Source organism: Acidithiobacillus sp. AMEEHan (assembly GCF_030996345.1).
Taxonomy (GTDB): Bacteria; Pseudomonadota; Gammaproteobacteria; order Acidithiobacillales; family Acidithiobacillaceae; genus Igneacidithiobacillus.
Genome location: NZ_CP118747.1, coordinates 285,174 through 341,753, shown reverse-complemented (window position 1 = coordinate 341,753; position 56,580 = coordinate 285,174). Strand labels below are relative to the sequence as shown.

The following is a 56,580-nucleotide window of genomic DNA, read 5'->3' as shown; positions in this document are numbered from 1 at the left end:
ACGGAAAATGAGGCGGTCGACACCCTGATCAATCGGGTGCTCGATCGTTTCGCCGGAGCTACACAGGAAGCGAGTGGGGAGGGATGGCTATGAGGCAGATCGTATTGGACACGGAAACCACGGGCCTGGATCCTAGCAAGGGGCATCGGGTCATCGAGATCGGTGCTGTGGAGATCATCGACCGGCGACTGACGGGCAACAACTTTCACGTCTATCTCAATCCCGGGCGTTCCTGTGATCCCGATGCGGTGCGCATCCATGGATTGACCGACGAATTTTTACAGGACAAACCGCTCTTTGCCGATCTGGTGGAGGAGTTTCTAGCCTATCTCGGGAGCGATGAGCTGATCATCCACAATGCGCCTTTTGATATCGGCTTTTTGTCCGCCGAGTTGAGACTGCTGCAACGGGGGAAATTGCAGAATCCCGTCATCGATACGCTGGTGGAGGCGCGACGTCGATTCCCAGGTCAGAAAAATGATCTCGATACCCTTTGCCGACGCTACTCCGTCGACAACAGTCAGCGCAGCCTGCACGGTGCCCTGCTGGACTGTGAATTGTTGGCGGAGGTCTATCTGGCCATGAGCGGTGGTCAGGTGGATATGGGCCTGATGGATGCTGCGCCAGCCGACGCGACGGGCAAAACCGGGACCGCCGCTCGCCCCACGGTCCGCCCCCAAGGGCGGCTGCGAATCATCGCCGCCTCGCCCGAGGAAAGAGCAGCGCATGACGCCTATCTGGCTGCGATGGGTAACTCCCTGTGGGAGAAGATCTAGAGTTCTCTCACTGGCGTTCGATGAGCTCGATGCGGTAGCCGTCGGGATCTTCGACAAAGGCGATGACCGTCGTGCCGTGTTTCATCGGGCCGGCTTCGCGAACTACCCGACCGCCGCGGGCGCGGATTTGCGCGCAGGCAGCGGCGGCATCCTCTACCGCGATGGCGATGTGCCCAAAGGCATTGCCAAGCTCGTAGCTATCGACGCCCCAGTTGTAGGTGAGTTCGATGACGGCGCCGCGGTCTTCTTCTTCGTAACCGACAAAGGCGAGAGTGAATTTGCCCTCGGGATAATCTTTGCGACGCAGAACGCGCATCCCCAGCACCTCGGTGTAGAAGGCCAGAGAGCGGTCGAGATCGCCGACCCGTAACATGGTATGCAAAATGCGCATGGCGTCCTCCTAGCCTTGCAGGCGTTTTTCGATGCGCAGGCGCAGGGCGTTGAGCTTGATGAAGCCCTCGGCATCCTGCTGGTGATAGGCACCGGCATCGTCCTCGAAGGTGGCGATACGCGGATCGAAGAGGCTTTGTTCGGATTTGCGGCCGACAACGGTGCAGGTACCTTTATAGAGCTTGAGGCGCACCACGCCGGTAACCAGGCGCTGGGTCTGGTCGATGAGGGATTGCAGGGCGCGGCGCTCCGGACTCCACCAGTAGCCATTATAGATGATGCTGGCATAGCGCGGCATGAGATCGTCCTTGAGATGCGCGGCTTCGCGATCCAGGGTGATGGATTCGATGGCGCGGTGCGCACGGAGCAAGATGGTACCGCCGGGGGTTTCGTAGCAACCGCGAGACTTCATACCCACGTAGCGGTTCTCGACGATGTCGAGACGACCGATACCGTGTTCGCCGCCAATGGTGTTGAGGTGGGCGAGGAGGGCGGCAGGAGGCAGGGCCTCGCCATCGATGGCGATCGGGTCGCCGTGGGCAAACTGGATTTCGATGTAGCGCGGCTGATCCGGGGCCTTCTCTGGCGCCGTGGTCCAGCGCCACATGGATTCCTCGGCCTCGGCCCAGGGATCTTCCAGAATCCCGCCCTCGTAGGAGATGTGCAGCAGATTGGCGTCCATGGAATAGGGTGACTTCTTGCCATGCCGTTCGATGGGAATGCCATGTTGCTCTGCATAGGCCAGAAGCTTTTCCCGCGAGTTCAGATCCCACTCCCGCCATGGGGCGATCACGCGGATTTTGGGGTCGAGAGCGTACGCGCCGAGCTCGAAGCGCACCTGATCGTTGCCCTTGCCGGTGGCGCCGTGGGCGACGGCATCGGCGCCCACTTCTGCGGCGATCTCCACCATCCGCTTGGCGATCAGCGGGCGGGCGATGGAGGTACCTAGCAGATATTCTCCTTCGTAGATCGTGTTGGCGCGAAACATGGGAAAGACATAGTCACGTACGAATTCCTGCCGCAGATCATCAATGAAAATCTCTTTTGCACCGAGCCGGGTTGCTTTGGCACGCGCAGGCTCCAGCTCCTCGCCTTGGCCGATGTCGGCGGTGAATGTGACGACATCGCACTGGTATTGATCCTGCAGCCACTTGAGGATGACCGAAGTATCCAGTCCACCGGAATAAGCGAGTACGACTTTCTTTACCATATCAGACTCCTTGATCGGCCAGGGGCCCAAAGCCTGCCAAAAATTCCATCAGTGCTTTCTGCGCATGCAGGCGATTCTCCGCCTCCTCCCAGACCAGAGAGTACGGCGCATCGATGACCTCCGCCGTGACTTCCTCGCCACGATGCGCGGGCAGGCAGTGCATGAACACGGCTCCGCTCCGCGCCTGAGCGAAAAGCTCGGCATTGACCTGGAAGGGAGCGAAGAGGGCACGCCGCTCGGCATTTTCGGCCTCCTGCCCCATACTGGTCCAGACGTCGGTAACGACCAGATCCACCCCGGCGACGGCAGCGTGCGGGTCGCAGAAAATTTGTGTATGACTGCCATTTTCCCGCTCCGCATCGGCACTGGGCTGGAAACCCGCGGGTGCCGCAATCCGCAATTCGAAGTCGAGAAGTTGCGCCGCTTCCATCCACGAGCGTGCCATGTTGTTGGCACCATCGCCGATGAAGGCGACCTTCCGTCCCGACAATCCGCCCCAGAGCTCCTGTGCCGTCATCAGGTCGGCGAGGAGCTGGCAGGGATGATGGTCGTCCGACAAGCCGTTGATGACCGGCACCCGGCTGGCGCTGGCGAAGGTTTCGAGGCCGGCGTGAGAGAAGGTGCGGATCATGATCAGATCGACCATGCGCGACAGTACCCGAGCGGTGTCTTCGATGCTCTCGCCGCGCCCCAGTTGCGTGTCGCGCGGCGAGAGGAACAGGGCATGTCCGCCCAACTGTGCCATGCCGGCTTCAAAGGAAACCCGGGTACGGGTGGAGGATTTCTCAAAGATCATGGCCAGGGTGCGCTGGGCGAAGGGGGTGTAGTGCTCGCCGGCGCGCAGCATGCGCTTGAGCTTGATGGCGCGCGTGAGCAGGCCCTGGAGTTCCGTACGTGAGAGGTCCTGCAAGCGCAGAAAATGACGCACTGGTTTCATGCTTCCTCCTGCAGGAGCTTGGCCAGGGTATCGACCAGCAGATCGATCTCGGCAGGCCCGAAGATGAGGGGCGGCAGCAGGCGGATCACCCGTCCGGCCGTTACATTGAGCAGGACGCCGGCGTCCAGGGCGCGGCGCACGAAATCCTTTGGCTCCTGGCGCAGGACGACGCCCACCATCAGACCAAGGCCACGCACTTCCTCTACCGCCGGGTGTCCGCGGAAACGCTCGCGCAGCCGGCCTTGCAGGAGCTCCCCCACGGCGGCGGCATGGGCCGGAATATCCTCGGCTTCCATGGTCCGTAACACGGCGCGGGCGGCGGCGCAGACCAGGGGGCCGCCGCCGAAGGTACTGCCGTGTTTACCTGGACCGAAGAGATCGGCGGCGGCTTGGCGGGCGACGATGGCGCCAATGGGGACGCCATTACCCAAGCCTTTGGCTAGACAAAGCACGTCCGGCAGTAGGCCTTCCTCATGCTGAAACGCAAAATAGCGCCCGGTGCGGCCAATGCCGGTCTGTACCTCATCGCAGAGCAGGAGCGCCTGGTGTTCATCGCAGAGCTCACGCAGTCCGCGCAAAAATCCAGCCGGGGCAGGGCGTACTCCGCCCTCGCCCTGTACCGGTTCGGCAAGTACGGCGGCAATATCCGGATCGGCGCTGAGCATGCCCCGTACCGTCGCTAGATCGCCGTAGGGGGCGCGTACGAAACCTGCCACCAACGGGGCAAAGCCCTCCTGAATCTTGCGATTGCCGGTGGCGGTGAGCGCTGCCAAAGTGCGGCCGTGGAAGGACTGGGTAAAGACCAGGATCTTGGGTTCGGCAATGCCGCGCGCATGGCCATGCAGGCGGGCGAGCTTGATGGCCGCCTCGTTGGCCTCGGCGCCACTGTTGCAAAACAGCACCGCATCAAGGCCACTCAAACGGCACAGGTCGTCGCTCAGAGCCGCCTGTTCGGGGATCTGGTACAGATTGGAGGTGTGCAGGAGTTTGCCGGCTTGCTCCTGCAAGGCAGCGGTTACCGCCGGATGGCTATGACCCAGGCCGCAGACGGCGATCCCCGCTAGGGCATCGAGGTATTTACGTCCGCTTTCGTCGTAGAGCCACACCCCCTCGCCGCGCACGAAGGCGACGGGCAGGCGCGTGTAGTTGTTCATCAATGCCATCAGGGTGCCGCCTTTTCCAGACCGAATGCGCTGTGCAAGGCGCGCACGGCGAGCTCCAGATATTTTTCGGCGATGACCACCGAGATCTTGATTTCCGAGGTGGAAATCATCTGGATATTGATGTTTTCCTGGGCTAGGGCGGCGAACATGCTGGCGGCGATGCCGGCGTGGGAGCGCATGCCCACCCCCACCGCCGATACCTTGACGATGCCGGTATCGCCGCGCACGTCTTCCGCCCCCAGTTCGTTGGCGACGCCACGCAGAATACCCATAGCGCGTTCGAAGTCGTTGCGCTCGACGGTAAAGGTGAAGTCGGTCTTGCCGTCCTCGGAGATGTTTTGCAGGATGACATCGACGTTGATGTTGGCCGCCGAGATCGGGCCGAGGATGGCGGAGGCGATGCCTGGACGATCGGGAACGGCGACGACGGTGATCTTGGCCTCATTGCGGGAGAAGGCGATACCCGATACGCGGGGGGCTTCCATACAGTTTTCCTCACTGGTAACAAGGGTGCCGGGACCATCTGCAAACGAAGAAAGGACGCGCACTGGCACCTGGTAATTCATGGCAAACTCCACCGAACGGGTCTGCAGGACCTTGGCACCCAGACTCGCCATTTCCAGCATTTCCTCGTAGGTGATCCGGTCCAGGCGACGGGCCTTGCCTTCCACCCGTGGATCGGTGGTGTAGATGCCATCGACGTCGGTGTAGATGGCGCATTCATCGGCCTGCAATGCCGCTGCCAAGGCCACGGCGGTGGTATCCGAACCGCCCCGCCCGAGGGTGGTGATGTCACCCTGCGGATTGACGCCTTGAAACCCGGCGACGATCACCACTTGCCCGGCGGCCAAAGCTGCCCGCAGACGTGCACCGTCGATGCGTTCAATGCGTGCCTTGTTGTGTGCGCTATCGGTCTCGATGGGTACCTGCGCGCCAGTGAGAGACAGGGCCGCTTGTCCCTTGCTGTGCAGGGCCATCGCCAGCAGCGCGATGGTAACCTGCTCGCCCGTACTGAGCAGGGTATCGAGCTCGCGAGGGTGCGGCTGAGAATCGATCTCGTGCGCGAGCCTGAGCAGGCGGTCGGTCTCGCCAGACATGGCCGACACGACCACCACCACCTCGTGCCCCGCGGCCCGAGTCGCCAATACCCGATCTGCTACTGCCTGAATCCGTTCGATGTTGCCGACGGAAGTGCCGCCGAATTTCTGTACGATGAGCGCCATAATCTAAGGAATGCCGTCAAAGGCCGAATGATAAAGGCAGATGCCCGAGCTGTATAGGGTGACGCGTCTGGTGGAATCCCAGGCAGTCGGGCGATATTGGGTAGGCCAGAGGAGAGAATTGCCTGCACAACAGAACGCAGGGGCTTCGTGTCCCCGAAATCGCTGCCGTTGCAGAATCCGTCCAGTGTGCGGTCTCGTAGGCTAGAAGTTGCGCACGGGTTCTGGAGTCTAGCGCGGTGGATAGTGCCAAAGCGCACACTCGCCCGTTGCCGAGCAGCGCAGCAAGGTGGCACCCGTCGTCTGCCAGTCGCTGAGCACAAAGCGATGCGCGTTAAGAGCTGGAAGATCTTCATCGATGGCTTGGTGGGTGTGACCGTGAACGAGGATACGATAGGGCGCAGAAGAGCTGGCAAAGACGCCCTCTCCCCGGATCGCCATGGCGATGCCATTGTCTGTCGCCTGCATCATGGTGAACGTCTTTTTCTGCAACTCCTTTTGGCTGCTGCGTCGTAAACGACGGCCGATTCCCAGCAGGACGGAATAGGGCAGGGTACGCAAGAGGCGGAGCAGTAGAGGGTTGCGGATGATCCGGCGAAAGCGCAGATAGCGGTGGTCCTGGGTGCAGAGTAGGTCTCCGTGGGTCAGGACGATCCCGCCCGGAAGCAGGGTCGGATCGGGTAACGCTGCAATCCCGAACTCCGCTAGGACCGAGGGAGCCAGGGCAAAGTCGCGATTGCCAGGCATCAACCAGACGCGAATACCCTCCGCCCGCACCGCTTGCAGGGCCCGCAGCACGCAGTTCTGCGGTTCTTCCTGCGCCTGCGCGCGGTGCACCCAGAAGTCGAAGAGGTCGCCCAGAATGCAGAGATCACTGACGCCCGCCGGAATCTCCTGACAAAAGCGCAAGAAGCGTTCGGTCAGCTCCGGTCGCTGTGGGCCGAGGTGCAGGTCGGAGAGGCAGAAGAGGTCCCCCTGCCGCTGCGCGAGGGCGGCTGGCGCCAGGTGCACGGATCAGGCGATACGTTCGGCCTTTTCGATCACCACGGCTTCCTTCGGGACATCCTGGTGCATGCCATGGTTGCCAGTGGCCACCTTGGCAATCGCGTCGACCACCTCCATCCCGGAAGTGACCTTGCCGAAGACCGCGTAGCCCCAGCCGCTGCCCGAGGCAGAGCGGAAATTGAGGAAATCGTTGTCCACCAGGTTGATGAAGAACTGCGCTGTAGCGGAGTGCGGATCGTTGGTGCGCGCCATGGCCAGGGTGCCACGCTCATTCTTCAGGCCGTTGTCCGCCTCATTCTTGATCGAGTCGTGGGTGTTTTTCTGCTGCATTTTCTCGTTGAAACCACCGCCCTGTATCATGAAACCCGGTATCACCCGATGGAAGATGGTTCCGTCAAAGAAACCTTCGTCGACATATTGCAGGAAGTTGGCGACGGTTTTGGGGGCCTTGGCGTCATCCAGTTCGATCTGAATGTCGCCGTGATTGGTGCGCAGTACCACTTGTTCCATGACGGACTCCTGTCTGTGAGAAAATTTTGCCCAGAGTAGGGGCCCCGCTGCCGCTTGTCGAGCCTCTTGCCCGTATGTGGACTCTTGATTAATATTTGCAACAAAGTTGCAAATATGGCGGGAGCAAGATGAATGCAGGTCGTCTACCTGTGCAGGCAGGTTTTGCTGCGCTGTGCTCGTTGTCATTGCTGGTCAGTGAGTATGCGCAAGCTGAGGATCTCGGTACGGTGCAGAGCGGTGGAACGGCGTCGACGCTGGCACCGGCTCTGGGAGAAAATCCCCCAGGCCACAGTGCCAGCGCCTTTCGTTTGCAGCAGCAACAAGTCGAGACGTTGGCTGGCCCCGGCGGGGCTAATGCCGACGCAGCATTGGGCTTTCTGCCCGGGGTTTCGTACAACGCGCCGGATGCCCTCAATCTTGCCAATGTGCAAAGTGCCAACAAGGGCTTGCGCGTGCGCGGTGAGACCGCCCAGCATGGCGCCGGCGATCTGCTCGCCGGCGTGCCCCTCATTGCTGGCTTTTCCGGTCCGGGCCAATGGCTGGTAGACCAGGAAGATCTGCGCAGCGTGACCCTTTATGCCGGTGCGGTGCCACCCTTTCTCACGGCAGCAGGGACGATCGCCGGGGTGGTGGACAGTGATCTGCTCTGGCCGCAGGCGAAGAGCTCGTGGCTGCTGCGGCAAAGCATTGGCAGTAACTGGTTTTCCCGAAGTTTTTTGCGTTGGGATAGCGGTCTCCTGCCCGGGGGATCCAGTCTCTTTATCTCTGGCTCTTTTACCCGTGCCGATGCTTGGCGCGGCAACGGTTACACGCCCGCGGGTCGCGGCAATGTCGCGTTGGCTTGGCAGCTGCCGTGCACCAGCGGGCGCCTGCGCCTCTTCTATGTGCATGACGACTATCGTAGCGACAATTACCGCCCCCTGACCTTCGCCCAGTCCCAAGATTTGGCCCGTTTCGGCGAGTTAGGATACAACGCCACCCCAACCTCTGATCCTCGCTCCGCCGAGGCCGCCTGGTACCAAGGCTATAACCGTCAATATTTTCGGGACGATGCCCTGCTGCTGCTCTGGCTGCAGCGTCTGGGCCGTCTGGGCACAGTGCAACTGGAGCCCTACGGCATGAAAGAAACGGGCTGGTACCAGCGAGGCCTGGTACAGGGGACGCAGCCTCTCGTCCAGCGTACTGATATCGATACCTGGCGCTGGGGTCTGCGACTGCAGTGGGAGAAAAGTCTGGGGCCCTGGCGCTGGCAAGCGGGCTATTGGCATGACGAAAAGATCGCACCGCACCCGGCCACCAACAGTGTTCTGTATGCGCCGACCACCGGCGGTGGCCTGCGGTTCTTGCGCTGGTCACTGCTCAGTGCTCCCACCCGTGCGGAGCGCTACGACAGTCTTTTTGCCGAACAATCCTGGCAGTCCGGCGCGCTGGCGCTGACCATTGGCGGGCGTTATCTCTGGGATCGGCTGCCGAGTTTGCAGGCCTACGCAACCAGCGGGGTTACCGCCGATTCTCTCGACCCTGCATTGGCGCAGGCGCAGCCCGTTGCGCCGCTCTCGGTTACCGGCCGCACCCTGGGCGCCTTCTTACCCTATCTGGGCTTCCGCTGGTTGCTCAGCGAGGATTGGCTCTTGCGTGCCAACGCTGGGAGCAACGTGGCTTCCCCCGGCTACGACCTCTGGCCGGCTTATCAGGCCAATGTTGCCGCGTTTCGCGCGGCGGGTCTTTCGATTCAGTCCTTGTGGGATGCCCAGCGACTGCAACGCTCGGACCAAGGCGATTTGGCGCTCCGCTGGGCCAACGATTCAGGCTTTGTCGAAGTTCTGGGGTATTACGGTATCTTCCATAACAAATCGGTGGCCGTTTTCGATCCCCTGTCACAATTGCTCTACCCGCAAAACGTCGGTGACGGTGCCAGCTTCGGCGCCAGTATCAGCGGCGGGTGGCGCTTTGCCGCGCACTGGCAGATCGCCGGCAACGGCAACTATACCCGCAGCATATTCCGCCGCGACTTCCGGTCGCTGGGCGGCCGGACCCTGGCGGTTGCCGGTCTGCAGACTCCGGACACGCCTTTGTGGACCGGGAATTTCCTGCTCCGCTACGAAAAGGAAGATTGGCGTGCTTCTTTGGCCGGACGTTATCTAGGGAGACGTTGGGCCGACAGCCTGCACCAAGAGCCAGTGCCCGCCTATTTTCTCGCAGATCTCAATGCCGGCCATCGCTGGCGCTGGGAGCGTCAGGAACTGGACCTGGATGTCTGGCTCTACAACCTCTTCGACCGCCGTGCCATCGGCTTCGTCAACACCGGTGGTTTGACGGTAGACACCGGGGCAAATTTTTACCCCCTCTCAGCGCGCACTCTCGCCCTGACCGTCACCTGGCGCTATCGCTGAGCTCCTGTCTCGCCTCTTGCGCCGCCGCAGGAGACTGTAGATCGGACAATATCCGGTCGCTGCGGTGGCAATCAGGAGCAGGCCGGAGAAGGTCCATTCCTTGTAGGGGAAGGGGTTCATGAAGTAGATAGCGAGAAGGATGACGCCAAAATACAGGCGCAGCCAGCGCTCGATGGGCAGCATGTTCGGTCGGATCCCCATGGCGATTCCTCCAAATCGGATGCCAAGGTCCTTACTTTAGGCCTTTCTTCCGGGGCATGCAATGGCAGGCTGCGCTGCTGCCTAGATCGGTAGTGCAGATTTTGGCGGGCGGTACCAGATTGTTGAGGCTCCATATCACGGCCATAGATTTATGGCATTTTTTAGTCTTCTTCGCCAGACTTTCAGCAAATTTCCGCGAGAAAGAGATCGCGATTGTCAAAAGATGTGTCAAGCTTGGTCATCTATTGAGTCTTGTGGTGTATCTGCAATAGAATGTTGCCACGGTATGACCAGTAAGCGCCGTGGTCTGCATGGAGATGCGCGCGGTGATAGCTCGGATGCCGGTGATAGTGCTTGATTTTTTTGCTCGTTATTCCACCCGAAATGAGGAGACCGTTATGAGCAAGCTGACCACCACGTTGAAAGTTGCAGCCCTGATCCTGCCTTTGGGTCTGGCTGGCTGTGCCACCAACTCCGACCTCGCCAAGGTTGCTTCCAAGGCTGATGCCGCGCAGTCCACCGCCAACGAGGCGCTCGCCAAGGCCAATGCGGCGCAGAACACCGCCAATGACGCCCTGAGCAAGGCCAATGCCGCGCAGAGCACCGCTGACCAGGCGATGAGCACCGCCAACGCCGCCAATCAGAAGGCTGAAGAGGCCAACGAAAAGGTTGAGCGGATGTTCAAGAAGGCGATGATGAAGTAAGTTTTACCGTTTCGGTAAACTGGAAAGCCCCGCTTCGGCGGGGCTTTTTCTTTCAGCCTGCACTGGCTGTTGGATCACGGATCGCCATGAGTGTCGGCACTCCATTGGCCTCGCGAAACACCTGCAGCGCCTTTTCCCACGATATCTGTAGTCCCGCCGGGATTTGTTCCTGCAGCCAGCGACGGAAGGCCTGCTCGTTGGCTGCACCCTGCTTTTCCTGTATCGCCGGGAATACCTGCAAATAATAGGAGCCGTCGCGCTCGCCCCAGAGCCAGGGTTGATCAACGACCTGCACGACGGTGCCCGGCGCAACCTGCGCAAATAATGCCGCAATGTCGTTCGGCAAGAGGCGAATGCAACCGTGACTAACCCGCATACCCACTCCGTAGGGTTTGTTGGTACCGTGCAGCAGATATCCGCTCCAGCCAAGACGCAGCGCAAATTGCCCCAGCGGATTGTCGGGACCAGGGCCGACAATGGCGGGTAATGGATCGCCATTTTGCGCGTGTTCGGCGCGAATGCTGGCCGGAGGCGTCCAGCTTGGATCGCGGATTTTGGCGATCACCGTAGTGGTGCCAGTGGGAGTGTCCCAGCCCTCCCGGCCAATGCCAATGGGGAAGGTTTCCACGGTGTTGCCGTGCGGCGGATAGTAAAACAGACGCATCGCCGGCAGGTTGATGACAATCCCCCGGTGCGACGTTGCGGGCAAGATATATTCACTAGGGATCAGGATCTGTGTTCCCGCCTTAGGTAGCCAGGGATCCACCTCGGGGTTGGCAGCACGAAGAGCATCGTAGCCAATGTCCTGTTGCCGAGCGATATCGGCCAAAGTATCTTCGTGGCGCGCGCTGAGATAGCGGATCTCTCCCACCATCCTGTGGTTTCCCTGAGGTAAGGGATAGGTGGTTGCAGAGGCGGAGCAGCTACAACAGGTGAAGGAGAATAGGAGAACAGCTGTCAAGCGCACCGGAAGACCCTGATCAACTGGAACCGGCAGAGTCTGCCAGAATGTACGGGCCGGTCAAGCATCACGGGTCTCCTGCCGATAAAAGAGATCCATGACCATGCCGAAGCGGTGCAGCTCCAGTCCGCCCGCGTTGGTGACGAGCTCAGCGTGGGCAAAGGCGCCTAACAGGGGACAGTTGGGGAAATACTCATGCCACAAGGTCAGCTCATCTCCCGCTGGTGGGGAAAAACCCATCGCGCGGGAAGAGGAGTAGCTGAGCCAGGCGAAGTGCGGCATGCCTCGCTGCCTGGTTGCTTCCAAAATTACCCGGGTATCCCGCAAGGCCGCGTCCGGATTGCGCCAGGCGAGAAAGACCTGACTATTCGCCCGCAGGGGTCGCTCCAGCCACAGGCCGCTGCGATTGCTATCGGTTGCAACAATGTGCAGGTAGCGGATACGGGCTTGCGCATCGCGCTCCGCCACGAGCAGTTGCTCGAGGGGCAGCCTGCGTGCTTCCCGCAAGGCAAAGGGGATGTTGCGCGCGAGGAGTGGCAATGCTGAAAAACGCTCCAGTTGCAGGAGCAATGCGCCCTCTTGGCGGAAATACGGAAACAGCTCCGTCAGTGGGCTGATGCCCGAGGAGATCTCCTGCTGGTGCTGCAACGGGCCCAGCAAAGCCGTACGCAGCAGTGGTCGGCGCTGGGGATGTTGCCAGAACCAGGAATGTTTACTGGTAATCACCCCCATCGTCGCATCTTCTTCTGCGGGCAACTCCCCCGCGTTCAAGTCCTGTGAGCCAGCCCAGAGCAGCGTGTTGCTGCCGTGCTCACCGAGTCCAAGAGGAGAAGAGAACAGTAATACGGCACAGGCCGCCCGTCCCAGTGCGCTGCCATGATCGCTGATGACTCCGGGGAAGGATCCGGCCCGAATTTGTAGACAGGCTAGACGTCTTGCGAGACGCTGCAGGGCTACACGCGGTTGGGGCAGATGGCCCGGACTGAAGACAATGAGGGCCCCGCTCACCGGCCCCGCAAGCTTCTCGAATGCCATCGCGACGGCATCGTCGAGCAGGACCTCTGGTCCCCTGTTACCCGTCGCAAACCCAGAAGAGACGGTTTTCTCAGTCAAGATTTTTGTTGGGCCAAGCGCAGCAGTCGTGCAAGACACAGGCGCCGCAGCGGGGTTTGCGTGCAGTACAGGTGTAGCGGCCGTGTAGGATCAGCAGGTGATGCGCATCGAGCACAAATTCTTGGGGTACTACACGCATCAACTGGTCTTCAACGGCGCGCGGGGTTTCTCCCGGGGCAATGCCGGTGCGATTGGCCACGCGAAAAATATGCGTATCGACGGCAATCGTGGGTTCAGCAAAGACCGTGTTGAGGACGACATTGGCGGTTTTGCGTCCGACGCCAGGCAACGATTCCAATGCCTGACGATCTCGCGGAACTTCTCCTTGATAGTCGCGCAGGATGATTCCTGCCAGGGCATGAACATTTCGCGCCTTAGTGTTGAAGAGTCCGAGATGCCGTATGTGTTCTCGAATTCTTTCTTCGCCCAGATCCCATAGCCCCTGCGCATCGGGCGCAACGGCGAAGAGTTTGGCTGTGCACTGGTTCACCGCTTTGTCGGTACTCTGCGCCGACAAAACCACGGCAACCAAGAGTTGAAACGGGGAGGCGTAGTGTAGTTCCGTGCGCGGCTGGGGAATTGCCGCCCGCAGGGCGGCAAAACAGTTTGCTATGGTATGTGCGTCCATCGCGAATCCCGCTGCTGCGGGATGCAGACCGTCAGACGTGACGATAACGACCGATTTCCGGTGCTTCTGGACGGGGATGTTCGGCACTGACGGCGTCCGCTGCCTTGACCCACTCGTGGTGCTCCTGTTCCAGCGCGTGCAGGGCGTCGTGATCCATCTTGGGGAGGATGGCGCCCTTGATGAACTCGCCAAGGTCGAGCAAACGGGTCGCAATGGCGTAGCCATGCAAATGAAAGTCATGGTCCGCGTGCGTCCCGAAGTGGAAATGTTCCCCGGTGAACAGAACGCCTTTGCTGGCTTTCAGGTCGGCGTCGTTGAGGACGTAGTTCTTGGTCCATTCGTACCAATGCTCAAAATATTTCTCCTGCGCTTCCAGACTCCAGTCGTGTGCTTCAAAAAAGGCATAGACAGAAACGCGGTTGGCTTTGCCAGAGAACGGAAAATGACCTGCCATGGACTGCTCCTATGTGCGGAAAAACTGCGCGATTATAGACCGGTTACCGCTTTTGCGGGTAGTCAGGGATTTTTTAGAGGGAATAATGATCTCCAATGACCGGGCAGTGGTAGCGCAGATTGCGCTCGCGCAGCACCTTGGCGATACCCTCACGACCGTTGTCTTCGCCGTGGACCAGAAAGGTATTTGCAGGGCGTTGTTCGGACCCGTACCAGCGTAGGAGTTCGTCGTGATCGGCATGGGCAGAGAAGCCGCCGATCGTATGCACCTTGGCGCGCACCTGGATTTCTTCGCCAAAGATCCGCACGGTCTTGGCACCATCGATGATCCGCCGGGCCAGAGTTCCTTGTGCTGCATAGCCGACGAAGATGACGCTGCTGTCGGCGCGCCAGAGGTTGTGTTTGAGATGATGGGTAACGCGGCCACCACTGGCCATACCGGAGCCGGCCATGATCACTGCTCCCCCTCTGATTTGGTTGATCTGCATCGATTCCGCCGTCTCCCGGGTGAAGTGCAGATTGGGCAGCGCGAAGGGATCGACACCGCCCTGAAAAATCTTCCCGGTCGTGGCATTGAAACATTCCGGATGGCGGCGAAAGATCTCGGTAGCGGAGATGGCCATAGGGGAGTCGAGAAATACCGGCAGTTGTTTCGGCAGTTTGCCAGCCTCGATCATCTCGCGCAGAAAATAGAGCAGATCCTGGGCACGCTCGAGGGCGAAGGTGGGAATGATGGCATTCCCACCACGCTGTAGGGTATCGAGGATGGCATCCCGCAACTCGCCGATGGAGGGCTGCATGGCCTTGTGCAAGCGATCGCCGTAAGTGCATTCCATCACCACGACATCGACCTCGGGCGCCGGGCTGGGGCTGCGGATGATGGGTTTTCCCGCATTGCCCAGGTCACCGGAAAAGACAAAACGTTGCCGTTTGCCGCCTTCCTCGGCGTCGAGATACACCCACGCGGAGCCGAGGATGTGGCCGGCATCACCGAAGCGTACGGTAATCTCTGGACACAACTCGATGGGCTCGTCGTATTTGGCTAGGCGACCGAATTGGTCCATGGCGTCCAGCACATCCTGCACCTCATAGAGGGGCTCTTGCAGCTCGTCACCATGCCGCGAAGCGTGCCGGTTGGCTCGTTTCGCCTCTTCGGCAGCGAGTCCGGCGGAGTCGAGCATCACCAGGCGCGCCAAGTCCCGGGTGGCTGCAGTGCAGATGATTTCACCGCGAAAGCCGCGCTTGACGAGCAGAGGAATGCGTCCGCAGTGGTCCAGGTGCGCGTGGGTCAGCAACAGATAATCGATGTCCTTGGGCGTAAAACCGAAATCGGCGGCATTTTCCTTGGCAATGTCCCCTTCCCCCTGAAAAATCCCACAATCCACCAGGATCTGGCGCTCGCCAATCTGCAGGTGGTGACAAGAGCCGGTGACACCGCCCGCCGCGCCATGAAAAGAAATTTCCATGATCAATTCTCCTCTTTGTTATCGTGGGTTCTGATCATGCGCTGGGCAGCAGTTTTCTGTAAAGCGCTATGTATTCTCGCGCCGCCCGTTGCCAGCCGTAATCGCCCTGCATGCCACGGCGTTGCAGGTCCTGCCAGTGTTCGCGGTGTTGAAAGTGGCGGAAGGCTCGTTGGACGGCATCGCGCAGGCCATCAACCCCGGCGGGCGCAAAGGCAAAGCCGTTACCGGCGCGTACATCCTGATCGACATCGACGACGGTATCGGCAAGTCCCCCTGTTGCATGGACAATGGGCGGGCTGCCGTAGCGCAGACTGAACATCTGGTTGAGACCGCAGGGTTCGAAGCGCGAAGGCATGAGAAAGGCGTCAATGCCAGCCTCGATACGATGAGCGAGACTCTCGTCAAAACCAATGTGCACTGCCATCTGCCCGGGATGCAGATGCGCGAGTTCTCGAGCCCGGTTCTGATAGTCTTTCTCACCACTGCCCAGCACGATTAGCTGGATGCGTTCGCGCAGCAATTCTGGAGCCAGTTGCAGAACGAGGTCGATCCCCTTTTGTTCGACGAGTCGGCTGATCAACCCCAATACGAATACGCTCGGGTCGGGATAGAGTCCGAGTTGACTCTGCAGCGCACTTTTGCAGCGCGCCTTGCCGGAGAGATCATTCCCGTCGTAGTGAGCGATCAGGTAGGGATCGCCCTGTGGGTTCCAGCGCGCTTCATCGATGCCGTTGAGGATACCGGTCAGGCTGGCCTGGCGGGCCCGCAAAAGACCATCCAGTCCCATACCGAAGGTCTCGGTCTGAATTTCCTGGGCATAGCGCGGACTGACGGTGCTGAGGGCGTCGGCATAGACCAGCCCGGCTTTCAGAAAGGAAAAACTGCCGTACAACTCGGTACCGCCAGGATGAAAATCCGCGACGGGCAGGTGCAGGGGAGCAAGTAGTTCCGGCGAAAAGCGACCTTGGTAGGCCAGGTTGTGAATGCTGAGCAGGGTGACAGGCCGTGGCGCGCCGATGCGACTTTCCAGGTCGAGGAGATAGGGCGCCAGACCCGCCTGCCAGTCATGGGCGTGCAGGAGATCCATCCGCCCGGGCAAGAAGGGAATCCGCCCTTGGGCCAGTTCCACTCCCATCCGATTGAGGTAGGCATAGCGTTGGGCATTGTCGGGCCAGTCCTGTCCAAAAGGGTCCTGGTAGATGCCGCCACGCTCGTAGAAGGCGGGTTCCCGCAAAAAGAGGGTGTGCGGCTCGGCAGGCGAGCACCAGAGCTCTCCCTGGCGTCCGGTATACGGAGGGGTGAAGCTACCCAGATAACGGAGAAGTGGTAATTCGGGTTTGCCATAGTACGGCTGCAGCACCCAGGTCTCGATTCCTTCCGCCCGCAATTGTCCGGGAAGGGCGCCGATAACGTCGCCGAGCCCCCCGGTTTTTGCATAGGGGGCCATTTCCGAGGCGAGAAAAAGAACACGCACACTGCACTCCTCAACCGGTAAAATCTGTGCTGAAAATAACACTACCCGATATCCGCGCCAATTTTGAAAGTTCTCCCGGCCTGCCGTAGTATGCCGAAGGCTGATACTCGAAAGCGGAGAAGAAGGAAATGGAAGTCTGCGAGCGCTTCAAGGAATTTCGCGACCGAAATCGTTGCGTGGTCTATTTCCCCAACACCCACAGTGACGAAGAGCCGGAGGCATACAGTAGCTTTCTGGCGATGATGCGGGTGCAGATGGGAATCATGATTCTTGCCCCGGATCGCGAGGAGCGCTTCGAACCCGTCTACCGCGATGCCCTCAAGTACCACCTGCAAACCATTCGCCACAGTCGCCTGTTCACCAGCTATGTGCCGATCAAGACGCGCGTCTATTTCGTGGAAACCATCGCCCTGCGTGATGCTTTCTATGCCTGTGCGGATTTTTGTGTGCCGGGTGGTACGTTGAGTGGCGGAGTCGTGGACCTGGAAAGTCCGATCCGCGCGGGCTGCCCCATCCTGTTTGGACCGAAGATGCCGGATACGGCCGAGCGACGGGGCCTGCTGGAGGCAGGCGGCGCACGCTATGCAGCGAGTAGCGAAGAGATTGCCGAGCAGGCGCGGGACTGGCTCAAAGACCCGAGCAGTGCCAAGGAGACAGCCACCCGCGCGCAAGCCTGGTGGCGTGCCCAGGGGCACAGCCTGTAGAACTCAGCGCGTAGGATTGTCATCGATGCGGAACGGGTAGAGCGACTCGTAGAAATTGTCCATTGCTGCACCCTGGGTATCGTAGCCCGTCACCTGAACACGGCCATCGACAATGGCAACATAGACATGGCAAGCTCGCGCTTGCCGGTTTTCTGGCGCCTTACCCAACACGAATGCCGGACTCTTTGCGCCGCAAGCCGGGGTCACTGCCGCCTTGTTCCACTCTTGGAGAAGGGCCTGTCCCCAGCGCTGTGCATCGCTCCCTACCCAGAGCGCCCGGTGCTCTGCCCATGCCGACTGTAGCTCCCCGCGGACGGCTGGATCATTTTCCAAATCGATTTGACGCTGATGCAGGAAATCCATGGAGTTCAGGGCGATGCTGAGGTTGTTGCGGACACTGTCTTGCGCCTGGATGACTTGCCAGCTGAGGACTGCCGCAAAAAGCCCGTACAACCCGATGAGAGAAAACAAAACGATAGCGAAATATCGCCGCGAAGCCGGACCCGCTGTCATCAAGAAGAGCGCCGAGAGTCGGACTGCTTGGCGATTTTCTGGGCGGCGCGCCGCTCGGCGAGGGTGCCAAGCTCATAATGGATCATCAGGTGATTTTCCTTGGCGAAATGCAGAATTTCCTTATAGGCTTCGGGGCGCAATTGCTCCAGCGCCTCATCCATGATGATCGCCGCATTGCCGTTGATGGTGGCCGGTTCGATCATCGGCAAGTAGTGGATCTTGTGGTCACTGCCGAAGTGCGCCAATCCAACCCCCTCGATGAGCATCTCTGCCCAAGCCGAGGGGCGGAACTTGCCGCCTTTGTCAGTGACACCTTCGATGATGATCATGACGCCCCCTTTCTCTTCAGCGCGCCATAGCATAACCCAAGAGGCGCCAGAGCGGAAAAGGTAGGAGGCTTTCTAGAGCGAGCGCCGGTCAATCCGCGGTGCTCATGCTCTGGCATTGTTCCTGAAGGTAGCGAGCGAAGGCAGAGCCGACTTCGGGATGGCGTAGCGCAAAATTGATGGTAGCCTGCAGGTAGCCCAATTTATCGCCACAGTCGAAGCGCTGTCCGTGAAAGCGATAAGCCAAGACCTGACGCTCGCCTAGCAGCCTGGCGATGGCATCGGTGAGTTGGATCTCGCCACCGGCGCCCGTGCTGACACTCTCCAAAAAATGGAAGATTCGGGCAGGGAGGATGTAGCGCCCCACTACCCCCAGATTGGATGGCGCCTCCTCGGGCTTGGGTTTTTCCACGATGCGGCTGACCTGATAGATCTGCTCGTCCCAGGCGCGCGCTTCGACGACACCATAGCGAACGCTGTGTTCATAGGGGATTTCCTCGACGCCGAGAATCCCCGCCTGGTAGCGATGATATTGGTCCACCATTTGCGCTAGTACCGGCTCGTCGGCCAGCATCAGGTCGTCGGCCAGGAGGACGGCGAAGGGTTCGTCGCCCACCACCGGGCGCGCCATGGAAACGGCATGACCCAACCCGAGGGGCAAGGGCTGGCGCAAGTGGATGACACTGACATTGCTGGGAACGATCGCCCGGACCTGTTCCAAGAGGGCGTGCTTTCCCTTTTTTTCCAGTTCAGCTTCGAGTTCGTAGGATACGTCAAAGTGGTCGGCGATCGCCCGCTTGCCGCGTCCCGTGATGAAAATCATCTGATCACAACCGGCCGCGATCGCCTCCTCGACGGCGTATTGAATGAGGGGCTTGTCGACTACAGGCAGCATCTCCTTTGGGCTGGCCTTGGTTGCCGGCAAGAATCGGGTACCGAGGCCGGCTACGGGGAAGACTGCTTTGCGCACACGATCCATGTTCACTCCATTGGGGCTAAAAAACTATCGCGGTTCTGCATGATCCGCTGGCAGCGGTTTGTCCCGCGCTGCCCGACCACTACCGAGACCACCCGCCATGGCAAAGCGCAGAGCCTGCTGCGGGCTGAGATCGGGTAGCGGAATAATCTTGCTGCGCGGCACCACGCAGGTGAATCCGCCCACACCGTAACTCATGGGAATGAATACGGCTACACAGTCCTCGTCGGCGATAGTCGGTAACTCGGGGAGATGATCGCGGGTAATCAGTCCTACGACATAGCCTAGGTCGCCGCCTTGGCGTAGCAAGACGGCGCTGCGAAACCCTTTCTCTTTGCCGCCAAAGAGCAACTCCACGGTTTCCTGAATGGTGCTATAGATGCTGTGCAAGACGGGGATTCTTTCGAGCAGGGCGTTGAGACGCTCGAAAATCCAAGCCGTAAGGACATGTGATGCCAGAAAGCCCACCGCAAAGATGCAGAGCAGCGTCAGGATAATACCCAGGCCCGGAATATCGGCACCGAATATGGCATGGATCGGGGCCGCAAAGATGCTGTCAATCCAGCTTCCGACCATCAGGACGACATAGATGGTCAGGCCAATGGGTAGGGAGATCAGTAGGCCTTGGATAAACCAGCGGCGTGGGTGCCAGCGCCGCTGGATGGTTACCCTGGGGTTTGGCATTGGCAACATGGCTTTTCGCAGGTTCCATAAATCGACATGAGGGAAGTATACGCACTACTGCAGGGGAAGATCATCTGCGCGGCGTGGGTCAGGGCTCCGTCTCGCCATCGTCTTTGAAGTCTTCTGTCCGCAACTGGTGTTTGCGCATCAATTTGTAGAGATCCGTACGATGCCGTCCGGCAATGCGGGCAGCGCGCGAGATATTGCCATCCGTGCTGCGCAGCAGCCGTTGCAGATAGTCGCGCTCAAACTCGGTTTTGGCCTCCTGCAACTGGGTAAACGCCGGGGTGCTTGTCCCGCGTCCCGAGTCGGGTATGGCGCTGGCAGGAATCCAGTTGTCGTTGCTCAAGGCGACGGCTTGGGTCACGACGTTTTCCAATTCGCGCACATTGCCCGGCCAGGCCCGTTGCAGAAGCTTGTCGACCGCCTCGGAGGCAAAACCCTGTATTTCCCGGTGCAGACGAGAGGCTTCGCGGTCGAGAAAATGCTGCGCCAACAGCAGAATGTCTTCGGGACGTTCCGCAAGACTGGGGACCCGCAAAGGAATCACATGCAGTCGATAATAGAGGTCCTCACGAAAGCGACCGGCGCTCAGCAGTGCGTGAATATCCTGGTGCGTGGCACTGATGACGCGGATATCCACCGGAAACTCCTCACGTCCGCCGACGGGCCGCACCCGACCCTCCTGCAATACCCGCAACAGCTTGACCTGCAGGGAAAGCGGGAGGTCGGCCACCTCATCGAGGAAGAGGGTGCCGCCATGCGCGCTGCGAATCAGTCCGGGGTGGTCAGCGCTGGCTCCGGTAAAGGATCCTTTCACATGACCAAAGAGTTCGCTCTCGGCGACATCGGCTGGAATGGCACCGCAGTTGATCGCCAGAAATGGGCCATCCCGACGCGGGCTGGCGCTGTGGATAGCACGTGCCACCCGCTCTTTGCCGGCACCGCTTTCGCCCGACAAAAAGACGCTTGCCTGCGTGCCGGCGACCCGGGTCACATCGTCCATCAGCCCCTGCATGGCACGGCTGCGGTACAGCAGCGACTGGTTGGCCTGCTGGCGGATGGCTGCACGCAAACGACGGCTTTCCTGTTTGCCTTGCCACTGCTCCAGGGCCGCCTGCATCTGTTCTTGCAACTCTTCGTAGCGAAACGGTTTGGCCAGATAGGCGAAGGCATTCCCGCGCATGGCAGCGACGGCATTGGGGATGCTGCCATGCGCGGTGAGAAGGAGGACGGGCAGCTCTGGCTCGCGTTCCTGCACCCACTCGAGGAGTTCCATTCCGTCGATTTCCGGCATGCGCAGGTCACTGATCAAGAGATCCGGCAATTTTTTCTCCAGTTGTCTTTGCAGCTCTGCCGGATGCTCGAAGGTGACAACTTGATATCCCTCGCTTTCCAGCCACAGCCCTAGAACCCGCAGGAAATCGGGATCGTCATCGACTACGTAGATGGTTGCTGACTCTGGCTCATCCCTCATTTTGCTTTCTTCTCCAGAGTCTTTTGGGCCTCTGCCTGTAACAACGAATTGAGCTGCGCGAGTTTGGCTTTTTGCTCGGCATTTTCCGCTGTCAGTCGTGCAATTTGGGCGGTCAGTGCAGAGCTGTTCTGGGCGGCGAATTTGCCCGGGCTTTCCGGGCGCGCGGCAAGCTGCAACCAGGAGGCGGTCAATCTCCGCCAACCGTCGGTCTGCTTTGCCAGTTCTGGATTTTGTGCGGCCATTTGCAGCTCGGAATGGGCTGCTGCCACGTTCGTGCGGTTGAGTGGTTGCTGGCGCAGATAGCCCTGGGCCAAAGCCAGATGAATTTGGGCGCAGGCGAGGGAATCGGCGGCGCCACAGTGTGCCAGGGCCCGGAGCAGACTGCTTTCGCTGCTGCTCGGAAGGGGGCTGGCAACGGTCGACGGTGGCAGACGCTGGGCACAGGCGCCGAGCAGGAGGGGCAGACCCAAAGACAACAGAACGAGATACGATTTAGGCACGGACATCTCCATAAGGTAGCCAAAATTCCGCTAGGAGTCCTGGGCTCGCGTTGTGTAGGGAGATTTCGCCACCCTGGGCCTCGACCAGCTCCCGGGTGATGGCCAGCCCGAGACCCGTCCCTTTGCTCAAAACCCCTTTCTCCTGTACCTGGAAAAATTCTTCGAACACCTTTTCGAGCAGTGGTTCAGGAATTCCCTTACCGTAGTCGCGCACGCGAAAGTTCACCCCCTCCGACCCTTCCGCAACCGCAATCTCGATGCGACTCTCCGCTGGTGCATATTTATGGGCATTGGTGACCAGATTGCTCAGAATCTGCAGCAGACGCTGCGGATCGGCACGTACCTTTCTGGAGGTCTGGACGCTGCATTGCAGTTTTTGTCCCTTCTGTTCGAGCAGGCTACGAAAACGCAGTTCCAGTTCTCGCAGCAGCGAGGCCGGCGCGACAGGCTCCAGCTGGTAATCGAGATTGCGGGCGCGCAGGGCATGTAAATCGAGCATTTCCTGAATGGCGAGGAAGAGTTCATGCACCTGCCGGTTGATGATCTCGAGAATTTCTCGTTGCCGTGCATCGAGGGCACCAAAACGCTCGCTCAGGAGCAGCTCTGCCCCCGAGCGGGCCGATGCCAGAGGGGTTTTCAGTTCGTGAGAAATCTGGCTGAGAAAGAGATGGCGCAATTTTTCTTCTTCTGCCAGGCGCTCCTGCATCAGGGAAATGCTCTTTGCTACGGCGCGCAACTCGGGCGGGCCAGCCTCGGCAACCAACGCGCTCCTGCCCGCCGCCATCTCTTCCAAGGCGGCCAGAATGCCATTCAATGGACGGGAAAGACTGACCTGTACGCGCCAGATCACCAAAATGGCCAGCAAGGCACTCAGAAGGACCAGAGCCAGAATGAGCCAGGTGGCATGCTGGCGCGCCTTGGCGGCCCGATCCGCCTCCTGCTGAAAAAGCTGTTGTAGGTCGCTGCTGAGTTTTTTCAGCCGGGCATCGAGCAGTACCTGCGCGGCATGTAGCTGATTGGCATCAGCCTGAGCAAATGCCTGCAATTGCGTTTGCACGGCACGTAAATCCGCTGCGATTTGCGGGTATGCCGCCAATTTTGGCAACAGCTCTGTCAGCTGGTCTTGCTCCTGCTGGACCAGTCGGGCGCTGGTCTCGTGGTAGCCCTGGTGCGGCAAAACTGCCGCCAAGCGTTCGTAGAATTCCGCCTGTTGCTGCAGCGTGTTGATCCGCAAAGCGTCACGCTGTAGCGGAATGGCAACCCGGAGCAGGGTGTTGCTGCTATCCTGAAGAGTCTGCACGGCGCGCAAGGCGAGGGCGCTGATGGCAGCCACGGCGATCACGGTGGCCAAGGCAAAGCCCAGTACACGTCGTAGCAAGGAGGACGCACGCGGCGGGGCAGATCCTGCGTCTGTGGGGGGCAGACGGGGATGGGACAGATCGCTAACGCCAGCGGCTCGAAAGTTCTGCATGTTCGACAGTCTACCCATTCGCGAGCGTTCTGCCACTGTAGCCTTTTCACTACGGTAGACCCGGTCAGCAGATCTCCAATCCGTTGATTTTCTCCGACCGCGATGTTGGCATAGGGATTGCATTAGAATAAACGCATATTCTAATTCGTCTCAGGAGCTCTGCCATGCGTCTTTTCTGTTTGGAGAAAGTCGGTTATGCCAATCGCTACGCCGTTTCCAGCAGCAAGAAAGAACTATTGCTGCTCGATTTTCAGGACGAGACCCTGGAAGCGGATCTCGATAGGATTCTGGAATGCCTGCCTGATCCCCGTCGCATCTGGCTTTTGCAAACGCACCGGCACCCGGCCCTGAGCGCGGCACGGGAGCGCCTCGAATACCTGTTACCAGATGCAGAAAGTCTGGGTCCGGGGGACGACCCTACGGCGCTGACGCCCTGGCGGTTCTCCGGTCATCTGCTCAATATTTTGCCCATGGGTAATGACCATTGGGCTTTTGCGCTGGCGAACTGGCTGTTTTTAGGAGCAGTACGCGATGCGCGTGGACGCTGGTGCGGAGATGAGCTGGGACGCAAGATAGTCGCGCAAGAAGGCGCGCTGCGGCGTCGCCTGTGGGCATTTCCAGCATCGGCCGAGAAGGTGGTTGATTTAGCGGCGCTGCGTGCCTTGCGGGCTGCCTGATCCGCGTGCGGCATCTTGCAGGAGCTTCTGCGCCGCGGTCTGTAGGCTGGCGTCGATCTCGCTGCCGCCCAACATGCGAGCGATTTCATCGCCCCGCTCGGCGCTTTGCAGCAGGCGCAAACGGCTCTCGGTCTGTCCGTCGACAACGGCCTTTTCCACATAGAGATGCTGGTGTCCATGCGCCGCTACCTGGGGCAGGTGGGTGACGCAGAGCACCTGGTGGGTTGCACCCAATTGGCGCAGCAACCTGCCGATGCGCTCGGCGACTGCCCCACCGATGCCCACGTCGACTTCATCAAAGATCAGGGTCTCCACCCCTTCCAGTTTGAGCAGCACCTGCAGTGCGAGACTGATACGGGCCAGCTCGCCTCCGGAGGCGACCTGGGCGAGCGGCTGGGCCGGGTGGCCGGGGTTTACGGATATCCAGAATTCCACCTGATCGATGCCGCTGGTCGTCCACGACTTTTCCGCTGTCCGGACTTCCAGGCGAAGTTCCACCACGGCATGCTGCATACCAAGAGAGCGGACCTGCTCTTGCAAGGCCATGGCAAGGCGGGGCGCTGCCTCATGCCGGGTGGCGCTGAGGGCCTCTGCCTGCTGCAGATAGCTGCGGCGGCATTTCTCCAGGGTTTCTGCAGCATGTCCCAAAGGATCTTTGCCACTGTCGTCGGCAGCAAACTCTGTCGCCAACTCGTCCTGCAGGGCCAGAAGCCCGACCATGTCGCAGCGATGCTTGCGCTGCAGGTCCTGCAGCTCCTGCAGGCGGCGCGCAACCTCTTCCAGACGCTCGGGTTCCGCCTCCAAGTGATGCAGATAGCCTCGCAGCCCTTCGACGAGCTCATTCGCCTGGATCGTCGCCGCGTCGAGCAGCTGTAGCGAGTCTGCCAGGTGTGGGTCTTTGTGTGCAGCCTGGCTCAGTCCGCGCTGTGCTTCTGCCAGACGTAACAGGGCGCCGCCCTCTTCGTCCAAGGCATGCAGCGCGAGATCGACGCCGGCACGAATCTGCTCGACGGCCGCGAGGCGTTGCTCTTCCTCCTGCAACTCTTCCCATTCGCCGGGGCGGAGCCGCGCCTGCTGTAACTCCTGGTACACAAACTGCCGCCACTCGCGTTGGGCAGCATCGTTTGCCTGATTCTGGACGTGCCGTTCCCACTCCTGTTGGGCCGCCCGCCACTGCTGCCAGGACGCGGCAACGGCGGCGCGCAGCGCGTCATTGTTGGCAAAGCGATCAATCAGGGCCAATTGACGCTCGGGTTTGAGCAGCTGGAGATGGGCATGCTGCCCCAAGACATCCAGCAGAAACGTTCCGAGATCACGGGCCTGTTGGCTGCTGATTGCGCGGCCATTGAGAAAGAGACGGCTGCGCCCCTGAATGGGCAGGATACGCCTCAGGACGAGGATGTTGTCTTCGGCAGATAGCCCCTGTTCCGCAAGCCAGGCCTCAGTAGCCGGACTGGCGGAAAAACTGCCGATGATTTCTGCCTGCTCGGCACCGTGGCGTACCATCTGCGGACTGCCCTTATCGCCTAGCAACAGGGCGATGGCATCAATAAGAATCGATTTGCCCGCGCCGGTTTCTCCGGTCAGTACCGTAAGACCGTAGTCGAATTCGATGTCGAGTTGGCGAATCAGGGCAAAATCGCGGATCTGCAGATCAAGTAGCATCAATCCTCGCCGGGGGGCTCGGCCCAGTGGAGCTTGCTGCGCAGGATAGCAAAAAAATCCTGCTCCTGGGGATGAATGAACAGTGCATCGCAGTCGGCGCGACGCACATGGACTTCGTCACCGACGACCATGGGGAAAGAACTATGGCTGTCCAGGCTGAGGGCAGCCGGGAAGCGCGCTGCTGTCAGTTTGAAGCGCAGGGGCAAATGATCGGGCAGAACGATGGGGCGGGTGCTCAAAGTGTGTGGGCAGATGGGCACGAGCAGCAGGGCACGCAGCTCGGGGGTGAGAATGGGGCCGCCAGCTGAAAGGGCATAGGCAGTGGAGCCTGTGGGGGTGGAGAGAATCAGGCCATCGGCGCGTTCAGTATAGAGCTGCCGGCTTCCCAATTGCACGCCAAGCTCGATCATGCTTTCGCCGCAGCCTTTGTGCACAAAGACCTCATTCAGGGCAAGCCCGGAAGAGATCGGAGTCCCCTCGCGCCAGAGCTCGGCGTGCAGGACGCTGCGCCGATCTTCGACATAGTTACCGGCGAGGATCGGCGGTAGCGTCGCGTCGATGTCGGCAAGGGGAATGTCGGCAAGAAAACCCAGGCGACCGGTATTGATACCCAGGACGGGAACATTGCGACCGGCCAGCTCGCGGGCGCTGCCAAGGAGGGTGCCATCACCACCCAGGGCAATGACTAGATCGCCTGGCTCCGCCTCGTGCAGGGAGGAAAAAGGAAGCAGGCCGGGAATTTGGTCCCGATAGCGAGCATCGATGCGCAGATCGCAGCCCCAGGCCTGCAGGGCCGAAGTGAGCCGGATGAGAGCCGGGGGGGCCCCGCTGTCGCGGTATTTACCTAGCACCAGGATCCGCGTGAAGACTGACATGTAATGCTCTATTTTTCCGGCGGCTGACGTAGGGCGTGACCGCAGTAGGCGCAGAAGAGATCTTCCGGCCCGACGGCATGACCACAATGCGGACAGAAGGCAGCAGCGCCGGTTGGCGTTGGCGGCGCCGTCATGATGGCTCTCGGCTGCGGGCTGATCGGGGGATTGCCGCTGGCTGCGGCAATGGGAACCTGCACATATGCGAAGCCTTTCTTTTCGTCGAGCAAAGCCCAGATCAAGGATCCCACCCAACCCAGCAGGCTCCAGCCGAGAAACAAGTTGACCAGAAAGATGGCCAGAAAATTCTGGGTGCGCCGCGCGTAGGCGACAATACTTGGAACGAAATAGACGACGATGGCGAGGGCGAACGCAAAAATCATGACTGCAACCATCATCGGACCAAAAGAGGAGTAATCCATCAGCATTGCCGTACTGTCCAAGATCCCGACCCCCGTTCTGCAGGAAGCAGGCTGGATTATTTCACAAGCAGCGAGATCCGGCGACTTGGCCCATCGCGCGGCTGGCGCTATCCTCTCAGCTTGCCTTTAAGAAAAGGAATGCGGTCAATGCGCGTGGAATTTCCCATCATCAATCGTCTGGGTCTGCATGCCCGGGCCTCGGCCAAATTCGTCAGTATCGCGGCGCGCTTTCCTTGTCAGGTCTGGCTCGAACGCGACGGGCAGCGGGTGAACGGTAAAAGCATCATGGGGCTGATGACCCTGGCCGCCTCGCAGGGCACGGTGCTTACCCTGGAAACCGAAGGCGAGCAGGAGGAAGAGTGCAGTGCCGCGCTGCGCGCCCTGGCGGCAGACTATTTTGGAGAAGGTGAGTGACCTTTGAACTGGCAGGAATCGGCGCGGCGGCTGGTATTGCCATTGGTATGGCCGTCGTCTTGGAACCTGCCAGCATGGAGATTCCGGATTACAGCGTTGCGCGGGACGAACTCGAGACCGAAGAACAGCGTTTGCGCACCGCCCTTGCCCTTGCTCGCGATGAGCTGTTGCGCGTGCGCGAGGCCATTCCCAAGGATGCGCCCCAGGATACCCGCCTGTTCATCGACGCCCATTTGCTCATGCTCGATGATCCTGCGCTGCGGGATCGTCCCATTGCCCTGATTCGGGAGCAGCGGCGCAATGCCGCCTGGGCCCTGCATCACGAACGCGAGCGTCTGGTCGAAGTCTTTGAGCGCATGCAGGATCCCTATCTGCGTGCCAAGCGGGAAGATATCCTGCAGGTGACCGACCGCGTGCTGCGGCACTTGCTCGGCGCGCAGGTGCCCAGCCTTCAGGCAGAGGCGGAGCGCATCATCGTTGCTTCCGAGCTGAGTCCCGCGGATACCGTTCTGCTCAAAAACGGATCGGTGTTGGGTTGGGTGACCGACTTCGGCGCGGCAACCTCGCACTCGGCGATTCTGGCACGCAGCCTGGGTCTGCCGGCGGTGGTCGGTACCCACCACGCCACGCGTTTGCTGCGCAATGGCGACCAACTCGTCGTGGATGGCGAGCAGGGCACGGTGCTGGTCAATCCCGGTCCGGAGCTGCTCGCTGAGTACCGGGAGATGCAGGCGCGGCGTGAGCGGCGGCGCCAACTCCTGGAAGAAGAGCGGCACCTGCCCGCGCTTACCATCGATGGTACTGCCATTCGTCTCTTCGCCAACATCGAACTGCCCGAGGACGTCGAGTGGGTGCAGCGCAGCAATGCCGAGGGAATCGGTCTGTTTCGTAGCGAATTTCTCTTCATGAACCGGGCGGACAGCCCCAGCGAGGAGGAGCAGTACGAGGCTTTTGCGCAAGTCTTGCGGGCTCTGCCGGGGGCCGAAATCACCATCCGTTCGGTGGATGTGGGTGCCGACAAGCTCCTCGCCGATAGTGACTTGCAATTGCATCCCAGTGGTCTAAACCCCGCCCTGGGATTGCGCGGCCTGCGCCTGTGTCTGCGGCGGCCAGAATGGTTTCGCCGTCATTTGCGGGCGATCCTGCGCGCCTCCGCCCTGGCGCCCATTCGTCTGATGTTGCCGATGGTGAGTACGGTGCACGAAGTCCATCAGGCGCGACACCTGATCGAACAACTGCGCAGCGAGCTGCGTGCCGAGGGGCAAAAAGTGGCCGAGCATCTGCCTATAGGCATCATGGTCGAGGTTCCAGCGGTGGCGATGGCCGCTCACGCTTTCGCTGGCGTAGCCGATTTTTTTTCCATCGGCACCAACGACCTCACCCAGTATGCCTTGGCGGTAGACCGGAGCGATGATGATGTCAACGCCCTTTTCGACCCCCTGCATGTGGGAGTGCTGTCGATGATCCAGCACACGATTGCCGCCGGCGAGGCAGCGAATATCCCCGTCGCCATGTGTGGTGAGATGGCCGCCAACCCTCAGTGGACGGGTCTGCTCATTGGTTTGGGTTTGCGCCATTTCAGCATGTTTCCTGGTGCCATTCCCGAGGTGAAGGCGGCAATCCGTGAGACTTCCGTGGACGATGCAAAGGTGATGGCCCTCGCCGCTCTGGCTGGCACCTCCGAACTTTTCGCCCCCGTCGACGACATTGAAACGTAGGTACCTGCTTTGGCTGGCCCTCAGCCTGCTCGGTGTGGCTCTGCTCCTCTATCTATGTATTCTTGCTGGACTGCCAGCATGGCTCCTCGCGCGCTTGCTGAGTGCGGAGCTGCGGCAGCCCGTGACCTTGGCGAAAAACCCGCAGATCACGCTGAACTTCCAGCATGTCGGCATTACGCTCCGGGGTCTGCAGGTCGGCAGGCGCCTGCTCGTGCTGCGGCAGACGCGGGTAGACTGGGCCTGGACCGCCCTGCGCGCTGGCCGGTGGCTGGACCTGGAATTGCGGGTCGACGGGCTGGATCTGCACGGGCCCTGGCCAACGACGGGGCCCAGCAGTGGCCAGGGCTTGGTTCTACCGCAACGGCTCATCGTCCGGGATAGTTCGGTGCGCTGGCCGTTGGGAAAACAAATGCTGCAGGTCTCAGGACTACAGGCCGATTATCGTGCGGGACAGGGCGCCATGATGGCTGGCCAGCTCTCCTACGCCGGACGAACGATGACCATGCAGGCGCGATATCGGTCTCCGCAGCCCCGGCGAGCTGGCGCCATCTCCTTGCTGGTGCAAGCGCAGAAGGAGGTGCTGAGTCTACAGGCGGAAGGAGTCACTGCGCCCGCGACCGGCACCCTCGCAATTGCGCGCGGCATGCTGCGTCTGGTCGGGAAACCGATCGATGGGGAGCTGCGCTGGCAGGGGCTGCGTTATGCGGCGGACGCGCATAGCCTGGCGATTCGAAGCTGGCGCATCACGGCGCATCCGCAACTTTTGGGACAGGGCAATCTGCTTCTGCACTGGCAGCGCGCCTTCGGCATCAGCGGTCAGTTCGAGTTGCAATCGGAAAATCTGCCGGACTGGTTGCGCTTGCTGGGACTGTCCGTGCCCAAGATCCGCGAGGGAGAGGCGTTGCGGCCAGCGGCTTTGTCAGGGAATCTCGCATGGACGCAGGATGGCCCAATCCAGTTGGATCCGCTGCGCGGCATCCTGGGCAAGACCCAGTTCCAGGGCTCGCTGCTACGCGACAATGCAGAGGCCCCGTGGCAGGTTACCGCGGTGATTCCGCGGCTGGATCTCGATCCGTGGCTCCCTCCTGCGCCCGCCAGGGCGCCATCCCAGAAAGTTCTCCCGACCTTGCCGAAGTCCTGGCCTCCCATCCATGGGCAGGTTCGGATCGGCGAGCTGCGCTGGGGCCGCTGGCAGGCCCGCAATCTGCAGATTCGTCTGCGGGCAAAATCAAAATGACCCGGCCAAACATCGCCAGTCGTCTCCTGCCTTGGTATTGGCAGTTTGGTCGGCATGATCTGCCTTGGCGGCAGAGTCGTGATCCCTACCCTTTGTATCTTGCCGAGGTCATGTTGCAGCAGACCCGGGTGGAGACGGTGAAGCCCTATTTTCACCGCTTTCTGGCGCGCTTTCCCAGTTGGCAAGCTCTGGCCGATGCCTCCCTCGATGAGGTGCTCTCGCTCTGGAGCGGGCTGGGCTACTACGCCCGGGCACGTAACGCGCACGCAGCAGCGCAGATGGTGGTCGCTTCATATCATGGGCAATTCCCTGCGGACCTTGCCCAGGCGGTCGAGCTTCCTGGTGTTGGCCGGAGTACTGCTGCCGCCGTGCTTGCCAGCGCCTATGGACAGAGGCAAGCCATCCTCGACGCCAATGCGCGACGGGTGCTCTTTCGCTATCACGGTCTTACGGGTAACGCGCGCAGTCTCCAGAAGGAGCGCCTGCTGTGGCAATTGGCAGAGCAGGAGACACCGGCCGCGGCCCATGAGTACAACCAGGCGATACAGGATCTCGGTGCGTTGCTTTGTCTGGCGCGCAAAGCGCGGTGTGGCGAGTGCCCCTTGCATGGTCCCTGTGCGGGTCCCGCCACTCCCACGCCTCTGCTGCACCCGGATAAACCAGTGCGTTTTGCCTGTTTTTTGCTGTTACGCGCGGAAGATGGCCGGGTTCTGCTGGAGAAGCGACCCAACCGGGGGATCTGGGGAGGGCTGTGGGCGCTGCCCTGGTATGGGTTTGCAGGTCCAGACGAGCCGCCGGAACTGGCAGAAACCCTGCACAATTGGGCGCAGGAAGAATATGCCCTGCGTCTGCGGCTAGGAGAGTGGCATCCGTGGAAACGTCATACTTTCACCCATTTTCATCTGGAGTATCAGGTCGTGGAGGCTGGCGTATCGGTCGGTGCCATAGGCGAGGCGAGGCGGGCGCTGTCCCTATTCGCCCCGGAGCAACTCGCGCAGCTTGCCTTGCCCAGCCCCCTGCGCCGCTTGTTCTCCTGAGCGCAACATTCTGGACATCCCCTATGGCTCTCGCTACCCTGCGGGCTGTTCTAACTAGGGCTACGGATTGACAAATTTTTCGGAGGTGTGGATATGGCGAGAATCGTACATTGTGTGAAATTGGGCAAGGAAGCCGAGGGTCTGGATCGTCCACCCTATCCTGGTCCCCTCGGCGCACGGATCTACCAAGAGGTCTCTAAGGAGGCATGGCAAGACTGGCTCAAACATCAGACGATGTTGATCAACGAATATCGTCTGTCGCCGATCGATCCCAAGTCTCGCTCCTTTCTGGAAAAGCAGATGGAGGCCTTTTTCTTTGGCGAAGGGGCGCAGACACCAGAAGGATTCGTGCCGCAGCAGTAGGTACGGGCTGTCGTTTCTCCGCGACAGGGAGAGGGGGACAGCTTTTGCCCTCCTCCTCAGTCGACCAGTCGCCAGTCAATTGAATAATCATCTAAAAAAATATGAAAAAGTTTTATATGGCAGTGGTTGTGTACGCTTCCCCGGTCCTGTTCCTGATCTCATCTTGCCATTTTCCGACAGTGTCTCGCTGAGCACTGCCCCGCTGCGCCAGATCCCCATTGATTTTTCGATGAATAATGGACCTGGCACATACTGTGCATATGGCTGGCTGCTGAAATGGATCAGCCCGCACAAGCGGAATTCTATTCTTATGGAAGGAGTGAGTTATGAAAAAGATCGTTGCCATTACGGCGGTCCTTGGTGTTCTGATGGCCAGTGCCAGTTTTGCGGCGGAAGAGACCTCCGCGGTCTCCCCGTCCACCGGGACTACCACGTATGGAAGTCAGCTCATGACGCAGCAGGAGCGCGCGGAGCATCGCAACAAGATGCAGTCCGCCAAGACGGAGCAGGAGCGTCAGCAGATACGTGCAGAGAACCATGAGGCCATGCGCAAGCGTGCCCAGGAGCAGGGGATGACTATGCCGGAGAATGCGCCATCCACTGGCATGCACCAGGGCAGAGCCATGCAGGGTGGTTCCGGCATGATGGGTGGTGTTGGCGGCGGTATGATGGGGGGTGCAGGTATGGGGCGTGGTGGCTCCAATCGCTAAGTACCTATCCCTAGGGTGATTGAGCACCTAGGGGGCACTTGCTGTTTTCTCTTGGCCGGGATCGTTGATCCTGGCTTTTTTTGCACCGACATTCGGCCAGAGTACCGTGACTCACCGCGAGTAAATGGCGTATGCGCAGAATGGTTGAGTTTGTCGTGTACAAGCGACAGGCTACGGCGCATGCTGCTTGAATCCGCCACGGTCTGTGCCCCGGTCGAGACCTCAATCGATCAAAGAGATAGACTGGGCGATTCCATCTGACCACAGCAAAGTTGGCATGAGGCGTTGGCCTCATGCTGCTTCTTGTTCGCTGCTTCCCGACAGATTTTGTCTGCCGAGATCGCGAGAAAAATCGCAACACTTTGAATATAAGAAGTTAATTTATATGGCATGAGATATGCTTAGAAGATATCGCTGAAATGGATCAGCCCGCGCAAGCGGAATTCTATTCTTATGGAAGGAGTGTTTATGAAGAAGATTGTTGCTCTCACGGCTGCCCTGTCTTTCCTGACCGCCAGCGCCAGTTTCGCTGCGGAAGAAGCGCCTGCTGCTGCTCCCGCCGAAAAGCCGGCGGTTGCTGAGAAGGCTCCGGTGAAGAAGATGGAGCACCACGCGACGAAGCATCACTATGTCAAGAAGCATCACACGGTGAAGAAGGCTGAGCCGAAGAAGGCGGAAGCGCCGGCAGCTGCGGCCCCTGCCGCCGCGGAGTAATTCAGCGCGACAGCGGAAAGGGCCGGAAGCGAGAGCTTCCGGCCCTTTTTATGTTCGTTGAATACAGCCACATCCCTTTGGCGTGCGGCTGCGCTTACGTCATGCCTGTTTCCAGGCCTTGAGGAAGATGCTGGCAAAACGAACAGCGAACTTCAGCACGAACTGGGTGTCCTTGGCAAAGAAGATCTTCATCAGACCAAAGATGCCGCCACCCTTATTCGCTTCGTCCTTCATCTCGACCTGGGTCTGAGCGAGGGCCTTGACTGCTTTATCGACGCCGCTGGCAAAAACGGCATCCGAGGGGATGAGGGGCAACGCCTTGTCCAAGACGAGATTGACTTTATGTAGGAGCCCAGCCTTCTGCAATTTGCCCACCAGAGCGATGGCCTCTGGCAGCATGGCCATCAGGTTCGCCTCATGCAGCTCCTTGACCAGACCTTTGACGCGAGTGGTGATGTCGGGTGCGTCTCCTTTCAGCGCGGCGGCACCCAACTGTGCAATTTCCATCCAGGCAAGGGCGCCCTGGCTGATATCGGCGCCAATCGCCTTGATGGTACCATCGCGCCACATTTCACCGATAAAATCCGTTGCCGTGCAGACGGCAATACTGAGATCGCCGCGGGGCGAGAGGATGTCGCCGAGGTGAATGCCCTGCCGCTCAAGGTTACAAGCCAAATTACGCATCGTCTCGGCAATGGTTTCCGCATGGTCGAGGAGACCATTGACTTGGTCGGCCAAGTCACTGGCCCTGGCATCGCCGAGGGCGATACGCTTGGCGCGTTGGGCGATCTTTACCCACTTTTCTGCCTCTTCCGCCAAAGCATCGAGCTTCTCCGGCAGGTCGAGCTCGGTGATGATTCCCTGCACTGCCGCCAGACCATCCTTGCCAGCCTGCAGGTAGAAGCCAGCGCCACTGGCGTAACCCGCCAACTTTTCGACCTGGTCGAGGAGGTTTTCGACGCGACTGACGAGGTCGCCATTCTCCCCGGCGGCGAGCTTCTTGACCCGCATGGCGACATGCAACCAGCGCTTGCCGGCCACGCCAACGGTGCCAATGGTACTGCCCAGATCCGTGTTGTTCAGCAGCTCTGGGGCCGTGTCCTTGAGAGTGCCAAAGGCCACGCTCATCTGGCCGCCGAGAATCTCCGCCATGTCAAGAAGGCCCGAGAGGCGAGCTTGCAGGCTGGGGGCATCTCCTTGCAGCAGTTTCTGTGCGCGTTTGGCCATCTGCAGCCACTGGTCCGCCATTTCCTGCAGCTCGTCGAGACGATCCGGCAGATCCAGTTCACCAGCCATGTCGCCAATGACACCGATGCCCTGTTTGGCGCTGGTCCAGTAGTATTGCAGGTTCTCCATGGCGCCGCGCAGCTTGTTGACCATGTCCTCGGGGCTGTCGCCGATGAGAGGGCATTTCAGCTCGCCGCTCAAGGTCGCCAGGGAGGCGAAAAAGCCGGATTTCTGCAGGTTGTTGAGGATGGTGAGTAATTCGCCGATGGTCTTGTCGAGTTGCGCGTCCTTGACTTCGCTCAGGAGCTGCTTCAAGCGGTCGACACCGCCGTCGACGGTGAGCATCCCCTGCAGGGATTCTGCGGCCTCACGCAGGGCGTCGAGTTGCGGCTGGTATTTCGCAAGGAGTTTGTCGGTGTCGATGGCGTTCGGGAGTTCATTGAGGACGTCGCGGAACATCTGCAGGAGATTCTGCAACTGGAGGGCGGCGTCGCCGACCTTGCCGAGTCCTTCCCACTGTTTGGGGGTAAGAGCTACCACTGCTTCCGCTGCTGCATTTCCGTTGGCCATGACGTATTCATCTCCCGCTGAATGATGTTGATCCAAGCCCCAATTGGCCGAGCCGAGCTTATTTAACACAAAGAACTACGATTTTTCCAGTTATCAGACCGATAATCCGGAATTCGCAGACTTCTTGCCCCAGCTTTACGGGGACGTATGATGGAAGAATCTGATGCTGTTGGGTAATGAATATGCTTTATGGAACTAGGAGAGAAACCTATCGTCAGCTGTTCATTGACTACTGGCAGCGCTTTCGTGCCGGTCAGCCCCTGGACGCCATGGCGCAGCGCGTGGTGGAGGTCATTCGCGCGCACCCCGAGTACCACAAACTGCTGGAAAATCCGGAACTGGCCCTGGAAGCAGATTTTCCGCCTGAGCTTGGACAGAGTAATCCTTTTGCGCATATGTCCTTGCACGTGGCAATGTTGGAGCTCTTGGCGACCGGTCAACCGCCGGGTATCGTGGACGCTTATGCGCGTCTTCGGGCGCGCCATGGAGAGGCAGTCGCCGAGCATCAGGTAGTGGACTGCCTGGGAGAGTTGCTCTGGCAGGCGCAGCGCGCCGGCCGGGAGCCAGACCTGGGCGCCTTGTTGCCTTGCATGCAGGCAGCTGAGGAGCGCGGCAAATCGTGAGGAGAAGGTAGATGGCGGAAGCGAAGACGGGAGCGGAATCGATCCATTGGCAGCTGGAGGATCTCTATTCTGGACGAGAGGACCCACAGCTCCAGCAAGATATGGATTGGGCCGCCGCCGCGGCGAGTGCATTCGCGCGTCGCTATCGAGTCGATTTTGCGAGCTTGGCCGCCGCTGAATTGGCGCAGGCCATGCAGGACCTGGAGGCGCTGCGCAGTCGTCTGGCGCGGGTTGGCGCGTATCGCTACCTCAGCTATGTCACCCATGCCGACGATCCACTGTACGGTGCTGCCCTCCAACAGTATCAGGAGCAGGCGACGCAGATCGGTAACCAGTTGGTCTTTTTTGATATCGCCTGGAATGGACTGGCCGCGGAGCGGGCAGAAGCGCTGCTGCGGGCCCCGGAGCTGGCGCATTGGACGCATCTCCTGCGCAACTGGCGCAACTATGCCGCCCATCTGCGCAATGAGGCAGAAGAGCAGATACTGGCGGAAAAGGCGGTAACCGGCCGCAGCCTGTGGGAGCGGCTCTTTGACGAAACCCTCACCGAAATGCGCTTTTCCCTGCGTGGTAAGGAGCTGAGCGAGCAGGAAGTGCTCAGCAAGCTCTCCCACGCGGATCGCAGTTTGCGCCAGGATGCGGCGGAGGCATTGAGTCATGGTCTGCGCGCACGTCTGCATACGCTGACCTTCTGCTTCAACGCCGTCCTTGCCGACAAGGCCCTCGACGACCGCCTACGGCGCTATCCGCACTGGCTGGCGGACCGTAATCTCGCCAATGAGATCGATGACACCATGGTCGAGGCCCTGGAACGCGCGGTCGTTGCCCGTTATCCCCTGGTAGGCCGCTACTACCGCTTGAAGGCGCGGTTGCTGGGTATCAGTCCCCTCTACGACTACGATCGCTATGCCCCCTTGCCTGGCTCTTCACGGCCCTATTCCTGGGCCGAATGCCAGTCCATCGTGCTCGGTGCTTTTCAGGACTTCTCTCCGGAGCTCGCCGCCATCGGCCAGCGTTTCTTCGACGAGGGATGGATCGACGCCGCCCTGGCTCCCGGCAAGCGCGGTGGTGCCTTCGCCCACCCCGTCACCCCCGATGTGCATCCTTATCTCCTGGTCAATTACACCGGGACGGTGCGCGATGTCATGACCGTGGCACACGAACTGGGGCATGGCATACACCAGTATCTGGCGCGCGAACAGGGATTTCTCAATGCCGACACGCCCCTGACCACTGCCGAGACGGCGTCGGTTTTCAGCGAAATGCTCACCTTTGAACGCCTGATGCGCAATGAGCCCGATGCGGGCAAACGACTGGCCCTGCTTTGTGGCAAGATCGAGGATACCTTTGCGACGGTGTTCCGGCAGATGGCCATGCACCGTTTCGAGGCGCTCATGCATGAGGCCCGGCGCAGCGAGGGAGAACTCAGCAAGGAGCGTCTGGCGGAATTCTGGATGCAGACGCAGGAAGAGCAGTTTGCCGGCTCCATTCAGTTTACCGAAGGATATCGCTGGTGGTGGAGTTACATTCCCCACTTTATCGGTTCGCCAGGCTATGTCTATGCCTACGCCTTCGGCGAACTGTTGACCCTGGCGCTGATCCAGCGCTATCGCTCTGAAGGTGATTCTTTTGTGCCCAGATATCGCGCCATGCTAGCTCTGGGCGGTAGCCGCACGCCAACAGAGGTGGTGGCCGCCGCGGGCGTGAGCCTGGATGATCCACGGATCTGGGATAGTGCTCTGGACTATCTGGAAGCTATGGTGAATGAGGCGGAGCACTTGGGGGAGAATCGCTGATGCGTTGGGAGCGCGACAGTCTGGGCGAGGTAGAAGTTGCGGACGATGCCCTGTGGGGGGCGCAGACCCAACGTTCCCTGCGTTTTTTTGCGATTGGTGAAGAGCGCATGCCACTGCCCATCGTCCATGCCCTGGCGCAGATCAAAGCGGCGGCGGCGCGGGTGAACGGCAAGCTCGGCGTGCTTGCGGTCGATCTTGTCGATCCCATTGCCCTGGCTGCCGACGAGGTCGCTGCTGGTCAGTGGGATGCCCAGTTTCCCCTGCGGATCTGGCAAACGGGCAGTGGCACCCAGAGCAACATGAACGTCAACGAGGTGATTGCCAATCTTGCCAATGAGCGCCTGGGTGGGGCCCGCGGCAGCAAGAGTCCGGTACATCCCAACGACCATGTGAATCTCGGGCAATCTTCCAATGATGTCTTCCCCAGCGCTTTGCATATCAGCGTTGCAGCGGCAATCCACGGGCAACTCCTTCCCGCCCTGCAAGACCTGCGCGATCTTTTACAGCAGCGCAGCCAGGACTTCGCCGATATCCTGAAAATCGGCCGTACCCATCTGATGGATGCGGTGCCGATGCGATTGGGGCAAGAGTTCTCGGGCTATGTCGATCAGCTTCGTCAGGGAGAGACGGGAATCCGCGCGGTGCTGCCCAGACTGTATGCCCTGGCTCTGGGCGGCACGGCGGTGGGCACTGGGCTCAACACCCATCCGGATTTTGCGCGGCAGGTGTGCATGCTGTTGGAAGAGCGGCTTTCCATGCCGCTGCATCCGGCGGAGAACGCCTTTGCGGCCCTGGCCGGCCAAGAAGCGCTGTGCCAGCTCAGTGGCCAGTTACGCAGCCTGGCGATGTCGCTGCTCAAGATCGCCAACGATATCCGCTGGATGGGGTCGGGGCCACGCGCCGGACTGGGAGAATTGGCGCTGCCCGAGAACGAACCGGGTTCCTCGATCATGCCGGGCAAGGTCAATCCCACCCAGGCAGAGGCGTTGAGCATGGTCTGTGCCCAGATCTTCGGCAACGATGCGACCGTCGCCTTCGCTGCGTCGCAAGGAAATTTTGAACTCAATGTCTATAAACCCGTCATAGGCTACAATGTGTTACAGAGCATTACGCTGTTGGCCGATGCCATGCGCTCCTTTGCCCTGCATTGCGTGCAGAATCTGCAGGCGCGCAGGGACAATTTGCAGGCCCATCTCGACAGCTCCTTGATGCTGGTCACGGCCCTCGTACCCAGTCTGGGCTACGAGCGTGCCGCCAAAATCGCCCAGCGTGCACACCAGGAGGGGAGCACGCTGCGCGCTGCGGCGCTGGCGAGCGGCTGGATCGATGCGGCACAATTGGATGAAATTTTGCGACCGGAGCGCATGTTGGCGCCGGATAGAAACTAGCGTGGGCGAGAAAAAGGATAGACGATGATTTTGATTCTTCGAGAGGATCTGCAGGAGAGCGCGCCAGAATATCAGGCGCTGCTCCGCTATCTGGATGGCCTGGACGGCATCGAATACCGGGTGCATCGGGTACAGGGTGCCGAACAGTTGTTGAGTGAGGTCTATCTGATTGGCAACACCAAGGCTTTGGATCTGGAACAGATGGAGTCCTTGCCGGGGGTGACCAAGGCCATTCGCGTGTCGCGCGAATATCGGGTGTTGGGGCGGCATCAGGACGATGCCCGAGCCTGCGGCTTCACCTACAATGGGGTGGAATTCAGCCAGGATAGCCTGAACGTATTTGCCGGCCTCTGTGCCGTCGATACTCGCGAGCACGTCGAGCAGATGCTCTGTGCCCTGCAGGAAAACGGCCAAGTCTGCACGCGAATGGGTGCCTACAAGCCGCGCACCAGTCCCTACGCCTTTCAGGGGCACGGTAAGGAGTGTTTGCCCTACGTTTTCGAGCTCGCGGGAAAATACGGGATCAAAGTGATTGCCATGGAGATCCTGCACGAGCAGCATATGGACGAGATTCGCGAGGCGCTGCGGCAAACCGGCAGCCCGACCGGTGTCATGCTGCAGATTGGCACCCGCAACACGCAGAATTTCGAGCTGCTGAAGGCGGTGGGCAGGCAGCAGGAATTTCCGGTTCTGCTCAAACGGGGCTTCGGAATTACTTTGGAGGAGTCCCTGAATGCAGCAGAATACTTGGCCTCGGAGGGGAATAGCCAGGTGGTCTTTGGCCTGCGCGGCATGAAAAGCAACCTGGGAGATCCGCATCGGAATTTCGTCGATTTTGCGCAAGTCCCAGTAGTCAAACGTCTCACGCGGATGCCTGTCTGTATCGATCCCTCGCACTCGGTAGGTAGTCGCGATGCCGGCCCCGATGGCATACCCGAGGTCTTCCATGTCACCGCGCAGGGGGTGATTGCCGGCGCCAATATGGTGCTGGTCGATTTTCACCCAGATCCGGCTACGGCTTTGGTCGACGGGCCGCAGGCGCTGTTGCTCAAGGAACTCCCGTGGTTTTTGGAGGACGTGCGCCTGGCGCGAGAGGCCTACGAAGAACGTCGTCTGCTGGCTGGAGCGCAGCGGGACAGCAACGGGTGAGGAGCAGGTGACGGGAGATTTTCTGTGCAGGCGGGCGCAATGGTAGCTTCGTTTGCTGCTCTATGGCGAGAGCAGATGATCCTGCGCCTGTTGGCTTGCCGGAACCGACGGCGGACTGGTTGCTCCACTCGGTGACTCCGCCTAAGAAATTTAGACTATTTACAAATTTGGATTTGGTATGCTATCGTTCGTCTGTGCTCGAAAGGCACGCGACGGTTTTCCCTGGATACAACTTGAGGAGAGTATATTATGTCCATTCGTATCAATGACGTAGCTCCGGATTTTACAGCCGACTCCACTGCCGGTGAGTTGAATCTTCACAAGTGGATCGGCGATAGCTATGCCATCCTGTTCTCCCACCCGCGTGACTTTACGCCGGTCTGCACCACCGAATTCGGTGCCGTCGCCCAACTGGCACCCGAATTTGCCAAACGCAACACCAAGGTGATGGGGGTGTCGGTGGACACCGTCGAGGAACACAAGAAGTGGAAGCGTGACATTGAGGCAATGGCCGGCGCTCCGGCGGATTTCCCGATCATTGATGATACGTCCCTACACGTCTCCAAGCTCTACGACATGCTTCCCGCCGAGGCATATCTGCCCGAGAATCGTGACGCCAAGAACACCGCCACGGTGCGCACGGTGTTCATCATCGGTCCGGACAAGAAGGTGCGCCTGACTATGTCCTATCCCATGTCGGTGGGCCGGAACTTTGCGGAGATCCTCCGTGCCCTCGACGCCATTCAGGCCACCGACGGCGTTCCGCTGGCTACTCCTGCCAACTGGGTGCCAGGCCAAGACGTCATCGTCGCCCTGTCGTTGAACGATGCGCAGGCCAAGGAAAAATTTGGCGAAATCGACATCAAGCTTCCCTATCTGCGTTTCGCCAAGGCACCGAAGAAGTAACGCGCGGCTAAGGCTTCCAAGCAGCTCCCCGGTCGTTCGGCTGGGGAGCTTTTTTGCGGGTGTTTTCGAAAGTCGCCGCCATTTGCGCAGCTAGCCGCGCGAGATAGAAGGGGCCACTGCCTCAAGCCAGCGGCAAGGATACCGCTAGCATCGCATCAGGCAGCATGCTACAGTAATCAGTCAATGGGTCGCCAATCTGATAGAAGGTAAGGCCGTGGCGGGAATGCTGGAAGCCCTCAATTGACCATGAGCCATCGTGATTTCCTCGACCTTCGTAGCATCCTTCCAGCGCGATCGGGACTTGAGCTGGGGATTTACCATCAGCTTCTCATCAACGATTTCCCGGCAGGTAGCTTCCGGGACCCCGGCGATCTCTGTGCTGAAAAAGGCAGCAGCAGTATCATTTTCTCTGCCGATGAAGGCGATAATGGCAGTCTTTTTCTTTTTGCAGGATGTCAATCGGAGAAACTCCTCTTCCTGGCGCGGGAAAATGTTCTCCAGAAAATATTTGATCATAGCCTGATATGCATCGATAGCAAAGGGTTCCTTTCTAGCTTTTTTACGGAATTTTCGGGAATTCAGCAGGAATCCAGAGGATTTCTCTTCGAGCAGCCAAAGCTCGTCAATTGGCGAAAAAAACGCTTTCTTAATCGCCTTCGGGTCGATAGCGATGTTGTCGTATTACGTCGCTCGGGAAAGCCTCTACGCGGGCGACTCCACGATCTGAGTGCCGGTGGCGCTGGGTTTCTGCTCGGCGATAACGACCTGACAGTCGGCGAAATGGTGCTCTTGGAACTACGGATTTCCATGTATCCACTGTTTGTCAGTACTGCGTTGGTGCTGCGAAAGGAAATTCAGCTTAATCAGCATTTTGATTTCTTCGTTGCTACTCGTTTTCTGCTGACGCGTCCCCAACGTCAGCAATTACAGAATATGCTGCAGACGCTGTCTGGGGATCCGGAATTTTTTTCCGGTACTGGCACGTCAACTCCTGAACCGGACAGCAGCCCACCTTCGACCGGAGAGGAATCAAGTATGTCGGATCCCGAGGAGAAATCGGATGTTGTGGAGGACACTGCCGCTGCACCGGCATCCAAAGCGCAACCGCTTACCGCTATCCTGAGCCTGGCCCTGCCCTATCAACCTAACTTTCCGACGACCACACCGGTCAAAGAAGAGTCTGCAGAGGAGCATGTTCCAAGCGCAGGGGTGGAAGGCAACCTTCCGGATCCGTGTGACGCAGAGCCGTCGGTGGAAAAGGAACCCGAAGCGGTGGAAACGGATTGCGACAACGACATGGAATCGTCGGATGTGAGTACCGAAGCCGTTCCTGCTTTTGATCCCGTTCCCACCCAGGAGACCCAATCTCGCGAGGATGAGCCCTCAGAACCGGATCTGGCTCCTCTTGCCTCTACACCCTTTGCACTGACCCTAGAAACGCCTAGCTGGCGTGCCCCGATCGATACGATCTCATCCCCGGAGACCCCAATGACTGAAGAAACTTTGCCTGCCAAATCTGAATCCGAGCCTCGGAGTCCGAAAATTGCTGCACTGCGCACCGATCAGCAGCGCTGGAGTACCCGTCTGGACCTGGCGGAATTGCGTTGTAGTCAAGCGGAGGTTCTCGCCGAAATGGATCGTCATGCCCAGGCTCTCGAGCAATTCCAGGAAGCCCTGCAGATGTTGGATCAACTCCCGTCCAGCGACGGCAATTTGCCGCGTCTTCTGGACCTTCGCGCGCGCTGCCAGTTGGGTAGAGCCACCTCCCTCCACGCCATGGGCGATGCTTCCGCGCCCAGTGCGGCTGCGCAGGCCATTGCTCTGCTGGATCCCATATGGCGTGATGGCAAATCACGGCGCCCCCAGTTGGGCCGAGAGCTTGCCCAAGCCTACATGATTCGTGGGACTGCCCAAAATGGCTGGAGCGCAGCAGAGGCGGTGGCTGACTACCAGCGCGCCCAAGAAATTCTGGACGATCTGCGTGAACGTCTGGGCCAGCAGTCGGAAACCCCGGATGTCTTGCATCTACGCGCGCGGCTCGCTCTCTGTTTGGGTAGAGTCTATGGATTGGAAGGCCAATATGACGATTCCCTGCACGCCCTCGACCGCGCGCAAGAGCTCAGTCGTGCGGCAGTCCAAAATCTGCCCGAGGCAGTACGCTGGTCACCCGAGACCACCGATGCGAGTGCCGTATTGCAGAAGGCCCACGTATTTTTCCAGCTGGGTCGTGAGGCGGAAGCCGAAACCCTCACCGAGCAGGGGCTTGCCATCTGGTCGACGATTCAGCAAAGGTTGGGTGAGCAATTCACGGCCAGCCATTGGAGCCAACTTGCCAGTGGTCATCTGCAGGCGGCTGAACAACTGGCTGATTTGGGTCGTTTGACGCAGGCACGCCAAGCCCTCGATCGTGCGCAGGAGATATTCAAGCGCTTGAGTGACGAGCTGGGAAGCTCCCTGCAGCCGGCCATGCAACAGCGGATAGCCGCGCTCCATCTGCAGGATGGGGAGACAGCGCTGAACCTGGGCGACGCGCCGGAGGCCATGAATCGCGCGCAGTTGGCCATCTCGATGCTGCGCTCTCTGGAAGATCGACTGGGCCAGGCGTTTCCTCTCGAAATGCGCAATCTTCTCGGCTCCGCGCTCCTTTTCCTGGGGAAAACGCACAGCGCGGTCGGCGATCATCGCGCCGCTCTGGAAGCCATGAATCAGGCGCAAGAGGTTCTCGCAGCCTAAGCGATCTGCCAATCCTGCAAGTCGGGTAGCACTTTTTGCTACCCGACGGATCTCCGGGCCTCTCCAAGGTACCGCAGGGACGGTAAGCCAGCTAGGCGCGGATATGGCGAATCACCTGGAAGTGACCGGATACATAGTCGAGCTTTTCCGTGACCTCTTCGCCGATGACTTCCAACGGTGCACCGCACTGGGCGCAGGTGCAGCTTTCTGGATGGTGGTGCACCTCGACTCGAGGCAAGGTGTCAGCAAGTTTCATGCGCCCGGGGTGACGCCGGGGTGAGGCCTTCGCTTCTGGTTGGAGGGCGGCACTCTCGGCGAGTACCGCGTCCAGTTCCGTTTCCACGGCAGTGATTTCGGTCTCCAGGGCCTCTTCCCAGAGGCTGATCCGGTTGGGGGAGAGCTTTTCCGAACGCCGCCCGAAGCGCCAACGCTGCAGCTTGGCAATGGCCATCTCCAGACGGGCAATGACCTCGTCACGCGCAGAGAGATGCTGCTCTTTTTTGGCAAGGACTTGGCGGTGTTCCGCCTGAGTCCTTGGTGCCACATGGATCGGGACGAAGTCTTCTCCGGGAACAGCTGCCATCGCTTGCCGAGACACCCCAAAACGCTTGCGCCAATAGTGCAAGGTCGCCACCGCCAGCTCTTTTCGAGCACAGTACGCCTTGGCCGATAGACCACTGACACGGTGCAGATCTACCTGTTACCGCCAATAGGCAGTCCTCTCTTGCTTCGTCATCGCCACCCCCAGAGAAAAAACTCCGGATAGCGTCAGGGAAAACTCAGCGACTGCAAAGGTGGGTTGGCTGGACGGTTACCCGTGAGTGAAATCTGCAGGGACTCTTTGGCTAGCCAGTGACAAGCCAAACATGACGAGGTGATCACATGCGCCGAGGCATCAGCACAGCCAAGAGCTAGGAACAGGTATAAAGTCGCAGTAAGCCTGTTGTGGTTGACGACGAGAGCGGTGTGATTTGATCTCCATATTTTCTCTCAAAGAAAATGCCCCCACGGCTTGCCATGGCGTGGGGGCGGACAGAACGAACTACCTGGGTGGTCCTCCCGGCGGTGGTCCTCCCGGCGGTGGTCCCCCCGGCGGTGGTCCTCCCGGCGGTGGTCCTCCCGGCGGTGGTCCCCCGGTGGTGGTCCCCCCGGTGGTGGTCCCCCCGGTGGTGGTCCCCCGGTGGTGGTCCCCCCGGTGGTGGTCCCCCCGGTGGTGGCCCTCCCGGTGGTGGCCCTCCCGGTGGTGGCCCTCCCGGTGGTGGTTGCGGCGCACCTGGAGGAGCCGGTGGCGGTGGGGGCACTCCCAAGCCGGCAAAATAGGCCCCTGGAGGCGGTGGTGGTGGTGCCCCTGGCGGCGGCGGTGGCGGTGGCGGCGCGCCCGGAGGCGGGGGTGGTGGCGGTGCTGGATAGTACTGGTAGTAGTACTGCGGGTAGTAATACCACATCAGATACTGCGCATAGAGCGGCTGCTGATAATACTCCACATACCCAGGCGGTGGCGTCCAAAAACTATACTGAGGGTAGTTGGAAAACCCCACAGCATAGCCGGGTCCACCCAGATCCAGGCTGAAGTTCAACGGATCCGCCTGCGCGGATGCCGCAAAACCCATCGCGGAAGCCGCTAGCGCTATAAAAACTGCTTTCTTCAAATGTCGAGGCATCATACACCTCCTCTGTTTTTTGGTCAGAATTCCGCCCCGATCCCGACATCTCCCCGTAGAAGATTGGGCGCGCCGGACTCGGTAAAGTCATCGTCGTGAAGACCAACATAAAAATCCAGGTTGGCTAATAGGGGATAGTATACATTCACCCCCATCTGCAGGAGATTGGAGGCGCGGTTGTACCGCAGTGGCGGGAATCCACTGACGTGGCTGGTTTCTGAGACACCTCCCAGATACCCCAGGTACCCCGTCACGTTAGCAAGGGGTAATGAAGCCGCCGCATATAACCCGCCACCGAGGTTATCGAGCCCCTGGGAGGCGTGATAGCCAGCGTAGTCATCTGTTTCGCTGAAATGATTGTATTCATAGCCAAGGTATGGACCCACAGCCAAAACGGGGCTTGTTGGAAACAAATAGCCTACTTTCAACCCAAAGGTATTGCTGTCGCCGCCGGTGTAGCCGTCAAAGGCCGGGCCAAACTGATGACGAAACTTGGCTGTTCCGAAGAATCCCTGGGAAAAGAGACTCCCCCGCACGCCCAAACCGCCCGTAGTATTCCCATAGTGATTCGACGTTCCCTGCACATTTCCGGATATGTCGGCTTGATTCATGGCGGAGTAGATCGAGGCACTGGCGCTTGCTGCAGCAAATAGCAAAGCAGCGCCGATACTGATGGGAATCAGCCCATTCTTTATCATGGCACTTCTCCTGTTTTGCGACTCTCAATCGGTTGCAGCAAACCCCGTGCCAGCATGCGATGTCTCTACGTATCAGGTAATTAGCGGTCTCGTTCGGTCTTCGCAGTGGCGATGCTGTCGCCTACAGAGGACAAAAATTACAGACCCGTAGCATCTATTGGCCCCGCCAGACTGGCGAGTGTCAGCAACATCCTGCATTTCTGCGCGGCAAGAGTCCTTGGTATCGATTTTGCCTAAACAGCTTTGCTCATGTAGCGGAGGAGACACATTGATGGGTGCCGGTACGTATTCCAAAACAAGTCGTTCCATTCTGGTCTCGATCGCCCTTGCTTTCGTCGGTTGCATCGCATGTGCTTCAGCAGCAAATGCCGAGGCATTCGTTGGGACTTGGTATGGCACAGCCGCGACCAACTGGACAATGCCTGCCGGTAAAGGTCAGTATGCTTATGATTATGCCCCACAGGACCCGTGGCGCGCCTATCGCAAGGAAGCCAAGTGGAAGCGCCATTGGGAGAAACGACAACGAAAGGAGGATCGCCGCTACTGGAAAGCAAGACGCAAATATGACCGACGCATGTACACAGCCGAACGTCAGTATGATCGTTCCGTGTATGGACAATGAGGAGAACAGCAATGAACGAGAATTCAGCAAGCCGTCTACCGCTGCGGATCGTGGGCTGGGCGATTGTTGCCAGCCTGAGTCTAGGGCTGATGGGATGCTATGCGGAAGTGTCTCCACCGCCTCCCGGCCCTGGTGGTGTCTATGGCCCCCCGCCGCCACCGCCACCAACAGGACCGGGAGCACCGCCCCCACCGCCGCCTGGTTCTCCACCGCCGCCACCCCCGGCTATTACAACTGAGCAGTTAGTTTCTTCGTGTGAACCTGTCGTGCCTCCCCTGTTGGGGAGGTGCGATTGTCTGTAGCTATTTGTCTACACTCTTTGCGCGCTGCACAGCTGTGTGCCTGCTTGGCATGTATGGCGATAAGCAAAGCGGCAATAGTGGGCCTATCGCAATCATCGGAAGAACGTTAGATCGTCTCTTGGCATACAAGGGAACCATCGAAAAATTCGCTGATAATGTACGTGCAGGCTATTCTCAAAGACGGGCCTTGCACTTGCCACAAAAATTGTGTCCACTCATCTCCACTAATGAAACTTAGTCTATGGTGTTGTCGCCCCAGGGCGACAGATCATTGTCGACTTAGATTGAATCGATATCTAACTCGCTGAATATTTGCCGGCATGGATATTGCTAATTAATTCATAATCAATAGTGTAGAGAAATGGAATGATATACTTAGGTGATGTTCTCGGCGGGTTAGATCAATCCCTAGCTTCGTCGCAAAACCGATGGAACAGACCACTCCTACATAGCTTGATAGCATGCGGCGTGTGCATCTTGACCGTCAATTTTTGCTTTGCTTCGCCAGTGATGACCTTACGTGATATTATACGAATGGAACGCAGAGCACCCGAGATTCAAGTGGCGAGAAATAAAGTGCTTGCTGCTGAGCAAACCATTCGTATGCTCAAAGCAGAAAGCTCGGTAATATTTCAGGGTAGGGTTAAAGCTGGACAGTATACCCACTTTACCAGTGATGGAATCCCACGATCGATAGAGGCAAAGCCAAAACTCGGATTCAAATACTATCTATTCGGCGGGAATAAGTACATGCGGCACATCATGGATCAAGTGCGGCCTGCCTACTATCAGAAGATTTCTGATTATGATGCTGCAATGAGAAGAAAAAGAAAGACTATAGAAAATCTGTACTTAAAGTACTGGAGATTCTATAAACTCAGAAAACAATTACATACTATTCTTCGCATTAATATTGTAGATGCTTTGTCACGTAGATTGGGGACTTCGTGCAATCGATTGCGGCTGTCTGAGTATTTGTACGAGATGAAAGAAAAGCTCATTCTCCATGAGCTTGAAAAAACTGTTGGCGTTCAACTCAAGCCATTCAAGCCGCTTTTGCCAAAGGTAATTAGAGCAGGGAAGTCTCTAGATGTCCGTTCTGAGTTATTTTTGCATCCAGGAATCGCAGGGTTAATCCAATATTATCACGATCAAAGATCATTGGGTTGGCTGCGGTTTGTTGATGTAAAAATAAAGGGATTTGTGCGGCCTTCATACTATCCTGATGCAGGTAGAACGAAATGGGCAATTATCGCTGGACTCTACGTCAATATTCCTTTTGATATTATGGGCGCAGTTCGACATGAGGATGAGCGACTTTCTCTGGAGAGAGATAACATCATCGAAAAGTTACAACATGATGAATTCGAAAAAAGGATTGACAAAAAGATAGGGGAGATTCAGCGCCCGATGCTCATTAGAAAAATTCAGTTTCTGAGGGCTAGAGAAATGATCTACAAGAAAAGGTTATCAGAGGCTTACGGGCCGTTACGTAAGATTTCAAAACGTGCTACTGTTTTAATCGAAAATGATGCGCATGAGTACCGCGTTGTCATTAATAAATTGGTTTCTGAGGAGGCTAAGTTGCGCTCTTTGCAGCTTTCTTGAAGTTGGCTATGATCGGCTAGCGAGAGTCGGAAGCAAACGTCCGCGTTTGATCTATTGACACCCATTGATGAAAATTATAATCAGCTATATGTCAAGAGAAGGTATAGTGCGGTACTGTTGACGGCTCAGGCCCTTGCGCTCTCGACAGAAGTTCCGATTGAGTCGAATTCGTGGCTGGATCAGATGGCTTAAAAACTCCACTTATAACGCGAATGAGAATTCCTGGCTTGGCGGGATCTAAGCAGAGGGCGCACTGTAAGTCTGCGAACAAATCGGGGTATGAGGCAGCCTTGGGGCGGGTCTTGCTTCTCTACGATCAATGTCGTAGCGTTACTACATGAACCGATTCCGTCTCCCTGCCGATGATCTCGAATATGAAGTGCTCTCCACCCTCTGGGAGCTTGGCGCTGCCACTGTGCGCGAGTTGCACGACGAACTTTCGACTCGCGTGCCACGGGCATACACGACTACTGCCAAGGTGGTGGATCGGCTGCGCGAAAAAGGCTTGATCGTGAGGGAAGTGCGCGGGGCGAACACCTTTGTGTATCGTGCGGCGGTAAAGCGGGAAACGGTAGAGCGGTCGCGGGCGCGGAATCTTTTGTCTCGCTTCCTGGGCACAAACCCGCAGCATACCGTCGCAGCCTTGGTGCAGGCGGCAGAAGAAATTGATCCCTCCCTCCTCGAGGAGCTTGGCAAGGCCATCCTTGAGCATAAGAAATCCACGGGGCAGGAGTGATCCGATGCTGATGATATTCATCCTGCTTTTCGGTGGATTGTCGCTGCATTTTTTCGCCGCTCTACCTGCGCACCTGCCTCCTGACTTGGGCAGCGAAGAGGCGGAGCGCCGTGCTTGGCTGCAGTTATGGGCGCCGTTCCTTCCCACGCTGTTCATCGTTGCGTGGTTGTGCGGTTGGACGGCCATCGAACCCGATCCGCTTCCTTGGCCTCTCGATCACACCATCTTGGTGTTTCTCAGCCTCCCCTTCCTGTTGGTAGCCGCCCGGGCAACGTATCGGGCGATTTTGGCGTTGTTTCTCGACTCCCCGGAGCTGCTGATTTGTACTGCCGGTTTCTTGCGTCCGCGAATCGTCTTCTCGCCCTTTTTTGCACGCAAGCTGGACAATGCCCAGATACAGGCGGCCTGGGCTCATGAGCAGGCCCATGCGCAACATTATGATCCGTTGCGGATCTGGTTGGCGCAGTTGGTCACCGATTTACAGTGGCCCTGGCCCGCAGCCCTGCACAGGCTACGGGTTTGGCTCGCGGCGCTCGAATGCGCCAGAGATGCGGAGGCCTGTCGCACGGGGGTAGCGGGGGAAGATCTCGCGGCGGCAATCCTGGAAACCCTACAGGAATCGGGCAGCGCAAAAGGCTCGCAGACCGCGTATCCCATGGGAATCTCGCCGGCGCTGATCAGTGACGGCAAGCTATTGCAACTGCGTATCGAACGCCTCTTGCAGCCCCAAGCGTTGTCGGAAGAAAAATCCCGCCGCCGCGTGCCCAGACGGGAGTCCACCCTGCTCCTGCTGCTTGCTCTTCCATTCTCTATCAGCATGTTGTTGGGAGCACTCTATGGGCAGACCTTGCTCGAACCCTTGTTAAACATGACCTGGTCGGAATTCTGGGCACTGCTGTAGAATGACAAAATCATTACCCATGGCACGGACCTCCCCGCTGCGTTTGGGAGATCGCCTCCGCTGCCTCAAAACCCGTCAATCCGCTCTTCTCGCCCTATGCGGGCTCCTGCTGGCGCCCGCCGGCTCGGCGCAAACCTTGTCTTTGCAAGCAGCGATACAGGACGCCTTGGCCAGTCAAGGGCAAGTCCGTGCTGCCGAACATTTGCGCAAGGCGGATGCCGACTTGCTGCAGGCCTCTCGCGCTGCAGTACTGCCGCAGCTGTCTCTGAACACTGCCAGCATCTGGTCGCAGAGCCGTAACCAGCAACCCCTCTTTGTGTCTGCCAATGGTCCTCGGGAAGTGATTGGGCAATTCGCCGTTTCCGTGCCCCTGTATGCTCCCCAACTCTGGGCGCTGCGCAAGCTAGCGAGAGGACAAGTAGACGTTGCGACGGCAACCGAGCAAAACGCCCGACTGCGGGTAGCCGCCCGAGTGCTCAATGCTTGGTACCAACTTGCTCTGGCCCAGAAACGTCTCGCAATCTGGCAGAGTACCTTTGCAGACACCGATACCTTGCTTGCGGACACCCAAAAGGCCTACCGGGCCGGTGCGGCATCGCGGCTGGATGTACTGCAGACGGAATCGTTGCTAACCCAGGCACGTAGCGGGCTGCAGGATGCCCAGGCAGAGGCAGATGCTGCTTCCCGCTTCCTGAACTTGCAGGTTGGTTTGGCACCATCGACGCCGTTGCACTTGCCTCTCCCCCATTCTCTGCAAAGTCCTCTTCCCAAGCGAGCGACTCTGGAGGCACAGGCCGACCGGAATCAGCCGGTACTGCACCTTGCTGCACAGCAGATCGAGGTCGGAAAGGCCCGTGTAGGAGTGCAACGCAGTAGCTTGCTGCCATCGCTGCAGGGCTCCGTTGCTTACGGAGTAGATACGGTGACTGTGCCCGAGAGCCGAGACCTGGGATGGCAGGCGGCACTTCGTCTCCATTGGCAGCTCTTCGGTTTTGGGCAACGACGGGAACAAATCGCTGCAGCGCAGCAACAACTGGCGGCCCTGAAAGCGACCAGGCAAGCCCTGCGCCTGCAAATCTACAGTGCCATCGCCACAGATTACGGCTTGGCACAGGTGGCGCGTCGCGACCAAGCAAATGCGCGGATCTCCCTGGCGCAGGCGCACGGCATCTACGTCATGACCCGCAAGGGGTTCTTTGCGGGGGCGATGAATGCCCTCAATCTCGCCCAGGCGCAGAGCACTTGGGTCAAGGCGCGGTTGGCGCTTGCCAGTGCGCAAATTCGCAGTGCCATGACGCAGGACCAACTGGAATTGGACACCGGACAGTATCCTGGAGAAGGAAATCCTCCCACATGAAACGGCGTATCCTCCCCGCGAACAACTCCTTCCGCCTACTCCTTGTCTCACTACTCTGGTTTGGCGCAGTTCCCGCCTGGGCGATGGGTGTCCCGGTCACCCTGACCAGCGTGCGGGCTGTGTCCTGGCAAACGCGTTTGTCCTATCCCGGCGAGATCCGAAGCGTTGGGGAACTCTCGTTGACGGCACCAGTAACGGGTCGGGTCGTGGGTCCCTTCCCGCCTGCGGGACACATCCGCAAGGGCAGCATCATCGCTCGCGTCCGCCCCGCCGGTTTGACGGCACAGCTCTTGGCTGGTCGGCAAGAGGTCGCTTATGCCCGAGCAAATCTGCTCCGCAATCAGCAGCTGCTGCGCGATGGTATCATCTCCCGAGCGATGGAGGAGTCCAGTCGCTTGCGCAGTTCGCAGGCGGAAGACAATCTACGCGCCCTGGAGGCGCAGCAGTCCGCGGGACGGCTGGTCGCGCCTTTTTCGGGTACGATCCAATACCTGATCGCCCCGGGGGGAGTGGTCAGCGCCGGTACTCCCATCGCTACCCTCAGCGGGCGCGGTCAGCCTTGGGCTGAGGCCCTTCTTCCCCCGGAGCAAGCCCGTTACTTGGACAACGCGGCTGCGGTAGCCATCCAAGGGGACGGCTGGAAAGGAAGTGGTACGCTGCGCAACATTGCCGAACGGGCAAACCGTTCTGGCTTGCTGCAGGTGATGGTAAACCTTCCGGCGGATTGTCCTTTGCTCCCTGGCGAATGGGTAACGCTGCATTTTTCGGAAAAGGCTGTGCACTCCCTGGCGGTGCCTGAGGACGCCGTCATCAGCCGCGGTGCCCAGGAAAAGATTTTTGTTTTGCACGGACACACGGCACAGGCCGTCGCGGTGACGGTGCTCGGTAGTCAGAAGGGCTTGGCGCGTATTGCCGGACCCATCCACATCGGCGAAAAAGTCATTTTGCGCAACAACACCCGCCTGCGTGACGATACCCAGGTCGTCGTACAGCCATGATCCGCCAGTATCTGGATTTTTTGTGGCGCAGCCGCTTTACCCTGCTGCTCTTGGTTGTGTTGCTGCTGGGCTCGGGGTACTACGCATTCACGCGGATGCCGGAAGGCATTTTTCCTGCGGTAGATTTCCCGAAAGTGGCAATTTTGGTGCACACCCAAAATCTGCCGGTCAAGTTCATGTTGTTGGAGGTCACTCGGCCGTTGGAGGACGCGGCCAAAGGCGAGCCGGGGGTGACTACGGTGCGCTCCCAAACGGGCATTGGACTGAGCAAGCTCCACGTCTATTTCAGCCCTAATGTCGCGCCCGAACAGGCTTATTTACTGCTGCAGGCGCGACTATCCCAGATCGCCCTGCCGCCGGGCGCAAGCATGAGCGTGCGGCTCATGACCCCAAACATCTATCCCTTGCTGGAATATGCCTTGGTGTCCAACAGCCAGAGCAGCTCCGCAATGATGCCGACCTTTGCCTACGGCATTCGCCCGGCCATCCTCTCTCTACCGGGGGTCTACCATATCGATGCGACCGGACGTGGCTGGCCCCAAGTGCATGTGGACCTGAAGCAACGACGTCTGGCTGCCTATCACGTCTCGAGCAACGCGGTCATCGACGCCTTGCGGACGCAGCAAGGTCCCTACTTTTCGGGGATACTGCACTCCTTCCATCAACAGTATATTCTGGCAACCACTCCCCGACCCGAGAGTGTCGCGGATTTGGGCAAGACACCGATCCCGATTGGTCCTATCCAGTCCAACGGACTGCGCGCCGTTGTACCCTTGGCAGATCTCGGAACGATTCATGTCGGTCCGCCGCCAAGAATTCGCGATGCGGCAGTGGCAGGGTACCGCCATGCCCTGATCCTGGATATCAGCGCTCAACAGGGCGCCAACCAGTCGGCGGTGGCGGCGGCGGTCCAGGGGCGGTTGACAGAACTGGCGCAACACCTACCCCCAGGGATGCATCTGGTCCCCATCTATGATCTCAGTCAGCTGATCCATTCCAGTCTGCGGGATGTCTGGGCCGCCCTGGGCCTGGGAACCCTCATTGCCTTTTGCATCGTGTTTCTGTTCCTTGGACGCTGGGACGGAGCCTTGGCGACTCTGGCCGTGGTTCCCCTGGCCGTTGCGAGCACCTTGCTGGTCCTCCAGGGACTTGGTTTCAGCATCAATATCATGACCTTGGGGGGCATTACGGCGGCCATCGGAGCACTGGTTGATCATGCCATCGTGATTGTGGAACGGGGTACCCATGGGGTTCATGGCGACGCCAAGCAACGCCGCGCGATGGCGCTGCAGCGCATCACAGAGATCCTGCCGCTGATGACCCTGGCTACCCTCACTGCCTGCATCCTCTTTCTGCCTCTGGTCTTTTTGTCGGGCACCGTCGGTCTTTTGTTTCGTTCCATGGCGTTGGCCATCGTGATTGCCCTGGTCACTTCACAATTGATTGCTATGACGGTAACGCCCATCTTTGCACTGTGGATTGCCAATCGCGCCCGGCATACCCACCGGCTCTGGGGAGAGCGCTGGCTGCGGCGGAATTACAGCCGCCTCCTGCTGCGGGGCATGCGGCGTCCGATCCTAGTGCTTCCCCTGGTCGTCATCCTGCTTGCCGCCGGCGCCGTTGGCGCCAGTCAGGTGCCGACGGCATTTCTGCCGCACTGGGATGAGGGGATTTTCGCGGTTCCCTTCCGCACTCCGGTGGGTAGCAGCGTGGCGGAGACGACAAAGGTCGGCCGTGATCTGATGCACATTGCGTTGCAGAACCCCAACGTGGAGCGGGTTTCTCTGGTGGTCGGACGTGGTCTTGGCAATGCCTACGCAACTCCCAACAAAGGCGCTTTGACCATAGTGCTCAAGCCCGATCATGCGCAGAGCACCGAAGTGGTCATGGCTCGATTACGCCAAGCCTTTCGCGCCGCCGTCCCGGATCTCACTACCCTCGAGACCATGCAGATCATGATGAACCGCCTGGGGAATCTGTCTGGCTCTCACGCACCGCTGGAAATCGAGCTATTCGGCTCGAGTTCGAGACAATTGCAGCAAGAAGGGCTGCATTTGTACCGAGCCCTGCGGGCTAGTGGGCATTTCCAGTCGGTGGTCTTGAAAGCCCCATCCTCGGGCCCGGAATGGCGAATTTTTCCACGCAGTATGGCCAGTATGGAAGGTCTTACGCCAAGCACCATCGCCGATGCCCTGAAAGTGCATTTCTGGAGCCGCCCGGCAGGGTTCTTGCTGCACGGTGAGCAAATTTTGCCCATCCAGGTGTCGGTAAAAAGCGATCGTGATCAGGCTCCCGATAGTCTTGCCAATACCCTGGTCCATCTGCCGAGTGGCACCCTGGCGCCACTTTCGCAAACTGCCCGGCTAGGCTTGGAGGGGGTAGTACCCTATGTCACGCATCAAAATCTCGTACCGTACGCCGCCATCAAACTCAGTCCTCGTGCCGGCGAGGGGCTCTCTGCGGCAGCCGCGCAGGCCAGCGCCATTATCGAAAAAATGCAGTTACCCGACACTATCTCGAGCAGCATTGCCGGCTACTACCAGGAGCAGCAAAAAAGCTTTCGGCAAATGACCCTGATCCTGTTTGCCGCGCTCGGCATTCTTTTGGTATTGATGGGTTTTCAGCTCGGCAGCCAACGCGCTGCCACCGTGGCGATTTTTGCCATCGCCCTGGCTGCTCCGGGTGCCCTGCTTACGCTGTGGATGACCGGAAACGATCTCGATAGCACGGCGTTTTTGGGATTGCTGCTGGTTTTTGCCATTGCCGTGAACAATGTGATCCTCATTTTTTCCCGAGCGCGACAACTGGGCGGCGATCATCCTCCCCTTGCTGCGGTCGCCTTCGCTGCTCGCCAGCGGCTGCGCCCAATCCTCATGACCATGCTGGCCGATGTTCTTGGCTTTCTACCCCTCGCCATTGGTATCGGCCACGGTACCGATCTGCTGCAACCTCTCGCAATCTCGGTAATGGGTGGTTTGCTCGTGGCAACGGTCATGACCTTGTGGGCAGCACCCGTTCTGTATGCCGCTGTTGCGCGTCCGCACCGGATACGCAAACCGCAATTCCTCATCCAAAATCAGTAATATTCCATTGGATTCGTAATTGCAACACTGATAAAAAGGCCGAATGGAGCGTGATATCACGGACAGAAAATGAAAAAACAGGGTGTCCGTCTGAAAAGCCTTAGATCGATAATAGTTACAAAAGACGGTCGACCTCTTTTGGTCTGGAACGGCCCTTGGGGAGGTGGGCCTGATCCATTCCGAGGAATTTCGCTCCCTGGTGCCACGCTATAAACATTCATGCCCCTTTCAAGCGTTGTGAGCTGGTAGGTAGGTACATTGGCAATCATGCCAATCCAGTTCCGTCCTGCTGCAAGACCCGGATGGAGCAGGACCAAATCACAGTTTGCGCAGGCCAGAGTTTTGGAGTCCCGCTCACGGCTACTCCTGAGCAGATTTTATTACAATGAAACGCTCGTCAGCGATCGATTGCGCGATCCCTATGAGCAAACCATTTTTTGATCTAGCTGCGTCGATCTCATAAAAACAATGTGTTAGATTGCAATCATGATCAAACTTTATTGCCTGCGGACACGTGGAACGCTTCAACGACAAACGCCTGCCCCGAAGAACGTACAATATTACTTGACCCGCATGCCAGGTTGGGCGCCGCTGTCGGGCGAGAGGAGAAAGGGGCCACCGGCGTCGCCGCTGGCCGCCAGCACCATCCCCTGCGACAGGCCAAAGCGCATCTTGCGCGGGGCTAGATTGGCGACCATGACGGTCAGGCGACCAACCAGTGCGGCGGGATCATAGGCGCTTTTGATGCCGGCAAAGACCGACCGGGTCTGCCCTTCGCCGATATCCAGGGTGAGATGCAGGAGCTTGTCTGCTCCCTCGACGGCCTCCGCTGCGACTATGCGTGCAATCCGCAGATCGACTTTGCCGAAATCCTCGATGCCGATAGTCTCGCTCTTAGGCGCCTGGTCTGCTTTGCTGTTGGCGGTAGCCGTTGGCGCGATCGGCTGGCTGGGTTCTTGAATCAAAGAGTCCACGTGGGCTTTTTCCATGCGTTGCAACAAATGGGAATAGGGTTCGATGACATGCCCCAATAGCGGCTGCTGGACGCTGTCCCAGGACAGCTCGCAACGGAGGAAGGCGCAGGAGCGCTGCGCCAGCCGCGGCAGTACCGGACTGAGCAGGATGATCAATAGCCGGA

54 protein-coding genes and 1 pseudogene (2 of these 55 running past the window's edge) are annotated in these 56,580 nt (G+C 59.2%); 27 read left to right on the top strand and 28 right to left on the bottom strand.

What is annotated here, in order from left to right:
• Positions 1–93: the final stretch of a ribonuclease HI gene (gene rnhA, locus ORD17_RS01705; RefSeq protein WP_308389198.1), read on the top strand. Its footprint begins 384 nt before the window's first position; only the last 93 of its 477 coding nucleotides appear in the window; its start codon lies off the left edge, out of view; it ends in the stop codon at positions 91–93.
• Entirely contained in the window at positions 90–776 is a 687-nt protein-coding gene (gene dnaQ, locus ORD17_RS01700; protein WP_308389197.1) for a DNA polymerase III subunit epsilon, read from the top strand. Before rnhA ends, dnaQ begins: the two co-directional genes overlap by 4 nt.
• A 7-nt stretch (positions 777–783) precedes the next feature.
• On the opposite strand, the gene gloA is transcribed toward dnaQ, so the two are convergent.
• The 7 genes from gloA to ORD17_RS01665 all read right to left on the bottom strand — a co-directional run bounded on the left by gloA (position 784) and on the right by ORD17_RS01665 (position 7,211).
• Positions 784–1,167: a lactoylglutathione lyase gene (gloA, locus tag ORD17_RS01695; RefSeq protein WP_308389196.1), complete on the bottom strand. Its 384-nt coding sequence runs from the start codon at positions 1,165–1,167 to the stop codon at positions 784–786.
• A gap of 9 nt (positions 1,168–1,176) precedes the next feature.
• Complete coding sequence (locus tag ORD17_RS01690; RefSeq protein ID WP_308389195.1) at positions 1,177–2,376, bottom strand: argininosuccinate synthase; 1,200 nt, start codon at positions 2,374–2,376, stop codon at positions 1,177–1,179.
• 1 nt (position 2,377) lies between these two features.
• Positions 2,378–3,313: an ornithine carbamoyltransferase gene (gene argF / locus ORD17_RS01685; protein ID WP_308389194.1), complete on the bottom strand. Its 936-nt coding sequence runs from the start codon at positions 3,311–3,313 to the stop codon at positions 2,378–2,380.
• Positions 3,310–4,476 carry an aspartate aminotransferase family protein gene (locus ORD17_RS01680; protein ID WP_308389193.1) on the bottom strand — a complete coding sequence of 389 codons (1,167 nt, stop codon included), beginning with the start codon at positions 4,474–4,476 and terminating at the stop codon, positions 3,310–3,312. The genes argF and ORD17_RS01680 overlap by 4 nt, the downstream gene beginning before the upstream one ends.
• Positions 4,476–5,699 carry an aspartate kinase gene (locus tag ORD17_RS01675; RefSeq protein ID WP_308389192.1) on the bottom strand — a complete coding sequence of 408 codons (1,224 nt, stop codon included), beginning with the start codon at positions 5,697–5,699 and terminating at the stop codon, positions 4,476–4,478. The genes ORD17_RS01680 and ORD17_RS01675 overlap by 1 nt, the downstream gene beginning before the upstream one ends.
• A gap of 228 nt (positions 5,700–5,927) precedes the next feature.
• Positions 5,928–6,707, bottom strand: coding sequence for a UDP-2,3-diacylglucosamine diphosphatase (locus ORD17_RS01670; RefSeq protein WP_308389191.1), 780 nt, complete (start codon positions 6,705–6,707; stop codon positions 5,928–5,930).
• A 3-nt stretch (positions 6,708–6,710) separates the two neighbouring features.
• The gene (locus ORD17_RS01665; RefSeq protein ID WP_308389190.1) at positions 6,711–7,211 is read right to left on the bottom strand and encodes a peptidylprolyl isomerase; all 501 of its coding nucleotides are present in this window, start codon (positions 7,209–7,211) and stop codon (positions 6,711–6,713) included.
• 128 nt (positions 7,212–7,339) lie between these two features.
• Here ORD17_RS01665 and ORD17_RS01660 point away from each other — a divergent pair, with 128 nt between their 5' ends.
• Positions 7,340–9,604, top strand: coding sequence for a TonB-dependent receptor (locus tag ORD17_RS01660; RefSeq protein WP_308389189.1), 2,265 nt, complete (start codon positions 7,340–7,342; stop codon positions 9,602–9,604).
• On the opposite strand, the gene ORD17_RS01655 is transcribed toward ORD17_RS01660, so the two are convergent.
• Positions 9,560–9,805 carry a DUF2892 domain-containing protein gene (locus tag ORD17_RS01655; RefSeq protein WP_308389188.1) on the bottom strand — a complete coding sequence of 82 codons (246 nt, stop codon included), beginning with the start codon at positions 9,803–9,805 and terminating at the stop codon, positions 9,560–9,562. The genes ORD17_RS01660 and ORD17_RS01655 overlap by 45 nt on opposite strands.
• Positions 9,806–10,203: 398 nt before the next feature.
• On the opposite strand from ORD17_RS01655, the gene ORD17_RS01650 reads away from it, so the two are divergent.
• Positions 10,204–10,509 (top strand): Lpp/OprI family alanine-zipper lipoprotein, encoded by a 306-nt coding sequence (locus tag ORD17_RS01650; protein WP_215871334.1) that lies wholly within the window; start codon positions 10,204–10,206, stop codon positions 10,507–10,509.
• A 52-nt stretch (positions 10,510–10,561) separates the two neighbouring features.
• Here the strand turns inward: ORD17_RS01650 and ORD17_RS01645 are convergent, their stop codons facing one another.
• The 6 genes from ORD17_RS01645 to glgA form a co-directional block, all read right to left on the bottom strand.
• Positions 10,562–11,383: a L,D-transpeptidase family protein gene (locus tag ORD17_RS01645; RefSeq protein ID WP_308389187.1), complete on the bottom strand. Its 822-nt coding sequence runs from the start codon at positions 11,381–11,383 to the stop codon at positions 10,562–10,564.
• A 147-nt stretch (positions 11,384–11,530) separates the two neighbouring features.
• Positions 11,531–12,505, bottom strand: coding sequence for an FIST C-terminal domain-containing protein (locus tag ORD17_RS01640; RefSeq protein ID WP_308389186.1), 975 nt, complete (start codon positions 12,503–12,505; stop codon positions 11,531–11,533).
• A 70-nt stretch (positions 12,506–12,575) separates the two neighbouring features.
• Entirely contained in the window at positions 12,576–13,211 is a 636-nt protein-coding gene (gene nth / locus ORD17_RS01635) for an endonuclease III (RefSeq protein ID WP_308389185.1), read from the bottom strand.
• Between the two features lie 31 nt (positions 13,212–13,242).
• Positions 13,243–13,665: a hypothetical protein gene (locus tag ORD17_RS01630; RefSeq protein ID WP_308389184.1), complete on the bottom strand. Its 423-nt coding sequence runs from the start codon at positions 13,663–13,665 to the stop codon at positions 13,243–13,245.
• Positions 13,666–13,738: 73 nt separating this feature from the next.
• Positions 13,739–15,130 carry an MBL fold metallo-hydrolase gene (locus tag ORD17_RS01625; protein ID WP_308389183.1) on the bottom strand — a complete coding sequence of 464 codons (1,392 nt, stop codon included), beginning with the start codon at positions 15,128–15,130 and terminating at the stop codon, positions 13,739–13,741.
• Between the two features lie 34 nt (positions 15,131–15,164).
• On the bottom strand, positions 15,165–16,604 hold the full coding sequence (gene glgA / locus ORD17_RS01620) for a glycogen synthase GlgA (protein WP_308389182.1): 1,440 nt from the start codon (positions 16,602–16,604) through the stop codon (positions 15,165–15,167).
• Positions 16,605–16,732: 128 nt separating this feature from the next.
• Here glgA and ORD17_RS01615 point away from each other — a divergent pair, with 128 nt between their 5' ends.
• Positions 16,733–17,308: a 3-deoxy-D-manno-octulosonic acid transferase gene (locus ORD17_RS01615; RefSeq protein WP_308389181.1), complete on the top strand. Its 576-nt coding sequence runs from the start codon at positions 16,733–16,735 to the stop codon at positions 17,306–17,308.
• Positions 17,309–17,311: 3 nt separating this feature from the next.
• On the opposite strand, the gene ORD17_RS01610 is transcribed toward ORD17_RS01615, so the two are convergent.
• The 7 genes from ORD17_RS01610 to ORD17_RS01580 all read right to left on the bottom strand — a co-directional run bounded on the left by ORD17_RS01610 (position 17,312) and on the right by ORD17_RS01580 (position 23,162).
• Positions 17,312–17,821, bottom strand: a complete 510-nt coding sequence (locus ORD17_RS01610) for a hypothetical protein (RefSeq protein WP_308389180.1) — start codon at positions 17,819–17,821, stop codon at positions 17,312–17,314.
• A complete protein-coding gene (locus ORD17_RS01605) occupies positions 17,821–18,150 on the bottom strand; it encodes a DUF3579 domain-containing protein (RefSeq protein ID WP_308389179.1) in 330 nt (109 codons plus the stop codon). The genes ORD17_RS01610 and ORD17_RS01605 overlap by 1 nt, the downstream gene beginning before the upstream one ends.
• A gap of 88 nt (positions 18,151–18,238) precedes the next feature.
• Entirely contained in the window at positions 18,239–19,126 is an 888-nt protein-coding gene (gene galU, locus ORD17_RS01600) for a UTP--glucose-1-phosphate uridylyltransferase GalU (RefSeq protein WP_308389178.1), read from the bottom strand.
• 24 nt (positions 19,127–19,150) lie between these two features.
• Positions 19,151–19,816: a DUF502 domain-containing protein gene (locus ORD17_RS01595; RefSeq protein ID WP_308389177.1), complete on the bottom strand. Its 666-nt coding sequence runs from the start codon at positions 19,814–19,816 to the stop codon at positions 19,151–19,153.
• Positions 19,817–19,895: 79 nt separating this feature from the next.
• Entirely contained in the window at positions 19,896–21,284 is a 1,389-nt protein-coding gene (locus ORD17_RS01590; RefSeq protein ID WP_308389176.1) for a sigma-54 dependent transcriptional regulator, read from the bottom strand.
• Positions 21,281–21,784: a hypothetical protein gene (locus ORD17_RS01585; RefSeq protein WP_308389175.1), complete on the bottom strand. Its 504-nt coding sequence runs from the start codon at positions 21,782–21,784 to the stop codon at positions 21,281–21,283. The genes ORD17_RS01590 and ORD17_RS01585 overlap by 4 nt, the downstream gene beginning before the upstream one ends.
• A complete protein-coding gene (locus ORD17_RS01580; protein WP_308389174.1) occupies positions 21,777–23,162 on the bottom strand; it encodes a HAMP domain-containing sensor histidine kinase in 1,386 nt (461 codons plus the stop codon). The genes ORD17_RS01585 and ORD17_RS01580 overlap by 8 nt, the downstream gene beginning before the upstream one ends.
• A gap of 257 nt (positions 23,163–23,419) precedes the next feature.
• On the opposite strand from ORD17_RS01580, the gene ORD17_RS01575 reads away from it, so the two are divergent.
• Positions 23,420–23,932 carry a hypothetical protein gene (locus ORD17_RS01575; protein WP_308389173.1) on the top strand — a complete coding sequence of 171 codons (513 nt, stop codon included), beginning with the start codon at positions 23,420–23,422 and terminating at the stop codon, positions 23,930–23,932.
• Here the strand turns inward: ORD17_RS01575 and recN are convergent.
• Genes recN through ORD17_RS01560 form a run of 3 tightly spaced genes read right to left on the bottom strand, consistent with a single transcriptional unit; the run spans position 23,900 to position 26,912 of the window.
• Positions 23,900–25,597 (bottom strand): DNA repair protein RecN, encoded by a 1,698-nt coding sequence (gene recN, locus ORD17_RS01570; RefSeq protein WP_308389172.1) that lies wholly within the window; start codon positions 25,595–25,597, stop codon positions 23,900–23,902. The two genes, ORD17_RS01575 and recN, sit on opposite strands and share 33 nt — an antisense overlap.
• On the bottom strand, positions 25,597–26,472 hold the full coding sequence (locus ORD17_RS01565) for an NAD(+)/NADH kinase (protein ID WP_308389171.1): 876 nt from the start codon (positions 26,470–26,472) through the stop codon (positions 25,597–25,599). Before ORD17_RS01565 ends, recN begins: the two co-directional genes overlap by 1 nt.
• Positions 26,473–26,480: 8 nt before the next feature.
• The gene (locus ORD17_RS01560) at positions 26,481–26,912 is read right to left on the bottom strand and encodes a superinfection immunity protein (RefSeq protein ID WP_308389170.1); all 432 of its coding nucleotides are present in this window, start codon (positions 26,910–26,912) and stop codon (positions 26,481–26,483) included.
• 117 nt (positions 26,913–27,029) lie between these two features.
• On the opposite strand from ORD17_RS01560, the gene ORD17_RS01555 reads away from it, so the two are divergent.
• The 7 genes from ORD17_RS01555 to ORD17_RS01525 all read left to right on the top strand — a co-directional run bounded on the left by ORD17_RS01555 (position 27,030) and on the right by ORD17_RS01525 (position 33,084).
• Positions 27,030–27,305: an HPr family phosphocarrier protein gene (locus ORD17_RS01555; protein WP_215871307.1), complete on the top strand. Its 276-nt coding sequence runs from the start codon at positions 27,030–27,032 to the stop codon at positions 27,303–27,305.
• Entirely contained in the window at positions 27,302–29,023 is a 1,722-nt protein-coding gene (gene ptsP, locus ORD17_RS01550) for a phosphoenolpyruvate--protein phosphotransferase (RefSeq protein WP_308389169.1), read from the top strand. The genes ORD17_RS01555 and ptsP overlap by 4 nt, the downstream gene beginning before the upstream one ends.
• Positions 29,013–30,260 carry a hypothetical protein gene (locus ORD17_RS01545; protein ID WP_308389168.1) on the top strand — a complete coding sequence of 416 codons (1,248 nt, stop codon included), beginning with the start codon at positions 29,013–29,015 and terminating at the stop codon, positions 30,258–30,260. The genes ptsP and ORD17_RS01545 overlap by 11 nt, the downstream gene beginning before the upstream one ends.
• The gene (gene mutY / locus ORD17_RS01540; protein WP_308389167.1) at positions 30,257–31,297 is read left to right on the top strand and encodes an A/G-specific adenine glycosylase; all 1,041 of its coding nucleotides are present in this window, start codon (positions 30,257–30,259) and stop codon (positions 31,295–31,297) included. The genes ORD17_RS01545 and mutY overlap by 4 nt, the downstream gene beginning before the upstream one ends.
• A 93-nt stretch (positions 31,298–31,390) precedes the next feature.
• Positions 31,391–31,660: an oxidative damage protection protein gene (locus ORD17_RS01535; RefSeq protein ID WP_308389166.1), complete on the top strand. Its 270-nt coding sequence runs from the start codon at positions 31,391–31,393 to the stop codon at positions 31,658–31,660.
• A 326-nt stretch (positions 31,661–31,986) separates the two neighbouring features.
• Positions 31,987–32,370, top strand: coding sequence for a hypothetical protein (locus ORD17_RS01530; RefSeq protein WP_308389165.1), 384 nt, complete (start codon positions 31,987–31,989; stop codon positions 32,368–32,370).
• A 468-nt stretch (positions 32,371–32,838) separates the two neighbouring features.
• The gene (locus ORD17_RS01525) at positions 32,839–33,084 is read left to right on the top strand and encodes a hypothetical protein (protein WP_308389164.1); all 246 of its coding nucleotides are present in this window, start codon (positions 32,839–32,841) and stop codon (positions 33,082–33,084) included.
• A 99-nt stretch (positions 33,085–33,183) separates the two neighbouring features.
• On the opposite strand, the gene ORD17_RS01520 is transcribed toward ORD17_RS01525, so the two are convergent.
• Positions 33,184–34,881, bottom strand: coding sequence for a hypothetical protein (locus ORD17_RS01520; RefSeq protein ID WP_308389163.1), 1,698 nt, complete (start codon positions 34,879–34,881; stop codon positions 33,184–33,186).
• Between the two features lie 176 nt (positions 34,882–35,057).
• Between ORD17_RS01520 and ORD17_RS01515 the strand changes: the two genes are divergently transcribed.
• The 6 genes from ORD17_RS01515 to ORD17_RS01490 all read left to right on the top strand — a co-directional run bounded on the left by ORD17_RS01515 (position 35,058) and on the right by ORD17_RS01490 (position 43,476).
• Complete coding sequence (locus tag ORD17_RS01515) at positions 35,058–35,504, top strand: DUF1841 family protein (protein ID WP_308389162.1); 447 nt, start codon at positions 35,058–35,060, stop codon at positions 35,502–35,504.
• Between the two features lie 11 nt (positions 35,505–35,515).
• A complete protein-coding gene (locus ORD17_RS01510; protein ID WP_308389161.1) occupies positions 35,516–37,300 on the top strand; it encodes a M3 family oligoendopeptidase in 1,785 nt (594 codons plus the stop codon).
• Positions 37,300–38,688, top strand: coding sequence for a class II fumarate hydratase (fumC, locus tag ORD17_RS01505; RefSeq protein ID WP_308389160.1), 1,389 nt, complete (start codon positions 37,300–37,302; stop codon positions 38,686–38,688). The genes ORD17_RS01510 and fumC overlap by 1 nt, the downstream gene beginning before the upstream one ends.
• A gap of 24 nt (positions 38,689–38,712) precedes the next feature.
• A complete protein-coding gene (locus ORD17_RS01500; RefSeq protein ID WP_308389159.1) occupies positions 38,713–39,837 on the top strand; it encodes a 3-deoxy-7-phosphoheptulonate synthase in 1,125 nt (374 codons plus the stop codon).
• 249 nt (positions 39,838–40,086) lie between these two features.
• Entirely contained in the window at positions 40,087–40,743 is a 657-nt protein-coding gene (locus tag ORD17_RS01495) for a peroxiredoxin (protein ID WP_308389158.1), read from the top strand.
• Positions 40,744–40,989: 246 nt separating this feature from the next.
• A complete protein-coding gene (locus ORD17_RS01490) occupies positions 40,990–43,476 on the top strand; it encodes a PilZ domain-containing protein (protein ID WP_308389157.1) in 2,487 nt (828 codons plus the stop codon).
• Positions 43,477–43,486: 10 nt separating this feature from the next.
• Here ORD17_RS01490 and ORD17_RS01485 read toward each other — a convergent pair.
• Positions 43,487–44,005: pseudogene (locus ORD17_RS01485) on the bottom strand (IS66 family transposase zinc-finger binding domain-containing protein); the annotation flags it as partial.
• A gap of 651 nt (positions 44,006–44,656) precedes the next feature.
• Between ORD17_RS01485 and ORD17_RS01480 the strand changes: the two are divergent.
• Positions 44,657–45,046 (top strand): hypothetical protein, encoded by a 390-nt coding sequence (locus ORD17_RS01480; protein WP_308389156.1) that lies wholly within the window; start codon positions 44,657–44,659, stop codon positions 45,044–45,046.
• A 114-nt stretch (positions 45,047–45,160) separates the two neighbouring features.
• Here the strand turns inward: ORD17_RS01480 and ORD17_RS01475 are convergent, their stop codons facing one another.
• Positions 45,161–45,835, bottom strand: a complete 675-nt coding sequence (locus tag ORD17_RS01475) for a hypothetical protein (RefSeq protein ID WP_308389155.1) — start codon at positions 45,833–45,835, stop codon at positions 45,161–45,163.
• Positions 45,836–46,106: 271 nt separating this feature from the next.
• Here ORD17_RS01475 and ORD17_RS01470 point away from each other — a divergent pair, with 271 nt between their 5' ends.
• The 7 genes from ORD17_RS01470 (at position 46,107) to ORD17_RS01440 (ending at position 55,442) form a co-directional block, all read left to right on the top strand.
• Positions 46,107–46,457: a hypothetical protein gene (locus ORD17_RS01470; RefSeq protein ID WP_308389154.1), complete on the top strand. Its 351-nt coding sequence runs from the start codon at positions 46,107–46,109 to the stop codon at positions 46,455–46,457.
• Between the two features lie 779 nt (positions 46,458–47,236).
• Positions 47,237–48,367 carry a hypothetical protein gene (locus ORD17_RS01465; RefSeq protein WP_308389153.1) on the top strand — a complete coding sequence of 377 codons (1,131 nt, stop codon included), beginning with the start codon at positions 47,237–47,239 and terminating at the stop codon, positions 48,365–48,367.
• A 337-nt stretch (positions 48,368–48,704) separates the two neighbouring features.
• Positions 48,705–49,103: a BlaI/MecI/CopY family transcriptional regulator gene (locus tag ORD17_RS01460; RefSeq protein ID WP_308389152.1), complete on the top strand. Its 399-nt coding sequence runs from the start codon at positions 48,705–48,707 to the stop codon at positions 49,101–49,103.
• Between the two features lie 4 nt (positions 49,104–49,107).
• Positions 49,108–50,004, top strand: coding sequence for a M56 family metallopeptidase (locus ORD17_RS01455; protein ID WP_308389151.1), 897 nt, complete (start codon positions 49,108–49,110; stop codon positions 50,002–50,004).
• A gap of 19 nt (positions 50,005–50,023) precedes the next feature.
• On the top strand, positions 50,024–51,361 hold the full coding sequence (locus ORD17_RS01450; protein WP_308389150.1) for a TolC family protein: 1,338 nt from the start codon (positions 50,024–50,026) through the stop codon (positions 51,359–51,361).
• On the top strand, positions 51,358–52,359 hold the full coding sequence (locus ORD17_RS01445; RefSeq protein WP_308389149.1) for an efflux RND transporter periplasmic adaptor subunit: 1,002 nt from the start codon (positions 51,358–51,360) through the stop codon (positions 52,357–52,359). Before ORD17_RS01450 ends, ORD17_RS01445 begins: the two co-directional genes overlap by 4 nt.
• Positions 52,356–55,442 carry an efflux RND transporter permease subunit gene (locus ORD17_RS01440; RefSeq protein ID WP_308389148.1) on the top strand — a complete coding sequence of 1,029 codons (3,087 nt, stop codon included), beginning with the start codon at positions 52,356–52,358 and terminating at the stop codon, positions 55,440–55,442. The genes ORD17_RS01445 and ORD17_RS01440 overlap by 4 nt, the downstream gene beginning before the upstream one ends.
• A gap of 560 nt (positions 55,443–56,002) precedes the next feature.
• Here ORD17_RS01440 and metG read toward each other — a convergent pair.
• Positions 56,003–56,580, bottom strand: the 3' end of a protein-coding gene (gene metG, locus ORD17_RS01435) for a methionine--tRNA ligase (protein WP_308389147.1). It continues 1,441 nt past the right edge of the window; only the last 578 of its 2,019 coding nucleotides appear in the window; its start codon lies beyond the right edge, outside the window — the gene reads right to left on this strand; it ends in the stop codon at positions 56,003–56,005.

Bases quoted from the DNA above. Each gene is read 5' to 3' on its own strand.
- ORD17_RS01590 (WP_308389176.1), bottom strand. From the start codon at position 21,284: ATGAGGGATGAGCCAGAGTCAGCAACCATCTACGTAGTCGATGACGAT.
- nth (WP_308389185.1), bottom strand. From the start codon at position 13,211: ATGGACGCACATACCATAGCAAACTGTTTTGCCGCCCTGCGGGCGGCA.
- ORD17_RS01595 (WP_308389177.1), bottom strand. From the start codon at position 19,816: ATGTTGCCAATGCCAAACCCCAGGGTAACCATCCAGCGGCGCTGGCAC.
- ORD17_RS01640 (WP_308389186.1), bottom strand. From the start codon at position 12,505: ATGGCATTCGAGAAGCTTGCGGGGCCGGTGAGCGGGGCCCTCATTGTC.
- ORD17_RS01555 (WP_215871307.1), top strand. From the start codon at position 27,030: ATGCGGTCAATGCGCGTGGAATTTCCCATCATCAATCGTCTGGGTCTG.
- ORD17_RS01650 (WP_215871334.1), top strand. From the start codon at position 10,204: ATGAGCAAGCTGACCACCACGTTGAAAGTTGCAGCCCTGATCCTGCCT.
- ORD17_RS01440 (WP_308389148.1), top strand. From the start codon at position 52,356: ATGATCCGCCAGTATCTGGATTTTTTGTGGCGCAGCCGCTTTACCCTG.
- ORD17_RS01680 (WP_308389193.1), bottom strand. From the start codon at position 4,476: ATGGCATTGATGAACAACTACACGCGCCTGCCCGTCGCCTTCGTGCGC.
- galU (WP_308389178.1), bottom strand. From the start codon at position 19,126: ATGGATCGTGTGCGCAAAGCAGTCTTCCCCGTAGCCGGCCTCGGTACC.
- dnaQ (WP_308389197.1), top strand. From the start codon at position 90: ATGAGGCAGATCGTATTGGACACGGAAACCACGGGCCTGGATCCTAGC.
- recN (WP_308389172.1), bottom strand. From the start codon at position 25,597: ATGCTACTTGATCTGCAGATCCGCGATTTTGCCCTGATTCGCCAACTC.
- ORD17_RS01525 (WP_308389164.1), top strand. From the start codon at position 32,839: ATGAAGAAGATTGTTGCTCTCACGGCTGCCCTGTCTTTCCTGACCGCC.
- ORD17_RS01460 (WP_308389152.1), top strand. From the start codon at position 48,705: ATGAACCGATTCCGTCTCCCTGCCGATGATCTCGAATATGAAGTGCTC.
- ORD17_RS01450 (WP_308389150.1), top strand. From the start codon at position 50,024: ATGGCACGGACCTCCCCGCTGCGTTTGGGAGATCGCCTCCGCTGCCTC.
- ORD17_RS01605 (WP_308389179.1), bottom strand. From the start codon at position 18,150: ATGATCATCATCGAAGGTGTCACTGACAAAGGCGGCAAGTTCCGCCCC.
- ORD17_RS01520 (WP_308389163.1), bottom strand. From the start codon at position 34,881: ATGGCCAACGGAAATGCAGCAGCGGAAGCAGTGGTAGCTCTTACCCCC.
- ORD17_RS01575 (WP_308389173.1), top strand. From the start codon at position 23,420: ATGCGTCTTTTCTGTTTGGAGAAAGTCGGTTATGCCAATCGCTACGCC.
- ORD17_RS01610 (WP_308389180.1), bottom strand. From the start codon at position 17,821: ATGACAGCGGGTCCGGCTTCGCGGCGATATTTCGCTATCGTTTTGTTT.
- ORD17_RS01475 (WP_308389155.1), bottom strand. From the start codon at position 45,835: ATGATAAAGAATGGGCTGATTCCCATCAGTATCGGCGCTGCTTTGCTA.
- ORD17_RS01690 (WP_308389195.1), bottom strand. From the start codon at position 2,376: ATGGTAAAGAAAGTCGTACTCGCTTATTCCGGTGGACTGGATACTTCG.
- ORD17_RS01675 (WP_308389192.1), bottom strand. From the start codon at position 5,699: ATGGCGCTCATCGTACAGAAATTCGGCGGCACTTCCGTCGGCAACATC.
- ORD17_RS01445 (WP_308389149.1), top strand. From the start codon at position 51,358: ATGAAACGGCGTATCCTCCCCGCGAACAACTCCTTCCGCCTACTCCTT.
- gloA (WP_308389196.1), bottom strand. From the start codon at position 1,167: ATGCGCATTTTGCATACCATGTTACGGGTCGGCGATCTCGACCGCTCT.
- mutY (WP_308389167.1), top strand. From the start codon at position 30,257: ATGACCCGGCCAAACATCGCCAGTCGTCTCCTGCCTTGGTATTGGCAG.
- ORD17_RS01530 (WP_308389165.1), top strand. From the start codon at position 31,987: ATGAAAAAGATCGTTGCCATTACGGCGGTCCTTGGTGTTCTGATGGCC.
- ORD17_RS01500 (WP_308389159.1), top strand. From the start codon at position 38,713: ATGATTTTGATTCTTCGAGAGGATCTGCAGGAGAGCGCGCCAGAATAT.
- fumC (WP_308389160.1), top strand. From the start codon at position 37,300: ATGCGTTGGGAGCGCGACAGTCTGGGCGAGGTAGAAGTTGCGGACGAT.
- ORD17_RS01625 (WP_308389183.1), bottom strand. From the start codon at position 15,130: ATGGAAATTTCTTTTCATGGCGCGGCGGGCGGTGTCACCGGCTCTTGT.
- argF (WP_308389194.1), bottom strand. From the start codon at position 3,313: ATGAAACCAGTGCGTCATTTTCTGCGCTTGCAGGACCTCTCACGTACG.
- ORD17_RS01630 (WP_308389184.1), bottom strand. From the start codon at position 13,665: ATGGCAGGTCATTTTCCGTTCTCTGGCAAAGCCAACCGCGTTTCTGTC.
- ORD17_RS01535 (WP_308389166.1), top strand. From the start codon at position 31,391: ATGGCGAGAATCGTACATTGTGTGAAATTGGGCAAGGAAGCCGAGGGT.
- ORD17_RS01565 (WP_308389171.1), bottom strand. From the start codon at position 26,472: ATGTCAGTCTTCACGCGGATCCTGGTGCTAGGTAAATACCGCGACAGC.
- ORD17_RS01665 (WP_308389190.1), bottom strand. From the start codon at position 7,211: ATGGAACAAGTGGTACTGCGCACCAATCACGGCGACATTCAGATCGAA.
- ORD17_RS01645 (WP_308389187.1), bottom strand. From the start codon at position 11,383: ATGGTGGGAGAGATCCGCTATCTCAGCGCGCGCCACGAAGATACTTTG.
- ORD17_RS01490 (WP_308389157.1), top strand. From the start codon at position 40,990: ATGAGCCATCGTGATTTCCTCGACCTTCGTAGCATCCTTCCAGCGCGA.
- ORD17_RS01615 (WP_308389181.1), top strand. From the start codon at position 16,733: ATGGAAGTCTGCGAGCGCTTCAAGGAATTTCGCGACCGAAATCGTTGC.
- ORD17_RS01515 (WP_308389162.1), top strand. From the start codon at position 35,058: ATGAATATGCTTTATGGAACTAGGAGAGAAACCTATCGTCAGCTGTTC.
- ORD17_RS01655 (WP_308389188.1), bottom strand. From the start codon at position 9,805: ATGGGGATCCGACCGAACATGCTGCCCATCGAGCGCTGGCTGCGCCTG.
- ORD17_RS01660 (WP_308389189.1), top strand. From the start codon at position 7,340: ATGAATGCAGGTCGTCTACCTGTGCAGGCAGGTTTTGCTGCGCTGTGC.
- ORD17_RS01510 (WP_308389161.1), top strand. From the start codon at position 35,516: ATGGCGGAAGCGAAGACGGGAGCGGAATCGATCCATTGGCAGCTGGAG.
- ORD17_RS01495 (WP_308389158.1), top strand. From the start codon at position 40,087: ATGTCCATTCGTATCAATGACGTAGCTCCGGATTTTACAGCCGACTCC.
- ORD17_RS01455 (WP_308389151.1), top strand. From the start codon at position 49,108: ATGCTGATGATATTCATCCTGCTTTTCGGTGGATTGTCGCTGCATTTT.
- ORD17_RS01470 (WP_308389154.1), top strand. From the start codon at position 46,107: ATGGGTGCCGGTACGTATTCCAAAACAAGTCGTTCCATTCTGGTCTCG.